Origin of the sequence: Aeromonas sp. R2-4 (assembly GCF_040908365.1) — a bacterium.
GTDB classification, from domain to species: domain Bacteria; phylum Pseudomonadota; class Gammaproteobacteria; order Enterobacterales; family Aeromonadaceae; genus Aeromonas; species Aeromonas veronii.
This window is the reverse complement of the sequence record NZ_JBFODO010000039.1, coordinates 1-57,671: the sequence shown is the minus strand read 5'-3', so window position 1 is coordinate 57,671 and position 57,671 is coordinate 1. Positions and strand designations below refer to the sequence as shown.

43 protein-coding genes, 1 tRNA gene and 1 pseudogene (1 of these 45 running past the window's edge) are annotated in these 57,671 nt (G+C 59.6%); 19 read left to right on the top strand and 26 right to left on the bottom strand.

Annotation, left to right across the window (positions count from 1 at the left end; all coding sequences use genetic code 11):
• Nucleotides 1-132 carry the beginning of an alkaline phosphatase gene (locus AB5Z05_RS15040; protein WP_005334065.1) on the bottom strand. 1,266 nt of this gene lie to the left of the window's left edge, so only the first 132 of its 1,398 coding nucleotides appear in the window; its start codon is at nucleotides 130-132; its stop codon lies off the left edge, out of view.
• Between the two features lie 323 nt (nucleotides 133-455).
• Between AB5Z05_RS15040 and ylqF the strand changes: the two genes are divergently transcribed.
• A complete protein-coding gene (gene ylqF, locus AB5Z05_RS15035; RefSeq protein WP_075115520.1) occupies nucleotides 456-1,406 on the top strand; it encodes a ribosome biogenesis GTPase YlqF in 951 nt (316 codons plus the stop codon).
• Between the two features lie 156 nt (nucleotides 1,407-1,562).
• On the opposite strand, the gene AB5Z05_RS15030 is transcribed toward ylqF, so the two are convergent.
• From AB5Z05_RS15030 to dinG, 3 genes are all read right to left on the bottom strand, one after another.
• Nucleotides 1,563-2,459 carry a histone deacetylase gene (locus tag AB5Z05_RS15030; RefSeq protein ID WP_368152087.1) on the bottom strand — a complete coding sequence of 299 codons (897 nt, stop codon included), beginning with the start codon at nucleotides 2,457-2,459 and terminating at the stop codon, nucleotides 1,563-1,565.
• A 180-nt stretch (nucleotides 2,460-2,639) separates the two neighbouring features.
• Entirely contained in the window at nucleotides 2,640-3,299 is a 660-nt protein-coding gene (locus AB5Z05_RS15025; RefSeq protein WP_368152086.1) for a DUF2057 family protein, read from the bottom strand.
• Between the two features lie 142 nt (nucleotides 3,300-3,441).
• Complete coding sequence (gene dinG, locus AB5Z05_RS15020; protein WP_368152085.1) at nucleotides 3,442-5,514, bottom strand: ATP-dependent DNA helicase DinG; 2,073 nt, start codon at nucleotides 5,512-5,514, stop codon at nucleotides 3,442-3,444.
• Between the two features lie 395 nt (nucleotides 5,515-5,909).
• Here dinG and AB5Z05_RS15015 point away from each other — a divergent pair, with 395 nt between their 5' ends.
• Nucleotides 5,910-6,971: a porin gene (locus tag AB5Z05_RS15015; RefSeq protein ID WP_127006770.1), complete on the top strand. Its 1,062-nt coding sequence runs from the start codon at nucleotides 5,910-5,912 to the stop codon at nucleotides 6,969-6,971.
• A gap of 556 nt (nucleotides 6,972-7,527) precedes the next feature.
• Here AB5Z05_RS15015 and tyrA read toward each other — a convergent pair.
• The 12 genes from tyrA to hinT form a co-directional block, all read right to left on the bottom strand.
• Nucleotides 7,528-8,655 carry a bifunctional chorismate mutase/prephenate dehydrogenase gene (gene tyrA, locus AB5Z05_RS15010; protein ID WP_368152084.1) on the bottom strand — a complete coding sequence of 376 codons (1,128 nt, stop codon included), beginning with the start codon at nucleotides 8,653-8,655 and terminating at the stop codon, nucleotides 7,528-7,530.
• 134 nt (nucleotides 8,656-8,789) lie between these two features.
• On the bottom strand, nucleotides 8,790-9,863 hold the full coding sequence (locus tag AB5Z05_RS15005) for a 3-deoxy-7-phosphoheptulonate synthase (RefSeq protein WP_368152083.1): 1,074 nt from the start codon (nucleotides 9,861-9,863) through the stop codon (nucleotides 8,790-8,792).
• 409 nt (nucleotides 9,864-10,272) lie between these two features.
• Nucleotides 10,273-11,574 (bottom strand): glucose-1-phosphate adenylyltransferase, encoded by a 1,302-nt coding sequence (gene glgC / locus AB5Z05_RS15000; RefSeq protein ID WP_368152082.1) that lies wholly within the window; start codon nucleotides 11,572-11,574, stop codon nucleotides 10,273-10,275.
• 288 nt (nucleotides 11,575-11,862) lie between these two features.
• Nucleotides 11,863-12,780 (bottom strand): protein translocase subunit SecF, encoded by a 918-nt coding sequence (secF, locus tag AB5Z05_RS14995; protein WP_368152081.1) that lies wholly within the window; start codon nucleotides 12,778-12,780, stop codon nucleotides 11,863-11,865.
• A gap of 151 nt (nucleotides 12,781-12,931) precedes the next feature.
• On the bottom strand, nucleotides 12,932-14,734 hold the full coding sequence (gene secD, locus AB5Z05_RS14990; protein ID WP_201908306.1) for a protein translocase subunit SecD: 1,803 nt from the start codon (nucleotides 14,732-14,734) through the stop codon (nucleotides 12,932-12,934).
• 158 nt (nucleotides 14,735-14,892) lie between these two features.
• Nucleotides 14,893-15,327, bottom strand: a complete 435-nt coding sequence (locus AB5Z05_RS14985; RefSeq protein WP_368152080.1) for a hypothetical protein — start codon at nucleotides 15,325-15,327, stop codon at nucleotides 14,893-14,895.
• Nucleotides 15,328-15,423: 96 nt separating this feature from the next.
• Nucleotides 15,424-16,281, bottom strand: coding sequence for a DUF6279 family lipoprotein (locus AB5Z05_RS14980; protein WP_368152079.1), 858 nt, complete (start codon nucleotides 16,279-16,281; stop codon nucleotides 15,424-15,426).
• Nucleotides 16,282-16,284: 3 nt separating this feature from the next.
• A complete protein-coding gene (locus AB5Z05_RS14975) occupies nucleotides 16,285-17,109 on the bottom strand; it encodes a phosphotransferase (protein ID WP_368152078.1) in 825 nt (274 codons plus the stop codon).
• A gap of 10 nt (nucleotides 17,110-17,119) precedes the next feature.
• Complete coding sequence (lpoB, locus tag AB5Z05_RS14970; protein ID WP_005334041.1) at nucleotides 17,120-17,716, bottom strand: penicillin-binding protein activator LpoB; 597 nt, start codon at nucleotides 17,714-17,716, stop codon at nucleotides 17,120-17,122.
• On the bottom strand, nucleotides 17,716-18,114 hold the full coding sequence (locus tag AB5Z05_RS14965; protein WP_005334038.1) for a YcfL family protein: 399 nt from the start codon (nucleotides 18,112-18,114) through the stop codon (nucleotides 17,716-17,718). The genes lpoB and AB5Z05_RS14965 overlap by 1 nt, the downstream gene beginning before the upstream one ends.
• 83 nt (nucleotides 18,115-18,197) lie before the next feature.
• Nucleotides 18,198-19,634 carry a COG3014 family protein gene (locus AB5Z05_RS14960; protein WP_368152077.1) on the bottom strand — a complete coding sequence of 479 codons (1,437 nt, stop codon included), beginning with the start codon at nucleotides 19,632-19,634 and terminating at the stop codon, nucleotides 18,198-18,200.
• On the bottom strand, nucleotides 19,634-19,984 hold the full coding sequence (gene hinT, locus AB5Z05_RS14955) for a purine nucleoside phosphoramidase (RefSeq protein WP_005334033.1): 351 nt from the start codon (nucleotides 19,982-19,984) through the stop codon (nucleotides 19,634-19,636). The genes AB5Z05_RS14960 and hinT overlap by 1 nt, the downstream gene beginning before the upstream one ends.
• Nucleotides 19,985-20,236: 252 nt before the next feature.
• Here hinT and AB5Z05_RS14950 point away from each other — a divergent pair, with 252 nt between their 5' ends.
• The gene (locus AB5Z05_RS14950; RefSeq protein WP_368152076.1) at nucleotides 20,237-22,249 is read left to right on the top strand and encodes a methyl-accepting chemotaxis protein; all 2,013 of its coding nucleotides are present in this window, start codon (nucleotides 20,237-20,239) and stop codon (nucleotides 22,247-22,249) included.
• A gap of 74 nt (nucleotides 22,250-22,323) precedes the next feature.
• Here AB5Z05_RS14950 and AB5Z05_RS14945 read toward each other — a convergent pair whose 3' ends face one another.
• Nucleotides 22,324-23,199: a 6-carboxytetrahydropterin synthase gene (locus AB5Z05_RS14945; RefSeq protein ID WP_042053203.1), complete on the bottom strand. Its 876-nt coding sequence runs from the start codon at nucleotides 23,197-23,199 to the stop codon at nucleotides 22,324-22,326.
• Nucleotides 23,200-23,279: 80 nt separating this feature from the next.
• On the opposite strand from AB5Z05_RS14945, the gene AB5Z05_RS14940 reads away from it, so the two are divergent.
• The 5 genes from AB5Z05_RS14940 to AB5Z05_RS14920 all read left to right on the top strand — a co-directional run bounded on the left by AB5Z05_RS14940 (nucleotide 23,280) and on the right by AB5Z05_RS14920 (nucleotide 28,648).
• Nucleotides 23,280-24,623, top strand: coding sequence for a dihydroorotase (locus AB5Z05_RS14940; protein WP_075115531.1), 1,344 nt, complete (start codon nucleotides 23,280-23,282; stop codon nucleotides 24,621-24,623).
• A 112-nt stretch (nucleotides 24,624-24,735) separates the two neighbouring features.
• A tRNA-Pro gene (locus AB5Z05_RS14935) sits at nucleotides 24,736-24,812 on the top strand.
• 216 nt (nucleotides 24,813-25,028) lie between these two features.
• Entirely contained in the window at nucleotides 25,029-25,460 is a 432-nt protein-coding gene (locus AB5Z05_RS14930) for a hypothetical protein (protein WP_306459285.1), read from the top strand.
• A 204-nt stretch (nucleotides 25,461-25,664) separates the two neighbouring features.
• Nucleotides 25,665-26,924 carry a dicarboxylate/amino acid:cation symporter gene (locus AB5Z05_RS14925; protein WP_005334018.1) on the top strand — a complete coding sequence of 420 codons (1,260 nt, stop codon included), beginning with the start codon at nucleotides 25,665-25,667 and terminating at the stop codon, nucleotides 26,922-26,924.
• Nucleotides 26,925-27,028: 104 nt separating this feature from the next.
• Nucleotides 27,029-28,648, top strand: coding sequence for a methyl-accepting chemotaxis protein (locus AB5Z05_RS14920; protein ID WP_368152075.1), 1,620 nt, complete (start codon nucleotides 27,029-27,031; stop codon nucleotides 28,646-28,648).
• Between the two features lie 64 nt (nucleotides 28,649-28,712).
• On the opposite strand, the gene AB5Z05_RS14915 is transcribed toward AB5Z05_RS14920, so the two are convergent.
• Nucleotides 28,713-29,315 (bottom strand): DUF924 family protein, encoded by a 603-nt coding sequence (locus AB5Z05_RS14915; protein WP_158109329.1) that lies wholly within the window; start codon nucleotides 29,313-29,315, stop codon nucleotides 28,713-28,715.
• 251 nt (nucleotides 29,316-29,566) lie between these two features.
• Here AB5Z05_RS14915 and AB5Z05_RS14910 point away from each other — a divergent pair, with 251 nt between their 5' ends.
• From AB5Z05_RS14910 to AB5Z05_RS14900, 3 genes are all read left to right on the top strand, one after another.
• Nucleotides 29,567-29,707, top strand: a complete 141-nt coding sequence (locus AB5Z05_RS14910) for a hypothetical protein (protein ID WP_021231002.1) — start codon at nucleotides 29,567-29,569, stop codon at nucleotides 29,705-29,707.
• Between the two features lies 1 nt (nucleotide 29,708).
• Entirely contained in the window at nucleotides 29,709-30,629 is a 921-nt protein-coding gene (locus AB5Z05_RS14905) for a DUF808 domain-containing protein (RefSeq protein WP_128836019.1), read from the top strand.
• Nucleotides 30,630-30,752: 123 nt separating this feature from the next.
• Nucleotides 30,753-32,549, top strand: a complete 1,797-nt coding sequence (locus tag AB5Z05_RS14900) for a M3 family oligoendopeptidase (RefSeq protein ID WP_368152074.1) — start codon at nucleotides 30,753-30,755, stop codon at nucleotides 32,547-32,549.
• Between the two features lie 63 nt (nucleotides 32,550-32,612).
• Here the strand turns inward: AB5Z05_RS14900 and AB5Z05_RS14895 are convergent, their stop codons facing one another.
• The gene (locus AB5Z05_RS14895; RefSeq protein ID WP_368152073.1) at nucleotides 32,613-34,019 is read right to left on the bottom strand and encodes a nucleobase:cation symporter-2 family protein; all 1,407 of its coding nucleotides are present in this window, start codon (nucleotides 34,017-34,019) and stop codon (nucleotides 32,613-32,615) included.
• A gap of 504 nt (nucleotides 34,020-34,523) precedes the next feature.
• Between AB5Z05_RS14895 and ycfP the strand changes: the two genes are divergently transcribed.
• Nucleotides 34,524-35,063 carry an alpha/beta hydrolase YcfP gene (gene ycfP, locus AB5Z05_RS14890; protein ID WP_005334000.1) on the top strand — a complete coding sequence of 180 codons (540 nt, stop codon included), beginning with the start codon at nucleotides 34,524-34,526 and terminating at the stop codon, nucleotides 35,061-35,063.
• Between the two features lie 74 nt (nucleotides 35,064-35,137).
• Entirely contained in the window at nucleotides 35,138-36,430 is a 1,293-nt protein-coding gene (locus AB5Z05_RS14885; RefSeq protein ID WP_005333998.1) for an NAD(P)/FAD-dependent oxidoreductase, read from the top strand.
• A gap of 84 nt (nucleotides 36,431-36,514) precedes the next feature.
• Here the strand turns inward: AB5Z05_RS14885 and AB5Z05_RS14880 are convergent, their stop codons facing one another.
• The 3 genes from AB5Z05_RS14880 to AB5Z05_RS14870 all read right to left on the bottom strand — a co-directional run bounded on the left by AB5Z05_RS14880 (nucleotide 36,515) and on the right by AB5Z05_RS14870 (nucleotide 41,044).
• The gene (locus AB5Z05_RS14880; protein WP_043819419.1) at nucleotides 36,515-37,156 is read right to left on the bottom strand and encodes an energy-coupling factor ABC transporter permease; all 642 of its coding nucleotides are present in this window, start codon (nucleotides 37,154-37,156) and stop codon (nucleotides 36,515-36,517) included.
• A gap of 88 nt (nucleotides 37,157-37,244) precedes the next feature.
• Nucleotides 37,245-38,042, bottom strand: a complete 798-nt coding sequence (pflA, locus tag AB5Z05_RS14875; RefSeq protein ID WP_005333994.1) for a pyruvate formate lyase 1-activating protein — start codon at nucleotides 38,040-38,042, stop codon at nucleotides 37,245-37,247.
• Nucleotides 38,043-38,107: 65 nt separating this feature from the next.
• On the bottom strand, nucleotides 38,108-41,044 hold the full coding sequence (locus AB5Z05_RS14870; RefSeq protein WP_368152072.1) for an EAL domain-containing protein: 2,937 nt from the start codon (nucleotides 41,042-41,044) through the stop codon (nucleotides 38,108-38,110).
• Between the two features lie 135 nt (nucleotides 41,045-41,179).
• On the opposite strand from AB5Z05_RS14870, the gene AB5Z05_RS14865 reads away from it, so the two are divergent.
• From AB5Z05_RS14865 to pbpC, 4 genes are all read left to right on the top strand, one after another.
• Nucleotides 41,180-42,868: an FAD-dependent oxidoreductase gene (locus tag AB5Z05_RS14865; RefSeq protein WP_368152071.1), complete on the top strand. Its 1,689-nt coding sequence runs from the start codon at nucleotides 41,180-41,182 to the stop codon at nucleotides 42,866-42,868.
• 214 nt (nucleotides 42,869-43,082) lie between these two features.
• Complete coding sequence (locus tag AB5Z05_RS14860) at nucleotides 43,083-43,742, top strand: DedA family protein (RefSeq protein WP_368152070.1); 660 nt, start codon at nucleotides 43,083-43,085, stop codon at nucleotides 43,740-43,742.
• 165 nt (nucleotides 43,743-43,907) lie between these two features.
• Nucleotides 43,908-48,791 carry an alpha-2-macroglobulin gene (locus tag AB5Z05_RS14855; protein WP_368152069.1) on the top strand — a complete coding sequence of 1,628 codons (4,884 nt, stop codon included), beginning with the start codon at nucleotides 43,908-43,910 and terminating at the stop codon, nucleotides 48,789-48,791.
• A 52-nt stretch (nucleotides 48,792-48,843) separates the two neighbouring features.
• A complete protein-coding gene (gene pbpC, locus AB5Z05_RS14850) occupies nucleotides 48,844-51,189 on the top strand; it encodes a penicillin-binding protein 1C (RefSeq protein WP_368152120.1) in 2,346 nt (781 codons plus the stop codon).
• A gap of 426 nt (nucleotides 51,190-51,615) precedes the next feature.
• On the opposite strand, the gene AB5Z05_RS14845 is transcribed toward pbpC, so the two are convergent.
• Nucleotides 51,616-52,581: a hypothetical protein gene (locus AB5Z05_RS14845; protein ID WP_368152068.1), complete on the bottom strand. Its 966-nt coding sequence runs from the start codon at nucleotides 52,579-52,581 to the stop codon at nucleotides 51,616-51,618.
• A 177-nt stretch (nucleotides 52,582-52,758) separates the two neighbouring features.
• Here AB5Z05_RS14845 and thiI point away from each other — a divergent pair, with 177 nt between their 5' ends.
• Nucleotides 52,759-54,207, top strand: a complete 1,449-nt coding sequence (gene thiI / locus AB5Z05_RS14840; RefSeq protein ID WP_101529425.1) for a tRNA uracil 4-sulfurtransferase ThiI — start codon at nucleotides 52,759-52,761, stop codon at nucleotides 54,205-54,207.
• A gap of 76 nt (nucleotides 54,208-54,283) precedes the next feature.
• On the opposite strand, the gene AB5Z05_RS14835 is transcribed toward thiI, so the two are convergent.
• The 3 genes and pseudogenes from AB5Z05_RS14835 to AB5Z05_RS14825 all read right to left on the bottom strand — a co-directional run.
• On the bottom strand, nucleotides 54,284-54,676 hold the full coding sequence (locus tag AB5Z05_RS14835; protein WP_150996485.1) for a hypothetical protein: 393 nt from the start codon (nucleotides 54,674-54,676) through the stop codon (nucleotides 54,284-54,286).
• 100 nt (nucleotides 54,677-54,776) lie between these two features.
• Nucleotides 54,777-55,409, bottom strand: coding sequence for a trimeric intracellular cation channel family protein (locus AB5Z05_RS14830; protein ID WP_005333975.1), 633 nt, complete (start codon nucleotides 55,407-55,409; stop codon nucleotides 54,777-54,779).
• A 211-nt stretch (nucleotides 55,410-55,620) separates the two neighbouring features.
• Nucleotides 55,621-56,432: pseudogene (locus AB5Z05_RS14825) on the bottom strand (IS5 family transposase); the annotation flags it as partial.
• Nucleotides 56,433-56,500: 68 nt separating this feature from the next.
• On the opposite strand from AB5Z05_RS14825, the gene AB5Z05_RS14820 reads away from it, so the two are divergent.
• A protein-coding gene (locus tag AB5Z05_RS14820; protein WP_368150226.1) for an IS3 family transposase occupies nucleotides 56,501-57,663 on the top strand; the annotation gives its coding sequence in 2 pieces (ribosomal slippage) (nucleotides 56,501-56,756 and nucleotides 56,756-57,663; 1,164 coding nt in all).
• The last annotated feature ends 8 nt before the right edge of the window (nucleotides 57,664-57,671 follow it).

The window sequence follows — 57,671 nt, the reverse complement described above, 5'->3', positions numbered from 1 at the left end:
GCCGTCACCGAGGAAGAAGATGACGTTGGTGGGTTGGGCTGCGGGCTTGGTCGCCACCGTGTCATTGTCTGATTTGCAGCCGGCAGCCAGGGCGGCGCCGATCATCACTGCAAGTCCTGCCATTTTTCTCATTGGGGTTCGCTCCTTGTAAAACCTGAGCGCAGCCTAGAGGGGGCAGATGACACTTTTACTGACTATCGGTGACGGTTGTGTGAAAAAGTGATGAAAATGTTACACTATATCAATGTGTTATCTATCAATTGAGCCAGTTGGTCCGGTCGCTTCCGGCAAGGTTGCTCCGCCTCGGCGGTTTGCTGATTTGATGAGGTGATGGTTAGAATGACCTGTCAAAAGAGGCCCGCAGCAGGTAAAATGCGCCCCCTTCGTTCGATGCCCGCGGCAGAGCGCCTGTTGTTCCATGCGCGCGCCCGCAGCCCCCACAGAGAGTAACGGATATGTCCATCAACTGGTTCCCCGGTCACATGCACAAGGCCCGCAAAGAGATTGCCGAGGTCATGCCCCAGGTCGATGTGATCATCGAGATGCTCGATGCCCGCATCCCCTTCTCCAGCGAAAACCCGCTGGTGCCCGAGCTGCGTGGTGATACCCCGGTGATCAAGGTGCTGAACAAGGCGGACCTGGCCGATTCGGCGATCACCGATCTGTGGGTGGCGCACATGGAAAAAGAGAAGGGGATCAAGGCGCTGCCGCTGACGCAACAAGAGCCGGAGAAGATCAAGCAACTGCTGACCCTCTGCCACGAGATGCTGCCGGAGCGCAATTTTGAGCTGCGCGGCGTGCGGGCGATGATCATGGGGATCCCCAACGTGGGCAAGTCCACTCTGATCAATACTCTGGCGGGGCGCATCATCGCCCGTACCGGCAACGAGGCGGGGGTGACCAAGTCCCAGCAGCGGATCAAGCTGGATAACAACGTCATCCTGACCGATACCCCGGGTTTCCTCTGGCCCAAGCTCAATCCGCCCTCCTGCGGTTATCGTCTGGCTATCACAGCGGCCATCAAGGACACAGTGTTCGACTATGCCGATATCGCCATGTTCGCCGCTGACTACTTCATCAAGGCCTATCCGGAGCGGATCAAGGCGCGCTACCAGATTGACGAGCTGCCCGAGACCGAGATCGAGCTGCTGGAGATGATCGCCCGCCAGCGGGCGTTTATGCGCAAAGGGGGGCTGGCCGACTTGCACAAGGCGTCCGAGATCCTGATTAACGAGTTCCGCTCCGGTTTGCTTGGCCGCATCTCGCTGGAGACGCCGGAGATGGTGAGCGTCGAGATTGTCGAAGCCGCCGCAGAAGCCGAGCAAAAAGCCAAAGAGAAGGCCGAGCGGGAAGAGGAGCGTCAGGCCCGCGCCCGTCGCAAGTACGCCCGCAAGCGTCAGAAATAGTTATCCTCAGGCGTCCCGAGCTTGCCTGACTGCGAGCGAGCTTGTGTGACCGAGATGACGAAACACGAAGAGGCGACCCCAGGGGTCGCCTCTTCTATTTTATCTGGTGAAATGCCGCCCACTCTGATGGGGTGTCCGCGCTATAAAGCCATGCCATCAGCCAAAACGGTGGTGCGCTGTTTCAAACAGCGACATATGAAGCGGGATCAGCTGCTGCCAGTCGCGGCGATAGCCGCCCCCGGGCACCGCCGCGATGGGCACGCCGTGCTGCAATGCGCAGTCAAACACCATGGCATCGCGCAGGCGCACCCCTTCATCGCTCAGGGAGAGATAGCCAAGCTCGTCGGCATGATGCACATCGACGCCCGCCTGATAGAGGATGAGATCCGGCGAATAGAGCCGCAGTGCCAGTGATAGCGCCTGTTGCAATGTGGTGAGATAGGCATCGTCCGTCATGCCGCTTGGCAGCGGAAAGTCGAGGTGAGAGGTGGCTTTGTGATGGGGGAAGTTGTGCTCCCCATGAAGGGAGAGGGTGATGATATCGCGCCGTCCGGCGCACAGGGCCGCACTGCCATCTCCCTGATGCACATCGAGATCGACGATCAGCACCTGTTCACAGTGCCCCTCGTCGAGGCAAGCCTGCGCCGCAATCACCAGATCGTTGAACAGGCAAAAACCGCTGCCGTGATCGCGATGGGCGTGGTGATAGCCGCCGGAGATCTGCAAGCCGCATCCCTGCTCAAGAGCATGGCGGCTGGCGGCAACGGTGGCACCCACCGAGCGCAAGGTGCGCTCTATCAGCATGGGTGACCAGGGAAAACCGATCTTGCGGATGGCGCGATCTGCCAGCTGGCCGCTCAGGGCCGCCGCGACATAATCGGCATCGTGAATGCGACAGATTTGCTCCCGGGTAGCGGCGGGCGCTTCGCCAAGGGGGTAACCCTGCATCTGCAGGCGTTCAAACAGCCCTTGATACTTGGCCAGCGGGAAGCGATGGCGCTCGGGTAGCGTCAGGGAGGAGTAGAGGGGGTGATAGAAAATGCGCAACGACATGGTGCCATTCTCCCTGGCAAGGTGGAGCTTTCTATATATGAAATCAGCAGATGAATCCATATATGTACTCCCTATATAAAGGGAAGTGGCAGCGCATAAATCAAGACGCGTCGTGAGTGAGACCGCAGGATATGGAAAAGGGGAGCTTGGCTCCCCTTTCAGTCAATCACTCAGCCCGGCTTATTGCTGCTGGATAACCCAGATCTGGAAGGCTTTGCGGGTTTCCGCATCGGCCTTGTTGTACCAGTTTTGCAACTGGGTCAGCGCTTCCGGATTGCTTTGAGCCTTGCTGGGGGCAACCTGAACCGGTGCGCTGGCGGCAGCCATCACGGCAGCAGAAGAGACGGCCACTGCTTTGGGCTGGTTGAAGGCCTTGCCCATGTTGATCAGCTCTTGCTGATAGTCACGGGTCAGCTGGAAGCCCTCTACTTTCGGCATCACGAACTGTTCGCTGCTCACTTGCTGACCACTGACCTTGTCTTTCAGCGCCACTTTCTGCTCTTTGACAAACTGCTTGGCTTCGGCTTCGTTGCGGGGCTTTTTATAGTCCAGCTCCAGCTGCTGATTGTCGGCGGCGGTGAAGTTCAGCACCAGCGGCTCGGCGGTCACCAGCTTGATTTCGTTACGGCTGGAGTAGTTGCCTTCAAAGGCGACGACCAACTGGTGTTTGCCAGCAGAGAGGGGGAAGGTGCTGGTTTTGTCGAGTAGCTTGGGGTTGATGGATTGACCATCGATCAGCTGGACGACATACGGGGTGGTCACTTCCAATTGGGCATCAGCAAGGGCGCTACCGGCCCACAACAGACCAGCCAGCGCCGGTACCAGAACAGTCAGTTTCATTTCATCTCCTTGAACAGTCAGGCGATTGCCCACTGAAAACAGGGGCTCATTTTTACAGGTTTGGCCTACTGCGGCAATGGCTCTTTCTGGTGGTCGATGTTCGCGCTGCTGTCAGTTTGTTTATCAATAGCGACCGACTTATTTATTCGATCCGCCGTGTAAACGGGGGGAGGGCGTCGAGCAACCCCTTGCCATAACGTTTGGTCAGCAGGCGGCGGTCGAGAATGGTGACTCGCCCCCGATCAGCCTCTTTGCGGATGAGGCGACCACAGGCCTGGATAAGCTTGCGCGATGCTTCCGGCACTGTCAGTTGCAGGAAGGGGTTCCCCCCTCGCTGCTCCACCCACTCGGCGGTTGCCTCCTCGACCGGCGAGTTGGGCACCGCAAAGGGGAGTTTGGTGATCACCAGATTGGTAAGGTAGTGACCCGGCAGATCCAGCCCCTCCGAGAAGCTGCCGGTACCAAACAGAATGCTGGCCTGACCGCCATCGCACTTTTGTTTGTGCAGGGTGAGCAGGGCATTGCGGGAGGCTTCCCCCTGCACCAGCAGTGATAGTCCCTTGGCTCGCAAGCCAACAGCCACCTCATTCATCTGGCGGTAGGAGGAGAAGAGCACCAGACTCGCCTCCTTGCCCGCAAGAATACGTGGCAGCACGCTGATGAGTTCGTTGGTAAAGGCCGGCGAGTTGGGTTCGTGCTCCATCTTGGGCAGATAGAGCTCGGCTTTCTGATAGTCAAAGGGGGAGCGCAGGCGCAGATAGCGGGTACCGTCGTGCTCCTTGAGCCCCACCTGATGGCGAAAATAACTAAAGGAAGAGAGGGCGGTGAGGGTCGCGGAGACCAGTACGGCTCCCAGACATTTCGACCAGAGCCACTCTTCCAGCAGATAGCCTACCTCAATCGGTGAGGCGTGCAGCCAGATATCGCCGTCATCGCTCTTGGCCATCCAGCGGGCGAGCGGGGTTTTGCCGGTCGGCACATGGCGCCCCAGCATCTCCCAGAGGGCGCTGAAACTCTCCAGCCGCTGCAGATGAAAACCGCTCTCTGCCAGCAGAGGTTCGGCCTCCTTGCGGCGAATCTCGCCATCTTTCAGCGCTTCACCTATGGCCCCTTGCATCCGATCCAGCGCTCGCAGCGCCTTCTTGCTCGACTCCTTGAGATTCTCCGCCAGCATGGGCAGGGGATCAGGCAATACCCCTTCTGCGAAGCGGTAGTGAGGTTCCGTGCCAAACAGCCGATCGTTGGCGCTGAGCCACTGCTCGACCGCCTTCAGATCGGGCTGGATGGAGGCCAGCGCATCCTGCAGTTTGAGTTGGGGGTCGAGCAGGCTCTCCTTATTAAGCGTCCGCGCCAGCTTGCCTGCACTTTGTACCAGCTTCTCCAACCAGCGACGTGAGCCTTTGACGCTGGCCGACGCCGCGCCGTGATCCCGGGCAATGGTGGGCAGGTGATGGGCCTCATCCAGCACATAGATGCACTCATCAGGGGGCGGCAGAATGATGCCGCCGCCCATGGTGAGATCGGAGAGCAGCAGCGCATGGTTGACGACCAGCACATCGGCGCTCTCCATGTCGTTGCGGGCGCGATGAAAGGGGCAGTGCTGGTGATGGCTCAGCGCCTTGTTGCAGGTGTGGCGGTCTGCGGCGATGCGATCCCAGCAAGTGTCGGGAATGGGCTCTGGCCAGTTGTCCCGATCCCCGTCCCATTTACCATTGGTGTAGGCCTGCCACAGGGCCTGGTAGCGATCTTTGTCGCTGTCAGATGGCTTGGACTTGCTCAGACTGCCAAAGTCGAGCTCGAAGTTGGCCATCTCGGCGCCACTGGCTGCCTGCTCCAGCAGATGCTCGCAGCAGTAGCGCTGACGCCCCTTGACCAGCATAAAGCGAAACGGCAGCTCGCTGTGGCGGTGGTAAAAAGGAAGGTCTTTGTGGATCAGCTGCTCTTGCAGGGCCACGGTGGCGGTAGAGATCACCAGCTTCTTCTGGGTGAGCCGCGCCACCGGGATGGCACCCTGCGCATAGGAGAGGGATTTGCCGATACCGGTGCCCGCTTCGGCCACCAGGATCCGGCGCTGCTTGTCGTACTCGCCGGTCAGGGTTTTGGCTATCTCTGCCACCAGAAAGTTCTGCTCTTTGCGCGGCACAAAACCGGGTAATCCATCCGAAATCTGGCGATAGGTTTGACGAATGGTGGCTTTAAGGCGAGTAGAGAGCATGAAGAGAAGGCCAGTTAGGGGTTAATCGAAGGACAAGGATACCCGCAACCCCTTGGTGAGGTCGAGGCAACTGCCATTATCACGGCTGTTTTACGCTGATCAGACCACTTTGGTTGTTTATCAGGTAGTTAGCGTTATTTGCATGCAAAATAGACTATTTGAGTCCAAATAATCAGCAGGATTCATTGCAAACGTTTTCCTTTTGCCTTTCCGTTAGGTGAGACTTGGCTCACATTTTTGCCTCCATGACTATGGTTTCCGTAAAAAGTTCCAAGTTTTTTCATTGCGGTTCAAAAAATCCGGTGCTAGTCTCGGCGGCATAGTGATGCAAAGAACATCGCTAACACAGGGAATAACAACAACTTAGTGTTTAATTACAGTAGGCATTGGAAACTATGAAAAAGACAATTCTGGCTATTGCTATCCCGGCTCTGTTTGCATCCGCCGCTAACGCCGCAGTGATCTATGACAAAGACGGTACCAACTTTGACGTTTACGGCCGTGTACAGGCTAACTACTACGGTGAAAGTGATAACCCCAATGGGCTGACTGAAGCTCACAAAGGTGATGCAGAACTGGTTGGTACTTCTCGTCTGGGTTGGTCAGGCAAAGTTGCGCTGAACAACACGTGGTCTGCCATTGCCAAAACTGAATGGCAAGTTTCTGCCGAAAACACCGACGGTAGCACTTTCAAAGCGCGTCACATCTACGCAGGCTTCGATGGCTCCCAAAACGGTAAAGTAATTTTTGGTCAGACTGACACTGCCTTCTACGACGCTATCGCTTCAACTGATATTTTCAATGAGTGGGGCTCCAACGGTAACTACTATGATGGTCGCCAAGAAGGTCAGGTGATCTACTCCAACTCTTTCGGTGGTTTCACCGGTAAATTGTCATATCAGACCAACGATGAAACAGCCGTCGTAATCAAAGACGTAGGCGGTAAAATTAAGACTGAATCATTCAAGGACGTTAAGCGCAAAGCTGGTTATGCAGCATCTGCTGGTTACGCATTTGACTTCGGTTTGGGTCTGAATGCCGGTTATGCATACTCCGATCTGGAAACCAACAACAACGCAGCCACCTACAACAGTGGTGAGAAGTCAGAGTGGGCACTGTCTGCTAACTACGCCATCAACGGCTTCTACTTCGCTGGTATGTACACTCAGGGTACTCTGAAGAACGATACCACTGGTCACAAAGACGAAGGTCGTGGTTACGAGTTGGCTGCTTCTTACAACGTAGACGCTTGGACCTTCTTGGCTGGCTACAATTTCAAAGAAGGCAAGAAAGGCGCTCAACTTTCTGGTGCCAGCTATCAGGATCAGGTTGATGAAACCCTGTTGGGTGTTCAGTACGCCTTTACTCCGAAGCTGAAAGCTTACACCGAGTACAAGATTCAGGGTATGTCCAAAATGGACGACGAGTATACCGTTGCCCTGCAGTACAACTTCTAATAAGTTGAACAAGAGTAATATCCTGGCTTGAGTCTTTGACCAAGCAACGAATGGCCGAGATGATATCTCGGCCATTTTCTTTTTTGGCGATAGCGTACTGGCGCAATGATGAATCTCCGGATTGCTGTGTTAAGTTATGTTTGGCAAACCATCTGTCTCGATTAATCTCTCCTGCTTCCTGCTTCCTGCTTCCTGCTTCCTGCTTCCTGCTTCCTGCTTCCTGCTTCCTGCTTCCTGCTTATTTCTTTGATGGGAGGGCACTGCTCTCCTTTACGCCATAGAGTCATTGCTCGCAGCCGCTTGGTTTGACCGTGAGTATCTGGCTGCCCTTGCAATGGGCGGTGCTATTTGCGCGGATTGTGCGGATATTGAAGGAGCATGCTTGGTGGATATGATGCAGCACAGTTGGAGGGGATTGTGAGGCCAATCAGCGGTAGGTACTTGATGTGTCGCCGCTCGAGACTGAGTTAGCGTTGAAATGAGTCACAAACAAAAAGGGAAGATGCCTGAGTATCTTCCCTTTTTGGTGATATGAGTGGTGACTGCTTTTGCAGGATCAGCCGTGTTGGCGGCGGTCGTTGGCCTGGGCCAGTAGCATGCGGCTTTCACGCAGGAACTGGTCGGCATGCTCACCGAAGAAACCGGAGACTTGCGAGAAGGCCTCGATGAAACCGTCCCTGTCCCCCCGCTCCAGCAGCCCCAGCGCTTCGCCGAAGTTTTGGTAGTAGCGACGGATCATCGCCAGATTCTGCGGTGACGACAAAATGATGTCGGCATAGAGGTGGGGATCCTGAGCGAACAGCCGCCCCACCATGGCGAGCTCCAGCCGGTAGATGGGGGAGCTCAAACTCAACAGGCGATCCAGATTGGCCTGCTCCCGGGAGAGGTGCCAGCCATAGGCAAAGGTGGCGAAGTGACGCAGCGCCTGAATGAGGGTCATCGCCTCATCGTGGGCCTTGGCTTCCACCTGTTGCAAGCGGGCGCCCCAGATGGTCATCTGATCCAGCAGCCATTGGCTGGCGGCGCCGTCGCGACCCTGGCAGCAGACGATCACCTGCTTGGCGAGACTCGCCACATCCGGCCCGAACATGGGGTGCAGTCCCAGTACCGGCCCTTGGTGCACCGTCAGCATATGTTCGAGCGGCGCCGCTTTCACGCTGGTGACATCCACCAGCAGGCAGTGGGCGGGCAGGTTGCTGAGGCGGTCGATGATCTGGCAGGTGATATCGATGGGCACCGCCACCATCACCAGACCGGCTCCGGCGAGGATCTCGTCAGCGCGCGGCCAGTCGGCTTGTTCCAGCGTCTCGACCCGATAGCCTGAGAGGCTGAACATATGACCGAACAGCCGACCAAGCTGACCCTGACCGCCGATGATGACCACCTTGCCAAGATCCGGCTTTATGCATTTGAAGCCGGTATCTTTCTCGCTGGCATAAGATTCACGCATCACCCGGCGCAGCACGTCTTCGATGAGATCGCCGGGCACTCCCAACTGCTCAGCCTCGGCACGACGGCGGGCCAGCATGCTCGCTTCCCGATCCGGTGCATAGATGGGCAGGCCGTGGCGGCTCTTTACCTCACCCACTTCTCCCACCAGGGCCAGACGGGCGGCCAGCAGATCGATCAGCTGCTTGTCCACCGCATCTATCTTGTCCCTGAGTACATTCAACTCTTCAGCCATATCCAGTCCCTGCTGGCGCCGCGAGCGGCGGCGCCCTGAAAATCAGATGCAACAAGGTATCACTGCGTGAGCGGCTTGATGCCACCAGCGGTGATACCTCGATTGTTCAATAGGTTACGACAAGATACCACGGCTTACCGCACAGTTCTGCCCTTGAGAGGGTCAGCCAGCTGGTTGTGGCAGCGGGCCAGCAGGGTGGCGGTGGTGTCCCAGTCGATGCAGGCATCTGTGATGGAGACCCCGTAGCGCATCTGCTGCTTGGGCTGCTCGCTGGACTGGTTTCCCTCGAACAGGTTGGATTCGAGCATCACCCCGATGATGGAGCGGTTGCCCTCCTGGATCTGGTGGATGACGTTGTCGGCCACCTTGGGCTGCAAACGGTGATCCTTGCTGGAGTTGCCGTGGCTGCAATCCACCACTAGGCTCGGCAGCAGGCCCGCTTTCTCCAGCGCCTCTTCCGCCAGCGACACGTTGACCGAGTCATAGTTGGGATGTTTGCCGCCGCGCAGGATCACGTGGCCATCCGGGTTGCCCTGGGTCTGCAGCAGCGCAACCTGGCCCTGCTGGTTGATCCCCATAAAGGCGTGAGGGGAGGAGGCCGCCTGCAACGCATTAATGGCAGTCCCCAGGTTGCCGTCGGTGCCGTTCTTGAAGCCGACCGGCATGGAGAGACCGGACGCCATCTCCCTGTGGGTCTGGGATTCGGTGGTACGGGCGCCGATGGCTGACCAGGAGAAGAGCTCAGCCAAGTATTGCGGGCTGATGGGATCGAGCGCTTCGGTGGCCAGCGGCAACTCCAGCTCCGCCAGCCAGCAGAGCAGCTCGCGGGCACGGTGCAGCCCCAGCTCCACATCGAAGGTGCCATCCAGATTGGGGTCGTTGATAAAGCCTTTCCAGCCGACCGTGGTGCGCGGCTTCTCAAAGTAGACCCGCATGACAATGTAGAGAGAGTCCTGATAGGCATCATGCAGCGCTTTGAGTCTGGTTGCGTACTCTTTGGCGGCGTCCATGTCGTGGATGGAACAGGGACCACAGATCACCAACAGGCGGTGATCGCGGCGGTGAATGATGTCGGCGATGGTATTGCGGGCCCCTTGCACGAATGCCAGCGCCTTGTCGGAGATAGGTAACTTCTCCTTGAGCTGGGCAGGCGTGATCATCACTTGTTCGGACTGGATATGGATGTTGTTCAGGGGGTCTCTTTGCATGATTTCATTCTCTCTACTGTATTAAGCCAAAAGCGATTGTACCTATATGTTTACATCGGTACCTGCTTTGTTACGCAACCGCCATCACCTTACCAAGGAAAAACAAACAATCAAGTGAAACCAGTGGGTTTACCGCTAAAAAGTCAGATAAAGGAGCTGCTATATAGCGCTAACAGGAATAATACAGAGGTTTTTTCGGAGGGTTAATGGTTTTTGTGTAATTTAATGTTTACGGCTTGGAGGCGTGAAGGCTGCGTTGCCCAGCTGTTTACCCACAGTAAATGGTATCTCTGGGAGACTGCAACACGATGGCAATGATGGTGTGAGGTGGCTATCTGGTCAGCCATAAAAAGAGGGAGCCATTATGGCTCCCTTTGCGGTAGGAAGGGGTACCCCGTCTGGCTTCGGATCAGCGTTTCTGTTTTCCCTGCTGCTCTTTGTTCAGGCGAGTGAGCATCCCCTGGGTGACCAGCACTATGCCCTGCTCGGAGCGGTGGAAGCGACGTGCATCTTCATCGGCGTTTTCACCGATCACCGTGCCTTCTGGCAGTTTGCACCCCTTGTCGATCACCACCCGGCGCAGTCGGCAACCGGCACCAATCTCCACACCTGGGAAGATAACGGCCTGATCCAGGGTGCAGAAGGAGTCGACCCGCACATTGGTAAAGAGCACCGAACTCAGGATGAAAGAGCCACTGACGATGGTGCCCCCGGCAAACATGGAGTTGATGGTCATGCCGTGCTGGCCGTTTCGGTCCTGCACGAACTTGGCGGGAGGTGTCATGTTCTGACTGGTCCAGATGGGCCAGTCCTGATCGTAGATATCGAGCTCAGGCGTGACGGAAGCGAGATCCATATTTGCCTCCCAGAAGGAGTCCACGGTGCCCACATCGCGCCAGTAGGGGCGGCGATCCGGACAGCAGCCGACACAGGACATGCCAAACGGGTGTGCGAATGCGGTGCCCTCTTTCACCACGCGGGGGATCACGTCCATGCCGAAATCGTGATGGGACTGCTCGTTGGCAATGTCCTCTTCCAGCAGCTGATAGAGATACTCCGCATCGAATATATAGACGCCCATTGAGGCCAGCGCGGTGTCGGCCTTGCCCGGCATGGCGGGCGGGTTAGCAGGCTTTTCGACGAAGGCATTGATCTTGCGATCATCATCCACCGCCATTACCCCGAAGGCGCTTGCTTCAGTGCGTGGCACCTCGATGCAGGCAACGGTCACCTTGGCGCCCATATTGACGTGGTCGAGCAGCATGGCGGCGTAATCCATCTTGTAGATGTGATCGCCTGCCAGCACCACCACATATTTGGGGGCGTGATCGCGGATGATATCCAGATTCTGGTAGACCGCATCGGCGGTACCCCGATACCAGTTCACCTCATCCACCCGCTGCTGGGCAGGGAGCAGATCGATAAACTCGTTCATCTGGTAGCGCAGGAAAGACCAGCCCGATTGGAGATGGCGCAACAGGCTGTGGGATTTGTACTGGGTCACGACACCGACCCGACGGATGCCGGAGTTGATGCAGTTGGAGAGCACGAAATCGATGATGCGGAATTTGCCGCCGAAATGAACGGCAGGTTTTGCACGGTTGTCGGTTAACTGTTTGAGGCGACTACCCCGCCCTCCTGCGAGTACCAAAGCCATGGTCTCGTTCAGCAACTGTCTGGATTTTGCTGTATTGGCAGGTTGTAACAACATCTCATATCCCTTTGTAGATAAATCACTACAATGTTGCCTCCTTTGAACCCTCAAGAAAGTGCTTTCAGTCACATTTTATGGTTTCTGACGTAATAAAATGACCTTTTTGTTATTAAAAATGACGGGTTGATCCGTCATTGCTTTCAATATGGTCAGTTGTCAATTGAGACGAGCCGAACGACAAAATGGGCGGCGAGAGACCGAGAGGAGGGATGAAAAAGCCCCTGCCAATGGTTGGCAGGGGCCCGGTTCGTTGAGACCCGGTAAGCCGGGCCTGATTAACAAGGTTCAGGCCGCGTTGGCCAGTGGCTCCTCGCTCTTCTTATGGTAGGCCTGCGGGGTGAGCCCAAGCAGCTCCTGCACGGTCGAAGCGACGGTAATGGAGGAGACTGTGCCCACCAGGATCCCGGCAAACAGGGTGAAGGAGAAGCCGTAGAGGGCGTCACCGCCAAACAGCAACAGAGCGCCCACGGTAAACAGGGTAGTGCCCGAGGTGATCATGGTGCGACTGAAGGTCGCCTTGATGGCCACATCGGAGCACTCGTGGATGCCCATCTGGGTACGCGAGCTCAGCAGATCCCGCAACCTGTCCGAGATGACGATGCTGTCGTTGAGGGAGTAGCCGATCACCGCCATTAAACCGGCGATGATGTTCAGATCGAATTCGATCTGAAAGAGTGACAGCAGCCCCAGCGCCACGATGGCGTCATGGACTACCGAGAGCAGGATGCCGATGGCCTGACGCCACTCGAAGCGAAACGCCAGATAGGCCGACATCGCCAGCGAAGCGACCAGCACCGCCAGCATCCCCTGCTGGAACAGCTCGGCACCCACCTGAGGGCCAACGATGGTGGTGCGCAGCAACTCGACCGGCATCCCCAACTGTTGGGTCAGCATGGTGGCGAGATCCGCCGCGGGCCAGGGAAGTTCGTGGGGGGGCAGCTTGATCAGCCACTCGCCGGGAATACCGGCCGAGCTCAGCTCAACGGCTCCCGCCAGCGGGGAGACCAGCATGGCATTGAGCTCATGGGCCTCTTTCAGGGTCTGGATATGAAACTCCAGCAGGATCCCGCCGGTAAAATCGAGCCCCAATGTCAGGCCGTTCACCAACAAGATGGCGACACTGGCCACAGTCAGCAGGATGGAAGCCCACAGGCCGATATAACGCCAACGGGTCAACCCCATTGCAACGATCATTCTCAACATAATTCTCTCCTTGGCCAGCCAGCATCAGGCTGTTGGCCCATCACGACGTGCCGTGACACGCCGGGAAAATAGTGTTCTGCTTTGGCCGCTCCGGTCATATCCATGGCCGATGGCGCAGCCAAAGCCGCTCATCAGAGGGACAACTGTCCCGTTACACCTTCAGCGTGCGCTCGCTGCTGCGTCCCCAGAGGGGGTTGATGATGGCGCGCGTCCCCCAGATCCCGGTGATCATGCTGGAGAGCAGACCCAGAATGAGGGTGATGGAGAAGCCCTGCAGCGGCCCGGAGCCGATGGAGTAGAGCACCACAGCACAGATGAGCGTAGTGATGTTGGCATCGAAAATGGTGTGGAAGGCCGAGCGATAGCCAAAATCGATGGCGTTGGCCAGTGAACCACCCTCTCGCAGACGGTCCCTGATCCGCTCGAAGATCAGCACATGGGTATCCACCGCCATGCCCACCGTCAGCACCAGACCTGCGATCCCCGGCAGGGTCAGCACGGCGCCCGGTAGCACCGCCAGCATGCCGACCTGCATCAACAGGTTGGCGACCAGCGCCGTGATGGCAACCCAGCCGAATTTGCGGTACCAGGCCATCATGAACAGCATCATGCCTGCCATGCCGAAGGCCAGCGCGGTGAAGCCCGCCTCGATATTCTGCATCCCCAGCGTCGGGCCAATACTGCGTTCTTCCAGGATCTTGAGAGGGGCGGTGAGGGCGCCGGCGCGCAGCAGCATGGCCAGCTCTTGCGCTTCCGGCAGACTGCCAATGCCGGTGATGCGGAACTGGTTGCCAAGGGCGGTCTGGATGGTGGCGACGTTGATCACCTCGCTCTGGGCGCGCAGTTTGCCCTGGGCGTTGGTCTTGTACTCGGTGAAGACGGTCGCCATCGGCTTGCCCACATGCTGGCGGCTGAACTGGTTCATCTTGCTGCCACCCAGGGTGTCGAGCACGATATTGACCTGGGGTTGACCCATTTCGCCCATGTTGGCGCGGGCATCGACGATGTGCTCGCCGGTGAGTACCGGCTTGCGCGCCATGCCGACGGCCTGACCGTTGCGATCGGCGATGTAGAAGTGGCTGTCGGCTTTGGCCTCGTAGAAGGCCAGCGAGGCGGTGGCCCCGATCACCTCTTTTGCCTGCTTGGGGTTATGTACCCCGGGCAGTTCGATACGGATGCCATCCTGACCTTGACGCACCACCGAGGCCTCGACGATGCCGAGCTCGTTGATCCTTTTTTTCAGGATCGACAGGTTCTGGGTCACGGCGTTGTTGACCAGCAGGGTACGCTCCGCCTCGCTCAGCACCAGTTTCAGATCATTGCCGGAGCGGGTCAGCTTCCACTGATCCTGACGGGTACCGGCACTCTCCTTGATGATGGCGAGCCAGCTCTCCTGTTCGGCGACCTCCGGCAGGGTGACGGCTACGGCGCCCTGTGCGCTGCGCGTGACGCTGGCGCCGCGCAGGTTGGCTTCACGGAAACGGGTGCGCAGGGTATCCACCAGATTCTTGGTCTGATTGTCGATGACAAAGTCCACGTCCACCCCGATCAGCAGCTGGGAGCCGCCACGCAGATCGAGCCCCAGCTTGATGGGGTCGGCGCCAAGGCGGGTGATCCAGGCCGGCGCATTGGAGTGGAACTCCAGGGTCAGGGCGGCACTGTCGACCCCTTGCTGCTCCAGCAACTGCTTGGCGCGCTGCTGTTCGCCCTGGCTGGCAAAGACCAGCTCGACCCGCTCAGGTTGCTCGATCACCTTGACCGGTGTCAGGTGTTTGTCGCTCAGCAACATCTGCTGCTGGGTGGTCAGGCGCTGCTGTCCGTGCAGGCCGAGGGAGGGCTGCTCACCAAAAAAGGTGGGCAGGGAGTAAAAGGTAAAGGTCAACAGCATCAACAGCAGCAGTGCGTACTGCCACTTGCTCATGCGGTTGAGAACGGTGCGATTGCTCTTTCTCATGGCAAACAAGCCTCTGTCAGGAGAATGGTGCCCGGGCCGATAGCAACAAGGCTCGGCAAGGCGCAAAAAATGGGATGCATCAGATGCGGATCAGGCAGCCGCCGGATCCGTCAGGAAGAGGAGATGAGCAAACAGTGGATGTGCCAGCCCCTCCGGGGTCAGGCGTTCAGATAGCTCTGGGTGAAGCGGTATTGCAGATGTTGGCGCTGTAGATGGCGCCGATGGATCGCGCCAAAGCGATCGCGAAAACTCTGTTTGTGATAGAGCTCGGGGGCCAGCATCAGCCAGCCGAGCAGCAACAGCAGGATGGCCTGGGCTGACCAGCTCTGGATCAGCTCGTAGACCACACTCTTGGGCTGGTTGTCACTGCGCAGGGATTGTTCGAGACGCAGCAGGTGATTCTGATGGCTGCCGACAAACTTGATGATGCCATCATCGCTGTCGCTAAGCTGATTGAACACCTGAGTCTGCTGCTGTTCACTCTGGGCAGATGCGGGTAGCAGCGGGCCTTCCATTCGGGCGATGGAACAAAGCAGGGTGAGGGCGATAACCAGAGTGACCAGCACCAGTTTTACTTTGTCGATAAGGCGCAAAAAGTTAATTCCCGATAAATAGAAAGGGCAAACTACCATAAGCGCCCGGTTTGAACAAGGTTGCCCCGGGCGCATGGCACCATTCGATGCCGCTCGTCAGCTGCTGCTCATCTGTTTGAAGTCGCGGGCATAACCCTTGAGCAGGGAGTAGAGATGGGCCCGCTGGGAGATATCCAGCGACTGGCTCATGGCGCTCAGCCAGTTGACGGTACGCTGGCGCGACTGTTCGGTATAGCCGGTAAAGCGGCCATCCATCAACCCATCCCCCTCGGCCAGCAGGTTGGTCAGCTCGCGGGTGAAGTCGGGACTCTGGCGCTGCTTCATCAGCCTGTCCAGCTCTTGGGTCCAGGACTCCTGAAACTCGAGCCAGGGGGGCATCAGCTCGTATTGCCATTCGGCCCACTGGGCCACCAGCGGCGCCTGTGCCGGTTTCACCTCGCCAATCCAGAACTCGAGCCGCTTGTTCATCTTGTCGCGAAACTCCGCCAGCATCTGCTCTTTGGGCTCAGTGGCAAAGTCCTTTTGCCGTTCCTGTTGCCGCTTGACCCGATCGGTCATAAAGCGGGCCACCTGCTCGTCGGTCAGGGTGCGCGCCAGCCTGACCGCGCGGGGGATAGTGTTTTCCAGCGTGCGGGTCAGGCTCTGCTGCACCGCATCTAGGTTGGTCGAGATCTGCTCCGGCGTCATGGGGCTGGCCACCGCCTTGGCCAGTGCATCGAGATCCCTGGCGTAGCGCGGCAGCTCGTGCTGGCGATGCCAGGCCATCAGCCCTTTCACTTCGCGGCTGAGCAGATCCTTCTGCGAATAGGAGAGGGCAAAGTAGTCATCCAGCTGCCAGATGATGGCGGTATCGAGCCAGTAGTAGATCACCCGGGTGGAGCAGCCGGTCAGCAGCAGGCCGATCAGCAGCAGACCCCAGGTTTTCGGCTTGTGCCAGCGCACCTTGTTTATCATCTGTTACTCCAGTCGTTGCCGGTTGATGGCGATCAGGGTGTCATAGTCGAGTGAGGGCTGTTGCTCTGCCATCAGCAGGGCCCAGAGCAGGCCGATATAGTCGACCCAGGGTAAAAATGCCTCGCTCTGAAAATCGGGCCACTGGTGGCGCGGCACGGCCTGCAGATAGTGCGCTTCCAGCTCGTCGCGCCGCTCGGCGGGCCACTCATGGGTGCGCTGGATGCTGGCGAGCTCAAAGCCGGGGTGACCTGCCGCGCCATACTCCCAGTCGATGACCCAGGGTTTGCTTCCCAACAAGTTAGCCGGATTGAGATCATGGTGGCAAGGGCGCCAGCAATCATTTGGCTCACTGCTGGCGAGCAAGCCCCGCTCCAGGGCGGGCAGCCAGAAGGGAATGCGGGCCAGTCGGGCGCGATAGCCCGCCGCGTGGGCCCGCACCGCCATTACCACCGCAGGCAGCGGCAAGCGATGAAGCTTGCGCAGCACCTCAGCCAGCAGACGGGGCTGATCGGCTGCCGGTGGCGCCGCGTGCACCCAGTTTGGCTCATCGCACCACTCGAGCAGCATCAGACCGCTGGCGGGATCGCCATAGTGGCAGGGCAGCGCCAACCCTTCGGCCATCGCCCCCTGATAAAGCTGCCACTCGGTAGGACGGTCGATGCCAAGGCGCACCGGGTCGGAGTGGCCCTGACGCAAAAAGTAACTGCGCCCCGAGGGGAGGCGCAGTCGATAGTTGCAGTTGGTCAGACCTAACCCGAGTGGTTCCAGCAGCCCCTCCCGCCAGGGGGCGGGCAGGCGGGCCAGTAGCGGATCACGGTTGCCTGTCACCGGGAGCTTGTTACCAGCCAAAGGTGGATTTCTTCGCCTGTTTGCGGATCTCTTTCTGATCGGCCCACAGCAGTTCGCCGTTTTGCAGATCCATCAGGTTCATGGTCATCTGGTAGTAGACATCTTTCACCTTGCCATTGTCCTTGACGATGCTGGCGAGGTTGCCATAGACCATGTAGCGGGCACCAGTCTGCTTGCCCAGACGCACCATGGAGGCAGGATCTACCATGCCGCTGCTCTGCTGGTATTCGAGCTGCTGCTTGACGGCGGCCACCTTGCTCATGTCGACGAAGCGGAACTTGCCGGCCCGCAGCAACTTGGTGCGGATGGTATCGGTGATGGCTTCGGTATCGATGTGCTCGGAGGTCTTGTTGCGGATAGAGTCCATAAACATCACCGGACGACCGCCTGCGGTGATCTCGCTGGTGGCAGGGGAGGCGAGCATGGAGTCCGCCATCTTGTCGGCGATGGCCTGCAGGTCGCTTGAGCCGTAATCGACGGTGACGGTTTCGGTTTCAGTGGGATCGCCATAGCTGACGGTGGTGCTGGAGCAGCCGCCCAAGAGCAATGCAGAGGTCAATATCAGCAGGGCATGATTCATTTTCATCAGTAGGATTCCTCAATCACTTCGCGTACGTAAATCCGGTAACCCTGCGCCGCCGGGCTGGGCGCCAGGGCCGAGAGGGTGCGGGTCTGATAGCCATGCAGCTTGATGGGGGTCCAGCCGCGGCCATCGCTGGCGACCTCCTGACCAGCCTCATCATACCAATAGAAGATATATTGCAGCTTGTTATCGCCGCGCTGGGTGCTGGCAGCGGCCACATTGACCTGCAGCAGGCCATTTTGCTGGCGGCGGCTCAGCTCGGTCAGGGTGACGTTGACGTTTTGATGCTGCTCTAGCGTGGGAGCACCGCCCGCCGGGCCATAGAGCGCCACGCCGGAGGTGTTGGTGGCGCAGCCGGTCAGCAGCAGCGCGAGCCCGAGGGCCAACCCGTATGCTTTCATCTTGCTCTCCTTGATTGGAGGGATTGGGGCAGCACTGGGAGGCTGCCCGTTAATGGTCTTGCTCATCTCTCTTCGCCATCTGCTCAGAGCGGCATCACCCGGGTGGTCAGACCGGCGCCGAGGCGCTGTACCCAGACCAGGGTGGTGCGTCCCTTGTGGATGGTGAGCGGCAATTGCCGCTGCGCGGCCCCCGCGCCCAGGGTGAGATTGATGTCACCTGCCGGCACTATTCCCTGCCAGCTCGATGCCTGAGCTGGCAGCGTCAGCCAGCTGCGGGTATCGGCCCGCTCCGAGAGGGTGTTGAAGATCCCCACCAGAATATTGCCCACATCCCCTCCCTCTTTGGCGGCGGTGCGGCGCATCTGCTCCTTGGCCACCAGTCGCAGCGCCTGGCGGGTCAGCATGCCGGGCAGCCGCTCCTGCAGATCTTTGGCGGCCAGTGCTTCCAGCCTGACCAGCTCGCTGGTCTGCTCGACCCGCTTGCCGAGCGTGACCGTGAGCGGCCCCGTATCGCTGGCCCGATTATCGTAATAGGGGATGGCGACGGTAAAGGTGCGAAAATCGCCGCGGGAGGTGGAGATGGGGAGCGGCAGAAACAGTTCGCGCCGTGCCGGGATCAAACCATCTTCAAACAGCACCACCAGTTGGCCTTGATCTTTTGCAAGCGGCGGCGCTTTGCGGCCTATCTTTTTCTCGGTCTCGCGGATCTCGTCCGGTGAGCCACGCAGCCGCGCCAGACGCAGCAAGGCATCTTGCAGGCTGCGGTTGTCCGGCGCTATCTGGTAGCCGCGCTGATAGTCGACCCAGGCATCGTTGAGATCCCCAGCCGCCTCATAGAGCACGGCGGAAAAATAGAAGGTGTAGGCGTTCTGAAAACCGTTTTTGACCTTGCCGATCAACCGGTCAAGATCCGGTGCGCCGCGCGACATCAGCTGGCGCATCTCGCCTTCTGCTTCGGCCTCTTCGCTCTCATCCTTCGCCTTGCGCACCTCATCGGCTCGCCGTTTCAGGGCCTGCTCCTGCACCTGATTGGCTCGGCGCACCTCCACCAGGGCGCCATCGGCATCACCCCGTTGCAGGTAGTTGAGGGCCAGATAGTGGTGCAGCATGGTGCGTTCGTAATCGGGAGTGAGATAGGCCATCGACTGATCGTTGGTGAGCAGACTGCCCACCTGATCCAGACCGTGGCTTAGCCGGTATTCGGCCTGATTGTCTTCCCACTGAAGGCGGCTGTCGGCGGCTGTGAACGCCTGCTTGCTGCCCGCATCCTGACCCGCCAGCCAGGCAATACGCCCCTGTTCGAGCCGATCCAGCACAAAGGTGTCATCCCCAAGGGTGGAGTCACGCACCTCGGGCAGCGCCTCGGCGGCATGGCCCAGTAGCAGCTGGTTGCGCAGGGGCACCATCTGATCGGAGTAGGAGACGAACATATCCTGCCAGCGGGAGGCGCAGCCTCCCAGCAACAGCAGGGAGCCGCAGAGCAACAGGGCGCTGCGGCAGGTTGAGGCGTGGCGATTCATTACAGGCTGAGCAGCGGCCCCAGCGGCTGGCCACCGACCAGATGCATGTGGATATGGTAGACCTCCTGCCCGCCGTGGCGGTTGCAGTTCATGATGAGGCGGTAGCCATCTTCGGCGATGCCAGCCTCGGCGGCCAATTTGCGGGCCACGGTGAACATCCGGCCAAGGGCCAGTTCATGTTCGGCTTCCACGTCATTGACGGTGGGGATCAGCACATTGGGGATGATCAGAATATGGGTCTTGGCCTTGGGCTGGATATCCCGGAATGCGGTGACCAGATCGTCTTGATAAAGGATGTCGGCGGGGATCTCTTTACGGATAATTTTGCTGAAAATGGTTTCTTGCGCCATGGCTAACTCCCTTATATGAAACAGAAAATTGAACTAGAACCCCAAGCGGCTCCCGAAAGGGGGGCGAGCAGCACGCCAAGTGTGACACAAGCCGACATTTGACACAGCTGATGTCCCATTCCCTTCAGTTATTGTTAAAAATACCGATAGCCAGAGGGACGTCATCTGCAGCGCCTGTTCAGGGTGGTCTGCAGGGTATCAAAAGGACGGGGTACTCAGGCAAGGGACTTTTGCATATACAGCGGGACAATAATGAAACAAACAATGTCGGATCTCTCCATCTTGCAGCGAGTCTACCTTGGCTTCGCGATCCTGGTGGCCGTGATGGTGGCCAGTTCACTGCTCACATTTCGTAGTCAGGAGACCCTGGGGAACGCACTGGAGCAGGTGACCCAGCAGTCTATGCCGCTGGTGATTGCCAGCAGCCAGACCCAGATCACCCTGCTCAGCGCCAACAAGTGGCTGGGGGATGTGCTCACCGAGCAGGACCTCAAACAGCTGCCAGCCGAAGTGGCCGAACTGAAACAGGCCAAGGCTGCGGTGGGCAAGAGCCTCGACGTCTTGCGCCAGCAGGTGGCCCACCACCCCGAACTGCAAGGGGAGATGAGCAGCCTCAGCCAGCAGGTCGACAGCTACCTGCAACTGACCGATACCCTGCCCGGCGAACACGAGGCGCTGCTCACCCGGCTGCACAAGGTCAATCTGGCCAAGGGGCAGTTTCAGGTCAGTCTGCCCCAGTTCAAGAAGAGTCTGGGTGACATGATGGTCACCATCGACGACAGCTTTATCAAGATGCTCTCCGAGACCCTGACCACCAAGCTCTCCGCCATCGAACTCTCCACCATGGACGCCCTCAATCAGACCATTCCGGCTCCCATCGAAGGGGCGCTCAAGCGCAACAAGATGCAGATCGAGGGGTTCAACAGCACCATCAAGGATCTGCAGGGGGAGCTGAAGAACTTCGAGAACGACATGGGCCACTATGTTCACGGATTTGTGCGCGACACCACCGCAAGTGAAGGCGTGCTCTCCCAGTATCTGGCGCTGATGAAGCAGCAGGAACAGATGCGGGAGAAGAGCAAGCAGGCGAGCGCCCTGATCGTCGAGATCCAGAACCAGCTTGAGCGGATCACCGGCCAGAGTCAGCAGCTGATGAGTCAAAGCATTCAGCACGCCAAAGCCACACAGAGCCAGAGCACCCTGACACAGGGAACCAGCATCGTAGTCGCCATCCTGATCGCCATGCTGGTGGCTTATACCCTGGGCAAGGCCATTCGCCGTCCGCTCAGGGAACTGCTGCGGGTGCTGACCGAAGTGACCCAGGGCGACATGACCCAGCGCATCGGTTTTCGCAGCAAGAACGAATTTGGTCAGCTGGGCAGCCAGATCAACCTGCTGATTGCCCAGATGGGGGAGGTGCTGGCACAGCTTTCACAAGCGTCTGCCCAGCTTAACGATGCCGCCCACGGCAATCGCCACACCACCGAATCAGTGCGGGCGGATCTGGAGAAACAGCGGCAGGAGACCGCCTCGGTCGCCGCCGCCATGACCCAGATGGAAGCTTCGGTGCGGGAGGTAGCGCAGGCCGCCAACCAGACCCTGGAGCGGGTGCAGGATGTGGAGAAGGCCTCCGAGATGGGGCGCAAGGTGATGGCAGGCAATATCACCACCACTCATCAACTTGCGGGCAAACTGCAACAGACCGGCAAGGTGATTGGTGATGTGAGTGCCATGAGCAGCCAGATCGGCAACATCCTCGATGTCATTCGCGGCATCGCCGAGCAGACCAACCTGCTGGCCCTCAACGCCGCCATTGAAGCGGCGCGGGCCGGCGAGCAGGGGCGCGGTTTTGCGGTGGTGGCGGATGAGGTGCGCAGTCTGGCGGGTCGTACCGCCCAGTCCACCAGCGAGATCCAGACCATGATCGAGAACCTGCAGCAGGGGGTTGCCAAGGCAGTGACCGTAATGCAGGAGTGCTCTCGCGAGATGGACAGCTGCGTGGATCAGAGCTCTCACGCCAACAATGCCATGGAGGAGGTGCAGGGAATTGTGGTGCTGATCAGCGACATGTCGAGCCAGATCGCCTCTGCCGCCGAGCAGCAGCAGGCCACCAGCGCCGATATCGCCACCAACCTCAACCGCATTTCCGATATCTCGGATCTCAACTATCAGGGGATCGAGCGGGTAGCCGAGACCAGCCAGCAGCTGGACTCCCTTGCCGAGCAGCAGGAGAGCCTGGTCAAGCGCTTCCGCCTCAGTGCCTGATGGTCGAGAGTTGAAACAACAAGGCCCCGCAGATGCGGGGCCTTCTCTTTATTGCGGCAGTGGCAAGAAGGGGATCAGGCGTAGGCAATCGCGCCCTTGCCGACCCCTTCATAGGCGACAATCTTGACGAACTTGTCGCCCACCATCTTCTTCACTTCGCGAGCGATGTAGCAGGCCAGCAGCTCGACCGTGGTGTCGGTGTCGATCATCTCCACCTCGGCGGTGGGGATGGCCAGCTGGAACAGCCCTTGCGGCGCCACATATTTGAAGCCGCAGTGATGCTCGCCAAGCTGGGCATTGGCACGGGGGCTCAAAGCGAGCTCGGTCAGCGCCACCTTGTCCTCCTCGGTGCCGAGGTAGATATCGCCCCAGCGTTCGGCCCAGTTGAGCTCAAGCTCCTGGTCGCGCTCGCCATCGACGTGGATCTCGATGGGAGAGCGGTGGCCGTGGGCGATGCGCTGGCAGTTGCCATCGTGCTTTTTCAGGCCGTGGCTGTAGTGGTAGAAGGCACCGGTGATCGCCTCCTGACGCAGGGTCAGGGAGAGATCCTTGATATTGCCCGGCAGCCGTTTGGCCAGTACCGCCAGCAGGTAGCGGGTCACCGACTCTTTATCAACTTGCGGAGCCGGGATAAAGGCAAAGCCCTGGGATGGGCAGCGCAGATGGATGGAGCGACCCGGGCGCAGCAGATCCACTGTGCTTTCGTCACCATCCAGTGTCTCGACGTGGATCAGCGGGCACTCGGTCGGCACCAGCAGCTTGTGGTCCACCTCTTCATCGATGATCGATTTGATCAGCTTCTTTACCCGGCCAAAGTCCAGCAGCATGCTCATTTCGTTGAGCTCACCGCTCATTTCGATATCTACCAGCCAGCTCTCACCCACCATGCCGCGGCGTTCGCACAGGTAGCTGGAGTCGATCACGGTCAAATCTCTTACAAATAACTTCATCAGTCAGGCCTTGCTACAGAGAAAGGGCAGTTTTGCGCTATTATGACCCGCGATTATCGGCAAAGGAACTGGAACCCCCCATGAACAAACTGCTTATCAAGAATGCCACCCTGGTCAACGAAGGCCGTATCTATGCCTCCGATGTGTTGATCGAGGGGGAACGGATTGCCCGCATCGCCCCGGATATCGAGGCGCCCGATGCGCTGGTGATCGATGCCGCAGGTCGCCATCTCATCCCCGGAATGATCGATGATCAGGTCCACTTCCGGGAGCCGGGATTGACCCACAAGGGGACTATTGCCAGCGAATCCCGCGCCGCCGTCGCCGGTGGCACCACCAGTTTCATGGAAATGCCCAACGTCAATCCCCAGACCACCACCCTCGACGCCCTCGAAGCCAAATACCAGATCGCCGCCAACTCCTCCGTTGCCAACTACAGCTTCTATCTCGGTGCCACCAACGACAACCTTGCAGAGATCAAGCGTCTCGACCCCAAGCAGTCCTGCGGGGTCAAGGTGTTTATGGGCTCCTCGACCGGCAACATGCTGGTGGACAATCAGGAGACCCTGGCGGCCATCTTCCGCGAAAGTCCGGTGATGATCGTCACCCACTGCGAAGACACCCCGACCATCGCCAAGGCGGAAGAGGCGGCGCGGGCCAAGTGGGGCGAGAATGTGCCGATGGGCGAGCACGGCCGCATTCGCAGTGACGAGGCGTGCTACAAATCCTCCAGCATGGCGGTGGCGTTGGCGAAAAAATACGGTGCCAAGCTGCATGTGCTGCATCTGACCTCGGCCAAGGAGCTGTCGCTGTTTACCGCCAGCCACGACCTGAGCGAGCTGAAGGACAAGAACATCACAGCCGAGGTGTGCGTTCACCACCTCTTCTTCAATGAAGCCGATTACGAGACCCAGGGCAGCCTGATCAAGTGCAACCCTGCGGTGAAGAGTGCCGCCGACCAGCAGGCGCTGCTGGATGCGGTACGCAACGACGTGCTCGACATCATCGCCACCGACCACGCGCCCCACACCTGGGAAGAGAAGCAGAACAGCTACTTCAAGGCGCCGTCCGGTGTGCCGCTGGTGCAGCACTCTTTGCAGGCGCTGCTGGAGCTCTACCACAACGGCGTGTTTACCCTGGAGACTATCGTCAAGAAGACCTCCCATGCGGTGGCCGAGCGCTTCCAGGTGCAGGATCGCGGTTATATCCGCGAGGGGTATTTCGCCGATCTGGTGCTGCTGGATCTGGGCAAGCCCTATGTGGTCAACGATGACAACATCCTCTACCACTGTGGCTGGTCGCCTTTCAACGGCTACCGCTTCCACAGCACGGTGGAGATGACGCTGGTGAACGGCCAGATCGCCTGGCAAAACGGGCAGGTGACTGACCAGATCCTGGGCAAGCGGCTGACCTTTAACCGCTGATTGTTCGTAAAGCAGGCGAACGCACAGTGGCTTAGGAATTGGCGGCGTTTCCCTGTTGACAGGGCAGGGTCATCTCCATAAACTCTGCCCCCGTCAGCCGAGCTGACTCCGTCGGTGTGTAGCGCAGCCAGGTAGCGCATCTGCATGGGGTGTAGAGGGTCGGAGGTTCGAATCCTCTCACACCGACCAAATTCCCCGGTAAAGGCCTTGTCAAACGACAAGGCCTTTTCTTTTGCCTGCGATTCGCCGCACAGGCGTGAAGCCAGTGGTGATGCACGCTGGTCGCTGCTGGCGTGAGCAGATTGTGCTGCCACCGCGCTTTATGGTGTAGTAACGACTCTGTTGCTCATTTGCCTGGCGAGGCCTCTCGTGTCTGCATCCGTATCTAAACCCTGTTGTCTGCTGATGCTCACCCTGCTGCTGGTGGGCTGCGCCACCCCTTACGAGAGTGAAAAGTCATTCTGGAATGGCCAGACCGGTTTCTCCCAGACCCGGCTTGGCTCGGACAAGTGGCAGCTGGAGTTTGTCGGCAACGATCTGGTGGACAGGGAGACCGCCCGCAAATATGTGTTCAAGCGGGCAGGGGAGCTGGCACTGGCAGAGGGTTACTCCTGGCTCAAGGTCGATGAGCTGACCATTAACCGCGATGCCGTCAGGGTGTCCCCATCACGGCCGATCTTCGGCTTTGACGAGGATGAGCCGGATCTCTTTATGGCCCAGATGCAGGTGCAGCATACCATCTCGGCGCTGCTCACTTTTCGCCTGTTGCCACGGGCACTCGATGAGCGAACTCTTAATGCGAAATATCTCGCCGAAATCAAAATAAACAGTGATTAATATTGGTGGTTTGCAAGATCCATATCACATACACCTAATGGCAGGATAAAATTCTGGATAAAGCCTCTAGATTTACCCCCTGCTTTTAGGCATTCTCCCAGCATACCAGCCGCCAGGAATCAACGGCTCGGATCACAAAAACGGACTGTAGTGGCTCCCACGCCACTGTTTACGGCTTGCACCAATCAAAACCGGGACTCCCCCATGAAAATGAATAAACTGACGGTCGCCATCCTCATCTCCATGATGTTTGGCATCCTCACCGGCCAGGGCTATCGGATGTTTGCCGCAGATCAGGCTGCGGATTTCGCCAATAACATCACGATTCTGACCGATATCTTCCTGCGACTGATCAAGATGATCATCGCTCCCCTGGTCTTCACCACCCTGGTGGTCGGTATCGCCAAGATGGGCGACACCCGCACCGTGGGTCGTATCGGTGCCAAGACCCTCGGCTGGTTCATGCTGGCCTCCCTGATGTCCCTGAGCCTGGGTCTGGTGATGGTGACCCTGATGCAGCCGGGTGTGGGTCTCTCGCTCTCCCTGCCCAATGACACCGCCAGCTCGGGCATTGCTGCCGGTGCCATTACCCTGAAAGATTTCGTGACCCACGCCATCCCCAAGAGCGTGGTCGAGGCGATGGCCACCAACGAGATCCTGCAGATCGTGGTCTTCTCCCTCTTCTTTGGTCTGGCTGCCGCCGCGCTCGGCGATCTGGCCAAGCCGGTGGTGGTGCTGATGGCCAGCGCTGCCGAGATCATGCTGAAAGTGACCGGTTATGTGATGAACTTTGCGCCGTTCGCGGTGTTTGGCGCCATCGCCGCCATGGTGGCCAAAGAGGGGCTGGGTATTCTGGTCACTTACGGCAGCTTTATGGCCCAGTTCTATATCGCACTGGCCTGCCTCTGGCTGCTGCTGATCGCCATGGGCAGCGTCTTCCTGCGTGGTCGCGTCATCAAGCTGCTGGCGATGATCCGCGAACCCATCCTGCTCGCCTTCTCGACCGCCAGCTCCGAAGCGGCCTATCCGAAGACTCTGGATCGTCTGGAGAAGTTCGGTTGTGACAAGCGTATCGCCAGCTTCGTGCTGCCGATGGGTTACTCCTTCAACCTCGATGGCTCCATGATGTACTGCACCTTCGCGGTGATGTTCATCGCCCAGGCGTATGGTATCGAGCTCTCCATGGCCCAGCAGATCACCATGCTGCTGCTGCTGATGGTCACCTCCAAGGGGATGGCCGGGGTACCGCGCGCCTCTCTGGTGGTGATTGCCGCTACCCTGAACCAGTTCCATATTCCGGAAGCGGGCATCTTGCTGCTGCTGGGGATCGACCACTTCCTCGACATGGGCCGTTCAGCCACCAACGTGCTGGGTAACGCCATCGCCGCCAGCGTGGTCGCCAAGACCGAAGACAGTCTGGGTGAAACCGTCGCGCTGGGCGAGAGTGAGCCAGCCAAAGCCTGATCACAAAGCCATGAAAAATAAACAACAACGGCCCGCCAATGCGGGCCGTTATTGTTTATGGCTCGTCTACACTGCTAGATAGTTTCCATCTGGAGTGTACGGTTATGAATATTGCTCGTCGACTGCAACTGATAGCGCTGCTGGTGATGCTGACGCTCATTTTTCTCAGTTGGTTCAGTATCAATCGCCTTGGGGCAGGCAACCGTGATTTGAGCTATGTGACGGACAATACGGTGCCCAGTATTTCGCTGATTAAGGAAGTACAGGCCGATTTCTATGAATTGCACTCGCTGGTGCAAACACATGTGCTCAATACCGACTCAAGCAAGATGCAGCAGATTGAAACGGGTATCACCGAGATACGGGGACAGATCAATTCGCTGCTCGACAAATATAAGGCAGAGATGCTCTCCAATGATGAAGATCGGCGCCTGACTGACGATGATCAACGCATAGTCGCGCAATATTATCAGGAGATAGACAAGGTTCTGCAGCTCTCCCGCCAAAACAAGAATGATGAAGCCAGAGACATGCTGGCGGGAGAGGCATACGGACTGTTCAAGCAATTTGCCAAGGCAATCGAGCTTCACGTCAACTTCAATATGGATTTGGGACTGGCGCTCAAGAAGCAGGGCCAGGAGAATTACGACAGCAGCCTGCAAACCCTGTTGTTTATCGCTGGTGGTGCCACCGTACTGACGATGGGGCTGTTTGTCTGGTTGTTCAATCAGGTGGCCAATCCCCTTCGCACCGCCATGGATACCCTGACCCGGATCCAGCGTGACCTCAACTTTACCCTGAGAGCAGACGTGAAACAGCAGGATGAGATTGGCCTGACCCTCAATGCGGTTAACCGGCTGCTCGATACGCTGCAACAGACATTTACCGAATTTTCCGTAGGCAGCTTGCAGATCAAGAGCACTGCCGAATCCCTCTCTCAGGCAGCGCAGCACCTGGCCAGCTCGGCTAATCAGGCCAATGATGCCACCAGTCTGATCGCCGCCGGTGTGGAAGAGATGACGGTCAGCATCACCGATATCTCCCAGCGCACTCAGGAGACGAGCCGTATCACCAATGAGTCGGGGCAACTTGCGACCGAGGGAGGCCGGACCATCGAGCGCACCGTCCATGCCATCAACGAGATAGCCGACTCCATTCGGCAGGCCTCGGCCGAGGTCATTGCGCTAGGTGAGGGCATTTCGCGCATTGGCGGTGTGGTCAACGTGATCCGTGATGTGGCGGGGCAGACCAACTTGCTGGCCTTGAACGCGGCCATTGAAGCAGCGAGGGCCGGGGAGTCCGGCCGTGGCTTTGCGGTGGTGGCGGATGAGGTGCGCAAACTGGCAGAGCGGACGGCGCAATCCACCCAGGAGATCTCCGCCACCGTAGAGGCGATCCAGCAGGAGTCGAACAATACGGTCTCCCGCATGCATCTGGTGGAGGAGAAGGTGAGCCAGGGGGTCACCATGGCGACCGAGAGTGGCGCCATTATTGCCGAGATCCGCAGTGCGTCGCACCGGGTGATGGATCAGGTGGGCGAGATCACCAATGCCATCCGCGAGCAGAGTTCGGCCGCCGAGTCGATCGCTCATCAGGTAGAGCAGATTGCTCAGGTCGTGCAGCAAACCAGCAGCACAGCGGAAGAGACCTCAGCCGCCGCCGAGGAGCTCAATGTCACCACAGAGAGCATCCACCAGCAGATATCCCGTTACCGCATTCAGTAACGCCGACGGTTGTTATCCATCTGCTATCCCCGCCAGCTGGCGGGGATTTTTTTATATGGCTTGCTTAGAAGCCTGAGCCCGGTTGCTGCAAAAATGCCGCCTCTTCCGGTGTGCTGGTGCGACCGAGTATGTCGTTGCGGTGGGGGAAGCGGCCAAAGCGTTCGATGATCACCTGATGGCGGCGGGCAAAGTCGGCAAATCCGGCAAAGGTCGCCTGCGCCGGTGTGCCAGCCTGCTCGGCAGTGAGTGCCTCGAACAGGGCCACACTTCTGGCCTGTTGTTCGCGGGATTCGGCATGCTCCAGCGGCAGATAGAAGAAGACCCGCTCCAGTGGTGAGAGGGATTTGTCCGCCCCGATGGATAGCCCTTTCAGGCAGAGATCCCTTGCCAGCGGATCCTGGGCAAAGGCCGCAGGCGTGCCGCGATGGATATTGCGGGGCAGCTGGTCGAGCAGCAGGATCAGCGCCAGCCTGCCGTGGTGCAGATCGGCCCAGTCGGCCAGCTCCCCGTTGGCGGCCGCCTCTGCTTGCGCGCCAAATTGCTTGGCCAGCAGGGCATCCATTTCGCTGCTTTTCCCCCACCAGAGCGGGGCTTGCCGTGTGGCCCGCAGGACATCATCGGCCTCGTCGCCAAACCAGAAATCGATCAGAGGTTGCCAGGGTTGCATGGGAACTCCTTGAGGTGATTCAGAGGGAACCAGGAACAAATGGCTCAGGGGTGCTGCCGAAACGGCGGCTTCTCGTTACACTGTGCCATCTTTTGCCCGAAAGACGTAACCCCCGATGGCGAGCGCCGGATTTTTGGCTCGGCCGATGATGGCCTGCGATCGCCATGAGGTGGTCCTGTTGACCTTGGTGGTTATCGGGACGTACACCTCTCTCCCGGGGGTTGTTCTCACTGATATAAGGAATCTTTGATATGGCCGGAACCAGTTTATTGGCCCTGCTCGATGATATCGCCAGCGTGCTTGATGACGTGGCGCTGATGACCAAGGTCGTGGTGAACAAGCGCGAGACATTTTTCGGGAAGACGTTTCTCACTGATATAAGGGATCTTTGATATGGCTGGAACCAGTTTGTTGGCCCTGCTCGACGATATCGCCAGCGTGCTTGATGACGTGGCGCTGATGACCAAGATGGCGGCCAAGAAGACCGCCGGGGTGTTGGGTGATGATCTGGCCCTCAACGCGGAGCAGGTCTCCGGGGTGCGCGCCGAGCGGGAGTTGCCGGTGGTGTGGGCGGTGGCCAAGGGGTCATTTCGCAACAAGCTGATTCTGGTGCCCGCCGCCATCGCCATCAGTGCCCTGGTGCCCTGGCTTATCACGCCTCTCTTGATGCTGGGAGGCGCTTACCTCTGCTTTGAGGGGGCCGAGAAGCTGGCCCACAAGTTCCTGCCTCATGAAGTGAGCGAGGGTGAGGCACACACAGCTCCTATTCCCGATGATCTGGTGGCCTTCGAGCAGCAGAAGGTGAAGGGAGCGATCCGCACCGATTTTATTCTCTCTGCCGAGATCATCGTCATCGCCCTTGGCACGGTTCAGGGAGCAAGCCTCACGCTGCAGCTCTCGGTAGTGGCGGGCATCGCCCTGCTGATGACCATCGGGGTCTACGGGTTGGTGGGGCTGATCGTCAAGCTCGATGACATCGGTCTGCATCTGCTGCAAAAGCCCGATGGCAGCGCCCTGCGCCGCGCGGTGGGGCAGGGACTGTTGGTGACGGCGCCCCGTCTGATGCACCTGCTGGCACTGGTCGGTACCATCGCCATGTTCATGGTGGGCGGTGGCATTCTGGTGCATGGCTGGCCCTTTGCCCATCACCTGATTGAAGGTGCAGCCGCTGTTGTCGCCACCCTGCCCACAGTAGGGGCCGTACTGGCGGCGGTGACGCCGACCCTGCTCAACGCCGTGGCCGGTGTGGTGGCGGGTCTGCTGCTGGTTGTCTTGATGACGCTGGTGAGCCGTCTTGCCCCGGCCAAGGGATAAGCGAGCTTTCGGGCCATTTTCTCTTTTTTCCTCTCTTCATTTTTTGGCCAGCGGGACGCTCGGTCTCTGGCTTGCTGCCCGCAGGTCTGCTGCGCCTCCCGATAAAGGCCTTTGCGAGAAGCTATGTATCAACAACAGTGGAATAACGACCATATCTACCCGGGCCTCGACAGCCCAGAGCTGGAAGCGGACATGCGCGCAGCCCGCCACGCGCTGGAAGATCTGGCCAGTTATATGGCAGGTCTGGACGGGGTGCGCGACGCTGACGCAGCGCTGCTGGATTTTTTGCGGGAAGTGCGGCTGCGCGCCCGTGATATTCGCCATATCGGCTGGAACGTCGCCATTCTGGCCGCGTGCCGCGGCAGTCAGGATGCTCGCGATACCCAGGCCAAGCAGCTGGCATCCCGTGCTCGCGCCCTCAATGCCGATCTGTTCAAAACGCTGGCGCCGGTGGAAGACCTGATGCTGGCGCTGCCGGAGGCCGAATTTGGTCTGTTGATGGCGGATCCCCTGCTTGGCGAGGAGGAGTATCGCCTGCGTCACGAACGCAGATTGCAGGATCAGCGTCTGCCGGTGGCGGCAGAGCAGCTGGTGATAGGTCTGGGCACCGATGGTCTGCACGCCTGGGGTAACCTCTACAACGATCTGGTGGGCAAGATCCGACTGGTGATCGATGGCCGCGAGATGGGGCTGGCGGAGGCGAGCAATCTGCTCTCCAGCCCGTTGCGCTCCCTGCGCAGGGATGCATTCGATGCCATCAGCGCCGGCTGGGAGGGAGAGCAGGAGACGGTGGCCGCCATCCTCAATGCCATCAACGGCTGGCGGTTGGAGCTGGCCCGTCAGCGCGGCAAAACCCGTGTGCTCGATGCGCTGGATCTCTCCTGCCATCAAAGTCATATCGAACGCGCCACCCTCGATGCCCTGATGAGCGAAACCTGGCGAGCCCGTGGGTTGGGCCAGCGGGCGCTGGAGCTGATGGCCGAGCGCCTTGGTCTCGACGATCTGGGGCCGGAGGATCTCTTTGCGCCGCCTCCGGCCGTCAGCAGCCGCGAGATCCCGTTCGAGGAGGCGATCGAGTTGATTGCCGATGCCTTTAGCCGTTTCGATCCCGAGATGGGGGCGTTTGCCCGTATGATGGCCGAGAAGGGGTGGATTGATGCGGCGCCCACGCCAAATCGCCGCACCGGTGCCTACTGCACCAAGTTTGCCGAACCGGTCGAGCCGCGGGTCTTCGTCACCTATGCCGGCACTATGGACAATGTCATTACGCTGGCCCATGAGCTGGGTCACGCCTGGCACAACTGGGTGATCCGCGATCTGCCGATGAGTCAGCGCAGCTACCCCATGACGCTGGCGGAGACCGCCTCCATCTTTGCCGAAACCCTGGTGCGAAGCGCCCTGTTCGAGCAGGCGCAAAGCCCGGAAGAGCAGCTGGCCATCGCCTGGGCGGAGGCCGATGGCGCAGCCACCTTCCTGGTCAATATTCCGGCCCGCTTCGATTTCGAGCGGGCGCTGGTGGCCGAGCGGGCGCAGGGGTATGTGTCGGCAGAGCGACTCAAGACGCTGACTGACGAGGCATGGGGGCGCTGGTATGAGGGGAGCTTGACCCGCTATCATCCCATGTTCTGGGCGGCCAAGGCGCACTTCTCCATCGCCGGGCTGGGCTTTTACAACTACCCCTATCTGTTCGGTTATCTGTTCAGCCTCGGGGTCTATCAGCAGTTGATGAGCCGCAAGGCGGCGGGGGAAGAGGGCGTGGCCGAGGCCTATCGCGCCTTGTTGCGCGATACCGGCCGGATGAGCGCCGAAGATCTGGTAGCCAAGCATCTGGGGCAGGATATCCGTGAGGCCGCCTTCTGGCAGGGGAGTCTGGCACAAGTAGCGCAGGCGATAGAACGCTTCGCACAGTTGCCTGCCTGATTGGGTCAGCGGTGATATGAACAACAGGCCCCCGGACAGTCTCGCTGTCCGGGGGCCTGTTTGTTATGCCTGCTCTTGCTGCGGTTTGATGGGACCAACGAACAGAGGACGGGTCTGGTGAGTCAGGTCCGGCTGATAGCCGTTGAAGAAGAGGTTGAGCAGCACCGAACTGATGGTGGCCAGCAGGATACCGCTATGAAAAAGCGGTTGTAGCTGCGCCGGCAGCTGCTGGAAAAAATTCCCGGAGACCGTCGGGATCATGCCAATTCCGAGACTGATGGCGACGATATAGAGATTGTGACGGTTGCCGCTGTAATCGGTGCGCGCCAGGATACGAATGCCGGTGGCCAGCACCATGCCGAACATCACGATACCGGCGCCCCCCAGCACGAAGGGCGGGATGGAGGCGACCAGCACCGACATCTTGGGGATGAGGCCAAAGGCGAGCAGGATCCCCCCCGACATCACGCAGACCCAGCGACTCGATACCCCAGTCACGCTCACCAGACCGATATTCTGAGAGAAGGAGGTGTGGGGGAAGCTGTTGAATATCCCACCAATAATGGTGCCGATGCCATCCACTCGCAGCCCGCGCACTATGTCGCCGCGCCTGGCCGGATGGCCGACGATGTCGCCAAGGGCCAGAAACATCCCCATCGACTCGATAAAGGTGATGAGCATGATCACCGTCAGAGTGGCGATGGAGATGGGATCGAAGGTGGGCCAGCCGAAGGCGAAGGGCACTATGGGGGCAAACCAGGCTGCCTCGCCGAGGCCATCTAGGCTCACTTCGCCCATGGCGATGGCCACCACGAAACCGAAGATGATCCCGAGCAGCACCGAGATATTGCTGAAAAAGCCCTTGGTGAAGCGGGTCACCAGCAGGATAAAGACGAGCACCAGAAAGCTGGTGCCGATATAGCGCAGGCTGCCATATTCCGGATTGCCCTTGCCCCCCGCCATCCAGTCGATCCCCACCTGCATGATGCTGATCCCGATGGAGGTGATAACCACCCCGGTTACTACGGTGGGGAAGAGCGGCATCAGCCTACCTATCAGCGGCACCAGCAGGGTCGAGATGATACCGGCGGCGATGGTGGCGCCGAAGATGCCCGTCAGCCCCAGATCCGGGTTGGCTCCGATGGCCAGCATGGGCATCACGGCGGCAAAGGTGACCGACATGATGACCGGCAACCGGATCCCGGCAAAGCGGCCAATCCCGACACATTGCAGCAGGGTGACGATACCGCAGCAGAAGAGATCCGAACTGATAAGGTAGGAGATCTGCTCCTTGGGCAGCCCCAGACTGCCGCCAATCACCAACGGCACCGCCACGGCGCCGGCGTACATCACCAGCACATGTTGCAGGCCCAGGGTAAAGAGTTGGCCCATGGGGAGCATGCGCTCCACTTCATCCACCGGGCGCTTGCGCGCACTCGGTCGGGGGGAGGGGGTATTGGTCTCGTTCATGAACAGATCACTCCTTGAAGCCCGCGCAACTGCTACAGGCAAGATAGTGAAAGCCGTAGCTTTCCCAGTCATTGATCTTGTGTATTGACAGAGGTGCCAGATCCCTCGGCAGTAGTGAGAGGGATCTGGTGCAGCACGGGTCAGTGCACAAAACATGCACAATGCCGCTCATGAGCGAAAACGTTTGGCGATAACGCCTTGTTTTTGCGGGATGAGTCACATACCGGCCAGATAAGTGTCCGGCTGTTGGCAAGGGCAGGAGGTGGGGCATCTCAGATTGGTAAGGGATTTATCATTATCGGTCTGGCGATCTCACTTTGATAGCTAGGTACCAGAGGGTTGCTCGCAATGCGCCCCTCTGCATGTGACGGCGCTTGCGGGCCGCAGGGCATAATCGGGGGCGGGGGCGTGATCCAAAGCAAGAAAGTTGGATGTTTTGGTGGCGCACGGGGCCGCCGCTGGGGTAGTTTCGATAAAACCGACACAGATCCTGAGGTCTTATCCATGATCATCTACCTGCATGGCTTTGATGCCACCAGCCCCGGCAATCACGAGAAAGTGCTGCAGTTGCAGTTTATTGATGATGATGTGCGTTTCGTGCACTACAGCACGGTTCACCCCCGTCATGATATGAGCCATCTGCTCAAGGAAGTGAAAAAACAGCTCGATATGAGTACCGATCCCAAGCCGCTGATCTGCGGCGTGGGTCTTGGTGGCTACTGGAGCGAGCGGATCGGCTTTCTGTGCGGCATTCGCCAGGTGATCTTCAACCCCAACCTCCATCCGGAAGAGAACATGCAGGGCAAGATCGACCGTCCGGAAGAATATGACGATATCGGTACCAAGTGTGTAACTGAATTTCGTAAGAAAAATTCAGGAAACTGTCTGTGTATCCTTTCCGTTCAGGATGAAGTGCGCGATAATCGGGACACTGAACGTGAATTGAAGAACTATTACGACATCGTGTGGGATGAGCGCGAGACTCATAAGTTCAAAAATATCTCGCATCATCTGCAGCGGATGAAGGCCTTCAAAGAAGCCTGATCCATCACGTCGACCGATTTCGTTTTAGGGAGCCAATGGCTCCCTTTCGTTTTGAGGAACCGAGGAAAATCATCATGATGAATATTGTCGTTGTAGGCGGCGGCGCCGGTGGCCTGGAGCTGGCCACCAGTCTGGGTCGCAAGCTTGGCAAGAAGAACAAGGCCAAGATCACTCTGGTTGATCGCAACCGCACCCACCTGTGGAAACCCCTGCTGCACGAAGTGGCCACCGGCTCCATGGACGCGGGCATCGATGCCCTGAGCTACCAGTCTCACGCCAAGAACCACGGTTTCGACTTCCAGCTCGGCACCCTGACCGACATCAAGCGTGACGATAAACGTATCGTGCTGGCCCCGATCCACGACGACAATGGCGACATCGTGGTCAACGAGCGCGAGCTGCCCTACGACTATCTGGTGATGGCCATCGGTTCTGTCTCCAACGACTTCAACACCAAGGGCATCAAGGATAACTGTATTTTCCTCGATAGCCCCTCCCAGGCGCACCGTTTCCACAACAGCATGATGAACCGCTTCCTGCAGTTCGCCACCGAATATAAGCCGGGCGACAAGGTGAAGATTGCGATTGTCGGCGGCGGCGCAACCGGCGTTGAGCTCTCTGCCGAGCTCTACAACGCGGTCGAGCAGCTCTACGCCTACGGCTTCAAGAACCTCACCACCGACAGCCTGAAGGTGACCCTGGTGGAAGCGGGCCCGCGCATTCTGCCGGCTCTGCCGGAGCGCATCAGCGGCGCCGCCCATCAGGAGCTGGTCAAGCTGGGTGTGGACGTGCGTACCGCCACCATGATCACCGAAGCGACCAGCGACGGTCTGCACACCAAGGATGGCGAGCTGATTGAAGCGGATCTGATGGTGTGGGCGGCCGGTATCAAGGCGCCTGACTTTATGAAGGATATTGCTGGCCTTGAGACCAACCGCATCAACCAGCTGGTGGTGAAAGAGACCCTGCAGACTACCCGTGATGAGAACATCTTCGTTATCGGTGACTGCGCAGCCTGCCCGCAGCCGGATGGCAAGTTCGTGCCGCCGCGCGCCCAGTCTGCCCACCAGATGGCCAGCCAGGCATTCAAGAACATTCTGGCCAAGATGAATGGCGGCGAGATGAAGCCCTACCTCTACCACGACCACGGTTCGCTGGTCTCCCTCAGCCGCTTCTCCACCGTGGGCAGCCTGATGGGCAACCTGATGCGCGGCTCCATGATGGTGGAGGGCTACATTGCCCGTCTGGTTTACATCTCCCTCTACCGGATGCACCAGATCGCCCTGCATGGCTATGTCAAGACCGGCCTCATCATGCTGGTGGGTCGCATCAACCGGGTACTGCGCCCGACCCTGAAGCTGCACTAAGCCGGGATTTGGCAACATGTTGAATACCAAAAGGAGAGGCGATGGCCTCTCCTTTTTTATGGGCGCAGATCAGGAAAGAGAGAGCTACTTGCCCAGATAGGTACGGTCGAAGAAGGTATTGACCCAGTGAGGGCGGTAGATGGCCAGCACTGTCATCGCCATGCCGTTGAGCAGAGCTTCGGGGAACAGCAGCAGTGGCCATATGGAGAGATAATCCGCCGTGATGGTGTGCCAGGGGTAGCTGTGGCTCAGCCCCATCAGCAACGCACTGGCGGCCACCTTGACCGAGATGGTGATGGCGCCGCCGAGAAATGCGGCCACGAAGATATAGACAAAGAGATGGCGCGGCAGCCAGGCCCAGCTGGCCAGAAACAGCAGCCAACTGGTGGCCACCGGCAGGGCGATGCCAACCAGTGCCTGCCAGCCAAAATCGGCCAGATTGGTGACGCCGAAGTAACCGAGCACCAGCAGGGTCAGACAGGGGGCGAGCAGCGCCAGCCGCCAGCCAAGCAGCAGGGTGAGGGAGGTGAGCCCGAGAAAATGGACCTCCAGCCCCTCATGCAGACCGGCCCTTAGATACCAGAGCGGCACCAGCGCGATGGCGCTACCCAGCAACAGGTGCTGATAGAGGGGGTTGTCATGGAGGGTTTGCCACAGAGAGCGGCGCAGGCTGAAGGCCAGCAGTACCAGCCAGATCAGGAGGGCGGCGAGTTGTCCTTCACTCATCTTGTCGTCCATTCATGCAGTCGAGTCCGGGCGGCCTTCCCGACCGCCACATAGCAGAGCAGGCTGACGAATCAGCCTGCTTTTACCATCAATATTTGACGTTGTTGTGGTACTTGCCGAGGATGCCCTTGACCCGTTCCATGGTCTCCTTGCTGGGGGGCTTGATCCCGCTCAGCTCGTACGGGTCTCCCAGCACGTCCCACTTGTGTTTGCCGAGCTCATGGTAGGGGAGCAGCTCCACCTTCTCCACGCTCTCGCCCAGCTCGGCGATGAACTGACCCAGCCCTTCGGCGCTCTCGTCGTCATCGCTCCAGGTCGGTACCACCACGTAGCGGATCCACATGGTCTTGCCTTTGGCTGCCAGATAGCGGGCAAACTCCAGGGTGTATCTGTTGCTGACGTGGGTCAGTGGAATGTGTTTCTCGTCATTGATCTGTTTGATGTCGAGCAGTACCAGATCGGTCTGGTCGAGCAGCTTGTCCACCTGTTCGTCGAGATGGCGGACGAAGCCGTTGGTGTCGAGACAGGTGTGGATCCCTTTCTCTTTGCAGGCGGTAAAGAGTTCGGTAATGAAAGCCGGTTGCAGCATGGCTTCACCGCCGGACGCTGTCACGCCACCGCCGGAGGCATTCATGAAGTGGCGATAGCTGGTGATGTCACTCATCAACTCCGGTACGGTCACTTCACGGCCACCTTCGGTATCCCAGGTATCGCGGTTGTGGCAGTACTTGCAGCGCATCAGGCAGCCTTGCATGAATACGATAAAGCGTATTCCCGGGCCATCGACAGTGCCGCAGGTTTCGACGGAATGGATCCGGCCAACGGTGCCGTGAGCTCCGGCTGGCTGGCTGATTTCAACGGCAGGGATCCGATTAATGACAGACATAAACAACTCCAACGATTCGAGCAGGCCGTTATTTTATTACATAAACCCCTATTGATCCTACACCTTTAGTCCGGCGCCCGGCTGCCAAGCAACTGCTCCAGCCCCTTGACGGTGAGCGGCCGACTGGTGAGAAACCCTTGATAATGCTGGCATCCCAGCGCTTTGAGGATGGCCAGCTGCGCCTCCTCTTCCACCCCTTCGGCGGTGACGGTAAAACGGAAGACCTGGGCCAGATCGAGTATCGCCTTGACGATGGCTCTGTCCTGTTCGCTGTGTACCAGGGTCTGAATGAAGCTTCTGTCCAGTTTCACCTCGTCGGCGGGCAGATCCCGCAGATAGGCCAGCGACGAGTAGCCGGTACCGAAGTCATCGATGGAGATGAGGATACCGAGTTCCTTGAGCTGGCGCATTCTGGCAATACTCTCCTGCCGATTCTCCAAGACTACCGATTCGGTCACCTCCAGCAGCAGGCGGGAGGGGGGTACACCGGTGTCGCGCAAGATGTACTCCACCTGTTGTACGAAGCCCTGGGTGTGGAACTGGCGAGCGCTGACGTTGACCGACAGATGGGGGATCAGCAGGCCACGGTTGAGCCAGAAGCTGTATTGGGCGCAGGCGGTCTTCATCACCCAGTAGCCGATCTCGAGGATCAGGCTGGTCTCTTCGGCGATGGGGATAAACTCCCCAGGTGGCACCATGGTGCCGTCGCTGCGCTGCCAGCGCAGCAGCGCCTCGATACCCGACAGCGAGCCATTGTCGACCCGATATTGCGGTTGGTAGTGGAGTTGCAGCTCGTGGTGACGCAGGGCATCGCGCAGCTCATTGGTGAGGGTCAGCCGGTTCTTCTCATGCTGGGCCATCGCCTCGGAAAAGAAGACGTAGTGGCCCTGACCGGCGCGCTTGGCCATGTGGGTCGCGGTGTCGGCCTGTTGCATCAGGACCAGATGATCCGTCTCGTTGCCGGAGAAGAGGCTGATCCCCACCGAGGCGCTGCAGTGCAGCTTGTGATCGCCGATGTCGAACGGGGTACGAAACAGCCCCATCAGCTCGCGGGCGAAGTGCTCTGCCAGAATTTTGGCGGTGACTTCCCCTTGTCCCAGCTGGGTAAAGAGCAGGGCAAACTCATCCCCCGAGATGCGCGCTTGTACCAGATTGTCCTGGGGCAGCTCCCTGAAACGCTGCACCACGGCTTGCAGCAGCAGATCGCCGCAGGCGTGACCGAGGGAGTCGTTGATCGACTTGAAGTTGTCGAGATCCACCAGCAGCAGGGCGCCCCACTGGCCGTTGGAGGCGCTCAGGGTCTGCTGCAAAATATGGTTGAGGCTGCGCCGGTTGTGCAGACCGCAGAGATCGTCGTAGTAGGCGAGCTGCTCGATATGTCTGGCCGCCTCTTTTTCCTGGGTGATGTCGTAGAAGCTGCAGATGAAGTGGCTGAGCTCCCCCTGCTCATCCTTGACGCCGTTCACCATCAAGCGCACCGGAAAGAGGTGACCATCCTTGTGCAGGCAGCGCTCTTCCCCAAGCCAGAACTCCTGCTCGTTGACGGTGCGGCTGACATCTTCTTTGAGATGATCCCCGTAGTAGGTGGGACGCAGCTTGCGAATGGAGTGACCGATCACCTCTACCTCGCCAAATCCGGTGATCCGGCTGAAGGAGTGGTTGACCTTGAGGATGATGCCGTTGTGATCCATCACGATCAGCCCATCGTGGGTATTGAAGGCAACCTCGGCCAGCCGCAGGGCATCGTCGGTGGCGAGGCGCTTGAGTTCAATGGCGGCCCGCTCGTGCTGGCTGCTCAATAGATCCAGCAGGGGCTCAGGCTCCTCAAGAGGGGTATCGAGCAGCAGGGTGATCTGGCCAATGGGGGCGCCGCTTTGAGCATGGAGCGGAATGCCGATGTAGGCGCTGGCATTGAGAGCAAGCAGCCGGGTCGCTTTGGGATAGCGCACGGGCAGATCTTCCACATAGATGGCCTGACCATGCTGGAACAGCTCCTGAGCGGGGCCGGGGTCGAGCTGGATGGGCTTGAGGGTGGAGCAGATCTCCTCGTTGATGACGCAGCGGGGGATGATCCAGAGATCCTGACCGCGGGGCTGGAACTCGCCGATCCAGCCCACCCGGGCACCGCTGGCGCTCATGGCCCAGCTTACCAGCGTCTTGCAGTAGTCGATGCCGGTCTGCTGGTGCAGTTCGGGCGGGAGGGCCAGCTCAGCGCGGTGCTCTTCCGGTTGCGGTTGCCAGTGGCCGAGCAGCTGGGCGCTGCTGCGCACCAGCTGCAACATCTCCTCGCTAAGCGGGGTGGGATCGAGATACTCCAGACTCAGCACCCCGAACAGCTTGTCCTGCTCCAGCAGGGCACCATCGAGGCGTGAGCGCACACCGGCACTGGTCAGATAGAGGTGATTGCTCAGCATCGGCTGGTGGGCGGCCTCCGAGAAGCTCAACGCTTTGCGGGTACGTAGGGCGCGGATATAGCGGCTGTCACCACGAATGGGGTAGAGCGCCTCGACCCCCAGGGTGAACACAGGGGTGAGTTGCTCGCTGCCGAGATCGCCGTTGGCCTGATAGTGCCAGAGGATGAGCCGATCGGCCCCCAAACTCTCTTTAAGGGCCTCGAGCAGGGGCGCATACTGTTGCTGGCTCGCCATCTGGCTGAGGCGCGGCAGTTGCAATGCCAGATCGGCGATGGGCTCCTGACGAAGGTTCTGCAGACAGATGAGCCAGAAGCCATCCTGCTCGTGAGCGAGTGCGATATGCCAGAGCTGGCTGGCAAAGCGCACGGTGATCTTGCCGCCATGGCCGTTGGCCAGCAGTTGTTCGATGGGCAGGCGCAGGGCATCGGGCAGCTGGGCAGGCCAGGGGGCGCGCGGTTCGTCGAGCCAGTAGAGCGGGGTTTGCATCACGTCGGTCAGGGCGACCAGCCGTTGACTGCGCAGGTCCAGACGGAAAAAGAGTGGCGTCTGGAGGGCAGGAGGAAGATGACTGAGTGCGGTAGACGACATGAACAAACAACATCCTGTTAAGCAACCGTCGGGGTTGCAAGAATACTGCAAAATGGTGTGAAACAAAATTTCATTGAATTCTAAATTAGGAAAGTCTAATTTATTGCCCATTATCATGTATGAGGAGTCTTGCAGATGAAACGGATCCTGATTATCGGTGGTGTCGCGGGGGGCGCATCGGCGGCGGCTCGCGCTCGTCGTTTGAGTGAAGAGGCAGAGATCGTGATGTTCGAGCGGGGCGAGTTTGTCAGCTTCGCCAACTGCGGTCTGCCCTATCACATCGGGGGCGATATCCCCGACCGGGATGCCTTGCTGCTGCAGACTCCCCAGAGTTTCAAGCGCCGTTTCAACGTCGATGTGCGGGTCTTCCACGATGTGATTGAGATCGACAAGGTGGGCAAGACCTTGCTGGTGCGCAACCTGCAAACCGGTGAAGAGCAGCGCGAGCATTACGATGTGCTGCTGCTGAGCCCAGGGGCGGCGCCGATCCGTCCTCCTTTCCCCGGTATCGACAGCCCCCATGTCTATACCCTGCGCAACATCCCGGACATGGATCGCATTCTGGCGGCCCTGCATCACGCTCAGCCGCGCCACGTCACTGTGGTGGGCGGCGGTTTTATCGGGCTGGAGATGATGGAGGCGCTGCACCAGCGCAAGCTGGATGTCACCCTGCTGGAGCTGGCCGATCAAGTGATGGCTCCGGTGGACAAGGAGATGGCCAACATGCTCCATGCCCGCATCCGGGAAGATGGGATCGACCTGCGCCTGCGCACCGGCCTCACCGCCATCGAGAGTCTGGATCTGCCTGCCGAGAAGACCTCCGCCGTACCGACCGCCAAAAGCGGTGGCCTGCGCCTGACCCTCAATGACGGTTCCCATCTTGATACCGGTCTCTTGATCCTCGCCATCGGCGTCAAGCCGGAAACCCTGCTCGCCGCCAAGGCGGGGCTGGAGCTGGGCCCGCGGGGCGGCATCAAGGTCGATGCCGGGATGCGTACCTCGGATCCCTTTATCTACGCGGTGGGGGATGCGGTGGAAGAGATAGATTTCGTCACCGGCGAATCTGTGCTGATCCCGCTGGCGGGCCCGGCCAACCGGCAGGGGCGCATCGCCGCCGACAATATGCTGGGCCGAAGCGAAACCTACAAGAAGACGCAAGGGACCGCCATCTGCAAGCTGTTCGATCTGGCGGTGGCCAGCACCGGGCTCAACGAGAAGCGACTGGTGCAACTGGGATTGCCGTTCGAGAAGGTTTATGTCCATCCGGGCAGCCACGCCGGTTACTACCCGGGCGCCCATCCGGTCAGCCTCAAGCTGCTGTTTGCCCCGGATGGCAAGATTTATGGCGCCCAGGCCATCGGCAAGGATGGCATCGACAAGCGCATCGATGTGCTGGCGGTGGCCCAGCGCGCCGGTCTCACCGTGTTTGACCTGCAGGATCTGGAGCTTACCTATGCGCCGCCGTTCGGCTCAGCCAAGGATGTGATCAACATGGCGGGCTTTGTGGCAAGCAACCACCTGAAGGGGGATACTCTGCTCTGCCACGTGGCCGAGGTGCAGGCTCGTAACCCCCATCAGCTGGTGGTGGATGTGCGCAATGGCCCGGAGCTCGACAAGCTGGGCCGCATTCCGGGGGCACTGCATATCCCCCTCGACGAGTTGCGTGGTCGCCTCCATGAGTTGCCCAAAGAGAAAGAGCTGCTGATCAGCTGTCAGGTCGGGCTGCGCGGCCATGTCGCCTGCCGCTTGCTGAGCCAGCACGGCTTCAAGGTGAAAAACCTCTCCGGCGGCTTCAAAACCTGGCAGATGGCCACCGCCGAGTAACCGTTTTATTTCTGTGCCTGTTTGCCCCTCTCCCTTGTGCGTGCAAGATGAGGGGCTTTTTATCTCTGCTGTTTGCCCTCCTTGCATCCCCTAATTGCAGCAATATTTCGACACACTTTATTTCCCGTGCCGGACAAAATTAACGTTTTGTTCAGGGGATGGGTGCTATAACCCCTGCCTCGTTCATGATGAACCGTGTAGTAGGGAGAGTGACATGCTGGATATGCTGATGGCCATTTGGCATCAGGATTTTGACGCCCTGGTTCAGATGCAGGCGGTACCCCTGCTGATCAGTTGCCTGATGCTGGTATTGCTGCTGGAGTCCGCATTCGTCTTCCTGCCCCTGCCGGGGGACAGCCTGGTACTGCTGGCCGGTGGGTTGGTTGGCATGGGGGTGTTTGGCCCTGAAGTAACACTTATTTATCTGCCGTTGGCTGCTGGCATAGGTTCTGTGCTCGCCTATTGGCAGGGACGGGCCCTGCAGCGTACCCGCTTTATGGATCATATCGAGCGGATGTTGCCTCCCGACAGCCTGCCCAAGGCGACCCGGCTGCTGAAAAAGTACGGTTTTCTGGCGATGTTCTCCTCCCGTTTTATCCCGTTCGTGCGGGTGCTGACCCCCATGTTGATGGGGATTGGCCGCCTGAGCGTGCTGCGGATGTGCGTGGCCAGCTTTGCCAGTGCCTTTATGTGGGCGCTCTGCCTCAGTTTGGTGGGCAAGCTGGCGATGAATACCCCCTTCTTCCTCCACCACAGCGAACTGTTGACCCGGACCCTGCTGATTACCTCGCTGGTGTTGTTTCTGGCGGCCGTCATGGCCATCCTGTTTCGCTGGTTCAAAGGCGGAGCAAAAAACGAGACCAGCCACGACTAGATGACAACCCTTGCCGCACTGGATCAGTGGGCAAGGGGGTTCTCGTGCTGCAGGGGCGCGGAATTGTGCCCATTCGGGTAATGAGCTTTGTGTCGGGTGAGCAGGATGCCTTATCCTGTTTCCAGCCACGCTGCGTTTGCAGCGCTCCAACTCGGGATGGAACTTATGCGCCTCTTCGACTCTCCCTCTGCTTCTCACCGCTCTACCGCTGAAACCGGCGCTCTGCGCCGCCGCTGGTCAACCCTGCTGCTTTGCGGGGTGGTCGGTTTGCTGTCTGGCTGCGGCCCTGACAAGCCCGCCAGCCAAGTACCGACCACAGAATCCACTGCCCAGCAGGAGGCCGGGGCGCCAACTTCTGTAGTGCAGGCCAATGCCCGCCAATATCGGGATGCCCCGGCACTGGCGCTGGTCTTCTCCGGCCCCCTGGTGCCCAAGGCCAATTGGCAGAGCTGGCTCGGGGTCAGCGAGGGGGGCAAGCAGGTGCAGGGGGAGTGGATCCTCGCCGACGATGGTCGCACCCTCTATTTCCCGAACGTTCAGCCCGACAAGAGCTATGAAGTGAGCCTCAAGGCGGGGCTGGGCCCATCCCCCCAGAGCTGGACCCTCAAAACCCGGCCGCTGGAGGCGGGGGCCTCCTTTACCGCCAGTGGCATGGTATTGCCGCTGCGTCAGGAACTTCGCCTGCCCATCAGCGCGGTCAATGTGGATGAGGTCAATATCGATTTCTTTCGGGTCGATGCGGAATATCTGCCCCGTTTTCTGGCGGAATATCGCCCCGGTGCCGGCATGGGTAACTGGGAGCTTGAGCAGATCACCCAGCGGGCCAAGCGGGTATTCAGTGGCCGCTATGCGCTGGAGCTTGATGCCAACCGGCGCGAGACCCGCCTCATCAATGTGAAGGAGCCGCAGCTGGCGGAGGCTGGCGTCTACTTTGCGGTGATGTCGCCCCTTGGCAACTACGACTGGCGCAAGGAGACCACCTATTTTGCGGTGAGCGATATGGGGCTCAGTGCCCGCCGTTACCGCGATCAGCTGGAGGTGTTCGTGAGTTCCCTGGCCAGCGCCGACCCGCTCAAGGATGTGCAGCTCTCCCTGCTCGACGAGAAGGGCAACCGGCTACAGGTGCAAACCACGGATCTCCAGGGCCATCGCCGCTTCGATCAGGTGCAGGGGGCTCGCCTGTTGCTGGCCGAGCAGGGCAAGCATCTGGCGGTGCTGCGCCTCGATGGCGCGGCGCTCGATCTCTCCACCTTCGATCTCGGCACCCAGCCCTGGCAGGCCCAGCAGCTTTATCTGTTCAGCGGGCGCGATCTCTATCGCCCCGGCGAGCGGCTCGACAGCGAGATCCTGCTCAAGGGGCAGGATGGCCAGCTGCTGCCCGGTATGGCAGTGGAGCTGGAGGTGAAACAGCCGGATGGTCAGCTGCTCGAACAAAAGCGGCTGCTACCGGACAATCTTGGCGCCGCCCACTACGGCCTGCGTCTGCCGGACGATGCGCCGCTCGGGCGCTGGACCATTAACCTCAAGACCGTCGCTGGTAGTCGTTTCGAGTGGCCCTTTTTGGTGGAGGAGTTTCTGCCGGAGCGGCTGAAACTGCAGCTTGGCAAGGGGCCGGATGGTGAAGTGACGGATTTGGACGCCGCTCTCATCCTGCCGCTGCAAGGGGACTATCTCTACGGTGCGCCAGCGAGCGCCACCAAGGCCAAGGCAGAGGTGAAGATCAGCCGCGCCACCATGCCCTTTACCCAGTGGCAGGAGTTCACGCTGGGTGACGTGCTGCTCGCCGAGCAGGCCAAGGATCTCGAGGCGCAGAGTCTTACCCTCGATGCGCAGGGGCAGGGGACTTTTTCGCTTGCTGATGAGCTCGATGGGGTGCGAGCCCTCGGGCCGCTGGAGGTGGCCTATCGGGTGTCGCTCTCCGAGCCCGGTGGCCGCGCCGTCAATCGCAGCCGCACCCAGTATGGCTGGCCTGCGGGCAGCCAGTGGCCGGCACTCAAGGCCGACTTCGTGGCGGATCGGGTGGAAGGGGGCAAGCCGCTCCCCTTCCAGATCCTCAACCTCGATGAGCAAGGCCAACCTGTGGCGGGGGCGGTGAAGGTGCGCCTTATCAACGAGTACCGCGACTACTACTGGCACTACGCCGATGGCGAGGGGTGGAAGTACGAGTTCAACAGCCAGCCTTATCTGGAGCAGGAGCAGACCCTGCAGCTGGATGGCAAGGGGCCGACTCCGCTCACGCTGCAACTGGCGGCGGGCTGGTATCGGTTGGAGGTGGAGAACAGTCAGGGCCATCAATCCAGCCTGCGGGTGGAGATCGGCAGTTACGCCTGGGGCGGCGGTGGCGAGCAGGCGCGGCCTGACAAGATTGCCATCACCCTCGACAAGCGCGCCTATCAGGCGGGCGACAAGGCCAAAGTGACGCTGGTGGCCCCGCGCCCCGGCAAGGGGTTGTTGCTGGTGGAAGATGGCGACGGCCTGCGCTGGTGGCAGCGTATCGAGCTCAAGGGCGCCGCTGGCGATGCCAAGGATGCCCGTGGCGAGTTCGATATCCCGGTCAGTCCCGAGTGGCAGCGCCATGACTTGCATATCTCGGCCCAGATCGCCGCGCCAGACAGCGCCTCCAAATCGGTCAGCAGCCAGCAGGGGCAGAGCCTGCGCTCGGTCGGGCTGGTGCCGCTCACCCTGGATCGGGAAGCGCGCCGTCTGCCGCTTACCCTGAGCGCACCGGACAAAGCCGTGCCGCTCACCCGACTGGAAGTAACCGCCACCTCCACCCCCAATAGCCAAGGCCGTGTGGTGCTGGCGGCGGTGGATCGGGGCGTGCTCAATATCAGCGACTACCAGCCGCTCGACCCGTTCGAGATCTTCTTTGGCCGCAAGCGCTTCGCCCAAGATTTGTTCGACAACTACGGCCAGGTGATCCCGCCGCAAGATGGCAAGCTGGCCCGCCTCAACTACGGGGGGGACCGGGCGCCGCTGAAAAAGGGCGGCGCGCTGGAGAGCCGGGTTGAGATAGCTGCGCTCTGGAGTGGCGAGGTGAGTTTTGACCAGCAGGGCAAAGCGGTGATCCCGCTCGATTTGCCTAACTTCAACGGCGAGTTGGCGCTGATGGCGCTGGCCTGGAACGAACAGCAAGTCGGCGAGGCCGAGCGCGCCATCAAGGTGGTGGCGCCCCTGGTGGCCGAGATCGGCTGGCCGCGCTTTGGCGCCAGAGGCGATGAGACCCGGGCATTGGTGCAGTTGCGCAACATGAGCGGCGAAGATCAGACCCTCTCCCTTGTCTGGACCCTCAATGGTGGGTTGAAAGCAAACGGCGAGCTGCCCCACACCCTTGCCCTTAAAAACGGCGAAGAGCAGTGGCTGACCCTGCCGCTCACCGTGATCGGGGCGAGCGGTGTGGCGAGCCTGCAGTTGGCGGCCAGTGGCAAGGATTTTGCCATCAGCCGCGACTGGACTCTTCCGCTGCGCTCCCCCTGGCCGGCCGAGACTCGCCAGCGCTACCAGATGCTGGCCCCTGGCCAGCAGATGAGCTTTGCGCCTGCTGAGCTGGCCGGGCTGGATCGCGCCAACCTGCAGGGGCTGCTCAGCCTCTCCGGCACTCCCCCCTGGGATCCGGCAGCCCAGTGGCAGGCGCTGGCCGACTACCCCTACGCCTGTCTGGAGCAGACCTTGTCCCGTGCCTGGCCCTATCTGTTGACCACGGCCGATGAGCGGGCCGCTTGGAGCAAACCCGCAGAGGGCAAGAAAGCGGCGAGCGAGGCGGATGTGCAGCGCACCCTGCTGCAACGGCTGCAGCGGTTGCAACTGCCAAGCGGCGGTTTTGGTCTGTGGGATGGTCGCTCCGATGAGGAACAATGGCTCACCGCCTATGCTGCCGACTACCTGCTGGCGCGCAAGGAGGCGGGCGACGCAGTGCCGGAGGCAATGCTCAATCAGGCGCTGAACCGGCTGCAAAGCTATCTCACCGACAGTCAGTATGGTGAGCGCTGGAGCAGTGCCCCCGAGCACAGTCGGTTGGCCTATCAGGCCTACAGCGCCTATGTGCTGGCCCGTGTGGGCAAGGCGCCGCTCGCTACCTTGCGCCTTATCTGGGAGCAGCAGGCCGATCACGCCCGCTCCGGTTTGCCGCTTTTGCACCTCTCGCTGGCGCTCTCGGCCATGGGGGATGAGCAGAATGCCGCCAAGGCCCTCAGCCGGGCATTGGTGACCGAGCGCGGGGATGACTATCTGGGCGATTACGGCTCACCGCTGCGCGATGAAGCTCTTGAGCTCTCCTTGCTGCGCCAGCACAAGCTGGCTGTGGAGCGCTGGCCGGCCCTCAGTGCCAAGGTGGCCGATACCCTGGCTCACCGTCAGTGGCTCAGCACTCAGGAGCGGCTCGCCCTGCTGCGACTGGCCCGCTTCGATCCGGCCGTCGACTGGCAGGCTAGGGTAACTTCCTCTCTTGGCAGTGGATCCCTGAGCGGTTCGGCTCCGCTGCAGCAGGGCGCCCCCGAGGCGCTGGCGGCGAGCTCCGTCACCAACGAGGGCAAGGGATCCCTCTATGTGCAGCGCACTCTGGTCGGTTACCCCGAACAGGCACCGGCACGGATCAGCAAGGGGATGAGCGTGACCCGTAGCTGGTTCAATAGCGACGGTCAGCCGTTTGATCCCGCCAAGGTGAAGGTGGGCGATCTGGTGGTGGTGCGGCTCAACGTCAGCAGTGAATCGGCGGTGCCCGATGCCCTGCTGGTGGAGATGGTGCCCGCCGGCTTCGAGCTGGAGAACCCGGCCCTTGGCAACAGCATCAAGCTCGAAGAGCTCTCCATTGAGGGGAAACCGGCGTGGCAGAGCGAGTGGAACGACTATCTCAAGCATCAGGAGTTTCGCGATGACCGCTACACGGCGGCGCTGGATCTGAGCGAGGGGAGCAACCAGCAGCTGGTCTACCTGATGCGGGCGGTGACGCCGGGTCGCTATCAGGTGCCGCCGACCCAGGTGGAGGATATGTACCGGCCCGAGCTGCGGGCTGTGGGTGAGGATATCCATGAGGTGATCATCTCTGAGTAACATTCCCTCCCTTGAGCGGGTTTCCCCGCTCACTTTCTGGCAGCGTGGCTGGCTGAAATTAGGCCGCAGTGGCCACGCTGGCTGGCGCTGGCTTGGTCGCCTGCCACGCTGGCTGCGTTTCTCGGTGCTGGGGGTTGTAGCACTGCTCCTGTCATTGCTGGCGCTGGATCGACTCTTCCCGCCGCCACCGCTCGACCCTGCCTACGCACGGGTGGTGCTCGACATGAAGGGGCGACCGCTGCGCGCCTTTGCCGATACCAGCGGCGTGTGGCGTTACCCCGTGACCTTGGAGCAGGTCTCCCCCCGCTATATCGAGGCTCTGCTGGGCTACGAGGATCGCTACTTCTGGCGCCATCCCGGGGTCAATCCGGTGGCCATGGTGCGCGGGGTCTGGCAGTGGCTGCGTTACGGGCGCGCCGTGTCGGGCGGCTCGACCCTTACCATGCAGGTGGCGCGTCTTATCGAGCCCTACCACCGGAGCGTGCCCGGCAAGCTGCGCCAGATGGTGCGTGCGCTGCAACTGGAGTGGCACTATGACAAGCGCACCCTGCTCACCGTCTACCTCAATCGGGCGCCGTTTGGCGGCAACCTGGAGGGGGTGCAGGCGGCAAGTTTTGCCTATCTCGGCAAGAGCGCCGCCAAGCTGACCTATGCCGAGGCTGCGCTGTTGGCGGTGCTGCCGCAGGCTCCCAGCCGCAACCGGCCGGACCGCCATCCCGAGCGGGCCCGCACCGCCCGTGACAAGGTGATGCAGCGACTGGTAGCGCAGGGTGTCTGGCCCGAACAGGCGTGGCTGGAGGGACGCATCGAGCCGGTGCTGGCCCGCGGTCACTTCACTCCGATGGAGGCGCCGCTGTTTGCCCGCCTTGCCGCCGATAATCAGGCCGGGGCGCTGGTGCACACCACCATAGACGGCGATCTGCAGCGTTGGTTGGAGGGGCGGGTGGCGAGCTATATCCGTCGCTTCCCCGAGCAGACCTCAGCGGCGTTGCTGTTGGTAGATAACAAAACCATGGCGGTGCGCGCCTATGTAGGCAGCGCCGAGTATGGCAATTTGCGCCGCCACGGTTACCTCGACATGGTGCAGGCGATCCGCTCTCCCGGCTCTACGCTGAAGCCCTTCATCTACGGTCTGGCGATGGATGAAGGGTTGGTGCACTCGGCCTCCTTGCTCTCCGATGCGCCAAGGCTGGGGTCTGACTATCGTCCCGCCAACTTTTCCGGCGCCTTTCAGGGGCCGGTGACCCTGGCCCAAGCGCTGCAGCAATCCCTCAACGTGCCTGCGGTGCAGGTGCTGGAGGCGCTCGGGCCGGACAAACTGGTCAGCCGCTTCGACAACGCCGGGGTGAGACTGGCGCTCTCCGACAAACCCAATCCGGCCATTGCGCTGGGGGCGGCGGGCATTCGGCTCGAACAGCTGGTGGCGCTCTACAGTGCGCTGACCCGTGAGGGGCAGGTGGCAATACCGGTCTGGCTGGCGGGGCAGCAGGCGGTGTCGCGCCCCTTGCTGAGTCCGGGAGCGGCCTGGATCATCTGGCAAATATTGAGCGCGCAGGGGCGGGCGGATCAACCCTTTGCCAGCGAGGCGACCGGCCGGGTCAATCGACTGGCCTGGAAGACCGGCACCAGCTATGGCTATCGCGACAGCTGGGCGATGGGGGTCTCCGGTCGCTGGACTATCGGCGTCTGGCTGGGACGCCCCGATGGTACCCCCATGCCCGGTTTTTACGGCCAGAGTGCAGCGGTGCCGCTGCTGCTCTCTGTCTACTCGCGGCTCTCGGACAACAGCCCCTTGCCGGCACAACCCAACACGGTGAGCGAAGCAGAGATCTGCTGGCCGCTGGGGCGTAAGGCCAGCGCGACCTTGCCTGAAGCCTGCTTGCAGCGTCAGAGCGCCTGGTTGCTGGAAGAGCGCGATCCCCCCACCTTGCCGGATCCCATGGACTGGCCCTCGCCGCTGCGCCAGGTCGCACTGACCGCCGCGGGCAAGCCGACCCTGGCCCGCTGCCAGGATGCGGCGCAATCTGGCTTCCGGGCCCTCTGGCCATTGTCGCTGGAGCCGTGGCGAACGCCCGGCGAGCGACGACAGGTGCTGCTTGCAAGTGGTTGTGCTGGGGAGGCGCAGAGTGCTGAGCTGCAGGCCCCCATTCGCATCGTGGCGCTGGGGGAGGGCAACCTTATCCGCAGCCAGCGCTATCGGTTGCAGCCCAAGGTGCTGGGCGGTGTCGGCAAGTCGGCCTGGTTTCTCAACGGCCAGCGACTGCGCTGGGATGGGGATCAGGTGCTGAGCGTGGCGGGTCGTTATCAGCTGGTGGTGGTGGATGAAGCGGGCAACAGCGATCGTATCGAGTTTCGCGTGGTGCATCCTGACGGTGATGCCGGCACCATCACCCGTTGAGCGTTTTGCCGACAGCCATTGAGGCGAATGTAATTAACTATTTGAAATGCATCAATATTTGATTGGATGAATTAATTTATGAATAATTACTAACTCATTCAAATCCAATCGGGAGTTCTCTTTTGCTGCGTGTTCTGTGTCCCTTGCTGGTGCTGATGAGTTCGGGCTGCGCCACTACTAATCATGGTGATCACCATGTTTCTCCTGAACGTACCGGGTTCTATTCACCTTTCGAACCTGCTTCCGAGAGTTTTGCGCGTTGCAATCAGAAACAGTTTGCCTGTACCCCTGCCAATATCCGCCGTGACAGGGCGATGGAGGCGCGCAGGCAGGCGCAAGAGCGGGCCAATCACCGGGGTGATGATTGGTAGGCCGCAGAAAACGAGAGGGGTTGGCAGATGCCAACCCCTTTTTCATTCCGCCAATTCAGCCCTGTTGGCGCAGATGACCGAGCCGGGTGAAGAAGTGCTGGCTCTTGCGCTGGTGAAAGTGGCTCTTCTTGATGGGATGGAAGATGAGGTTGCTTTCTGGGTGGCTCGCCTTTAACTGGTGGAGCATGGCTACGGCGGGCAGGCTGGTGCTGACCTGGGTGGTGAGTGGCATGCTGAGGGTCTCGGGCCCGAGCAGTTGATTGAGCCCTTGCTGAGCCTGCTCGAAGCGGGTCAGGGCCGCCGGGTCGGCATAGCCGCTACCCAGCATGGCGAGCAGGTTGTCGATGGCCAGATGAAATTCGGCCAGCTGTTGGCGAAAGCCGCTGCGCCCGCGCAGGGCAATCAGCTCTGCAAACGGAATATCGGCCAGGTGAGTGGGCACTTGCAACGGGATTTCGAGGTGGAAGCAATCCTGACCGCCGCGATTGTGGTAGCGGGATTCGAGCAGGTGGAGCAGGCGGTCGAGATAGTCGTGATCGGTAATGAGCGCCCCGTCATTCGCGAGTGCCCACTCACGTGCGAGACGCATGGAGAGCAGATTGGCAAAGCGCCGCGCCATTCTGATCCCCCCTTCATCCCGGGTCGCAAAGCCGTGAGTCAGGCAAAAGCCGTGCAGCCGCTCCAGCCCCGCCTGTTCGGGGCAGAAGCAGTCGTGGTTGGCCTCCTGACGCCAGCGGCCAATCAGCTCCTTGTTGCCAAACACCTTGTGACGGACGAAATCGGGGGCCACCAAGCCGCTTATCTGGCTCTCAAGTTGCGGGGTAATGGCGGCAAAGAAGGCGGCATCGGGCCGCTCAGCCAGCAGATCGGTCTGCTGTTGAAGGGTATCGAGCAGGGCGGTGAGACCGCTCTTTTCGCTGACGGTGAAGACAAAGGCAAGCCGCTCCAGATAGAGCAAGGCAAATTTGAGCCAGAGCTCGTCGCGTACCTCCATGCCGGGGTAATAGATATAGGTCTTCATCGGATCAGTCTGTTGTCAAAAATCTGGCGAGGCGCAGGGTCGGGAATATACGCAAGATTGCGTCCGCGCGGCAAACATTGCTTAGGGGAATGTGAGCAAACGCTCATCCAGTAGGCGCTGGCCACAAAGTTCTGATATAATTCGCGCCCTTAAATCAAGGTCACCCGAGTCATTACCATGAAGTTCATTATCAAGCTGTTCCCGGAAATCACCATCAAGAGCAAGTCGGTTCGCCAGCGCTTTATCAAGATCCTGCAGGGCAATATCCGCAATGTCCTGCGCCGCTTCGACGACGATGCCCGCGTACGGATGGATTGGGACAAGCTGATCGTGAGCTCCCGCAATGACCAGTTCCGCGAGCAGGCTATCGAAGCTTTGGCTTGTATTCCGGGCATTCAGGCCTTCCTAGAGGTGCAGGCCAGCAAGTTCACCGACCTGCACGACATCTTCGAGCAGGTGAAAGCCGTGTGGGGCGACCAGCTCAAGGGCAAAACCTTCTGCGTGCGCGCCAAGCGCCACGGTAAGCATGAGTTCTCTTCCCTCGAGGTTGAGCGTTACGTGGGCGGTGGATTGAATCAGCACTGCGAAAGCAATGGTGTGCGCCTCAAGAACCCGGATGTGAAGATCAACCTCGAGATCGACGGCGAAGAGCTCTTTATCGTCAGCGCCATCCATCAGGGCCTGAGCGGCATGCCCATCGCGACCCAGGAAGATGTGCTGAGCCTGCTCTCCGGCGGTTTTGACTCCGGCGTGGCGTCGTTCCAGTTCATCAAGCGCGGCTGCCGCGTGCACTACTGCTTCTTCAATCTGGGCGGTGCGGCCCACGAGATCGGCGTCAAGCAGGTGGCCTACCACCTGTGGAACCGCTTCGGTTCATCCCACCGGGTACGTTTCACCGCTGTGGACTTCGAGCCGGTGGTCGCCGAGATCCTCGAGAAGATCGACAACGGTCAGATGGGCGTGGTGCTCAAGCGGATGATGATGCGTGCTGCCGCCAAGGTGGCCGATGAATTCCAGATCCCGGCGCTGGTGACCGGCGAGTGTGTGGGTCAGGTCTCCAGCCAGACTCTCACCAACCTGAACGTGATCGACCGGGTGACCGACAAGGTGATCCTGCGCCCGCTCATTACTTGGGACAAGCCGGATATCATCAGCGAAGCCCGCCGCATCGGCACGCTGGAGTTTGCCGAGACCATGCCGGAATACTGCGGCGTCATCTCCAAAAAGCCGACAGTGAAGGCCGATCTGGCGCGCATTGAAGAGGAAGAGGGCAACTTCGACTTCGCCATTCTGGACAAGGTGGTCTCCGAGGCCCGTTACCTCGATATCCGCCGTATCGGTGAAGAGACTGCCGCTGAAGTGCAAGAGGTGGAAACGACTCAGGTACTGGGCGCTGACGAGGTGATCCTGGATATCCGCTCTGCCGATGAACACGACGAGAAGCCGCTGGTGGTGGAAGATCGTGAAGTACTGCATATCCCCTTCTTCAAGCTGGCCACCGCCTTTGGCGATCTGCCCAAAGAGAAGACCTACCTGCTCTACTGTGATCGCGGCGTGATGAGCAAGCTGCAGGCGCTTTACCTGAAAGAGAAAGGCTTTGCCAACGTCAAGGTGTATCGCCCGTAAGCGTGTTTTTTACCTTCAATAAAAAAATCCGGCCAATGTGCCGGATTTTTTTATTTCGCAGAGTGAGCAATGACTATCAGGGACAGGGAACCGGAGTGAAGGAGTCTTGCCCCTGACAACGCCAGCCCATTTCCGCCTCCCGCATCTGCCACAGGTTGTTGCTGCGATAGAGGGTCAGGATGTAGATCATGTCGCTCTTGCTGCCGTCGAGGGCGACCGAGAGCACCAGATCATTGTCCAGCTGCTGGGCATGGATGCGGCTGGGTATGTCACCATGACCGACGAATCGTAAAGCTACCTCACGGTAGTCATTAACCCAGTTTTGCTGTTGATGGCTTGCCTGGCGTATCTGCTGGTTGAACTGCTGCACCGGCGCCGAGGCCAGTCGTCCAAATACCACTTGTGCTTCGGCGTGGGCGGCCGTCACGTTCGCCAGGAGGAGGGTGGTAAGCATACCGATTTTTCGCATGAGAAGTTCCGGCTAACAACGACTGCTTCTATGACAACAGAAAAGCCTATTTGGTTCAACGCGCGGCCCACAGCGACATGATGACGCTGTGGGCCTGCTCTCAATTGCGTTGCAGCGAGAAGGTGGGCAGCGACAGATGCCAGTAGATAGCCGCGACCCGCAGGCCAAACACGGCCGTCATGCAGATGAGCATGGCCGTTACCCGGTCCATGTTGGCCTCAAGCGCCAGGGTATAGAGAATGCCGCCAAGGATACAGGCGGTGGCATAGATCTCTTTTTGCAGCACCATGGGCACCTCCCGCGCCAGTACATCGCGGATCATGCCACCGGCTACCCCGGTCATGGTGCCCATGATCACGGCAATCAGCCCCGGGGTGCCGAAGTTGAGGGCCTTCTGGGCACCGATCACGGTAAAGAGGGCCAGTCCGAAGGCATCCGCCACCGGCAGTACATACCAGGGCATCCTGCGGGGCAGTTTGACCATCCACATACCGATCAGCGCCGTCGCGATGACCACCCAGATATAGAGCGGATCGCGCACCCAGAATACGGGGGTGGCTCCTAGGATCATGTCACGGATGGTGCCGCCGCCGATGGCAGTGACCGCCGCCAAAACCATGACGCCAAACCCATCCATCCTGAGTCGGCCAGCCACCAATACCCCTGAAAACGCGAATACCGCAGTACCAAACATGTCGCTGATGTAAACAATCTGCTCAACCAGTGTCTGCATGGAGAACAACTCACGCCAAATTGTTGATGGGGCCGCGATTTTAGGGGCTGGTGAGCCCAATCGCCAACAGTGCTCGACAAAATTGAGAGTCGGGACGGATTTTTTCTCGCGGCATGAACCGGGTGAGGCTCGTGCGTGCCTGTAGCCGTTGGCGGGGCGTTGTTTCCCAAATCAACCATCAAGCCACACCTGCCCCAGCCCCAAGTGACCGCTACACTCGGGGCTTTCTGACAGGTAGGCCAAGGGTATTCAGTTTGTTTAGGCGCTTACATACGCCATGACTTCTCCCACTTGGCCGTTGTAGTTACGCAGACGGATTTTCCCCGCCAGCAATTGCTTGAACCGATACATTGCCGTCTCTGCCAGCGAGCGACGGTGATAGCCCGACATCTTCTTCCAGTGCGCCAGCCCTCCTTTGCGCATCACTAGCACCGCCTCATTTCTCGGATGTCCCTTTGCCCATAACCCCGCGCTTTTGCGAGGCGGGACACAGGCTGTCGCCCCTTTGCGCGAGATAAGTTGATGGCTGGCTTTGCTGTCATAGGCGCCATCCGCATAAGCACGTCCCAGCTTGCGCCGCAGTGGGTTGAGCAAGGTCGGCAACATCTCGGCATCATAGACATTTTCCAGCGAGACTTCCGCCGCCACGATATCGTGAGTGACCGGGTCCACAGCCAGATGCAACTTGCGCCAGACTCGCTGTTTTTCGGCGCCGTGCTTTCTGGCTTTCCACTCGCCCTCCCCAAATACCTTGAGGCCAGTCGAGTCGATAACCAGGTCGGTGATACGCCCCTTACTAGGCTGCCGATAGGCAACTGTCACCGTGCGGACGCGCTTGCTGACACAACTGTAATAGGGGTCACAAAGCGGTACGTTCATCAACTCGAACAGGGAGTCGAGTAGTCCCTGAGTGGCCCGTAAAGTGAGGTTGAAAATCCCCTTGAGCATCAGGAAGGTGGCGATGGTCTGGTCAGTGTAAAGCTGGCTGCGACCCCGGTGCCCATGATGGTCGTCGTGAAACCATGTAGTGGTCTAATCATCCCGGACACCATTTTAGGTGGTACAGTCGCCACCATGACCTGAGGTGTTCAATGACAAGATTACGTCGCTCATTTACTGCCGAATTCAAACTCGAAGCCGCATCCCTGGTGCTCGACCAGGGATATTCTGTCCCCGAAGCCAGTCGTTCACTGGATATCGGTGAAACCATACTTCGCCGCTGGGTTCGGCAACTGCAATCCGAACGCAGTGGCACTACCCCAATCAGCAAAGCACTGACTCTGGAGCAGCAAAAAATTCAGGAACTGGAAGCCCGCATCAACCGGCTCGAACGTGAGAAGGACATTCTAAAAAAGGCTACTGCTCTCTTGATGACGGACGAGTTCACACGTACGCGCTGATAGACCGATTAAGGGAGCAAGCCCCCATCACTCTGGTCTGCTGCGCCTTCGATGTTCCCACCTCCTGTTTTTACGATTATCTGGCTCGCAGGCGGACGATTAACCGTGAGCGCATGCAACAGCGCTCTGAGTTGCGCCGTTTGTTCAAAGAGAGCAGGGATTCGGCTGGCAGCCGCGCCTTGATGTCGATGATGCGAGAGTTGGGGTATCAGATTGGTCGATTCAAAGTACGTAACCTGATGAAGGAAGCCGGCCTGGCATCCAAACAGCCGGGCGCACACCGCTATAAGGTGGCACGGTCTGAACGACCGGACATTCCCAATCTGCTGGCCCGCGAATTTGATGTCCAACAACCCAATCAGGTGTGGTGTGGCGATATCACCTACGTCTGGGCAGGTGGTCGTTGGCATTACCTGGCAGCGGTGCTTGACCTGCATACCCGGCGGGTTGTGGGGTGGGCGATGTCAGATAAACCAGATGCCGAGCTGGCCATCAAAGCACTTGAGATGGCGTATCAGCAGCGGGGTTGTCCGTCAGGCGTGCTGTTTCACTCTGACCAGGGCAGCCAATATGGCAGCCGGGCATTTCGGCAACGACTGTGGCGCTATCGCATGACCCAGAGTATGAGTCGGCGTGGCAACTGCTGGGATAACGCCCCGATGGAACGGTTGTTCAGAAGCCTGAAGTCAGAGTGGCTCCCGGCAAGGGGATATATGAGCCTGCGGGAAGCAAAGCGGGATATCAGTTATTACCTGATGGATCACTACAACTGGCGACGTCCACATCAATACAATGACGGGATACCGCCAGCAAAAGCCGAGGATCGGCCTAACCAAGTGTCCGGATTTAGTTGACCACTACA

Excerpts from the sequence above, each read along its gene's own strand:
- AB5Z05_RS14940 (WP_075115531.1), top strand. The coding sequence starts at position 23,280 with ATGAACAAACTGCTTATCAAGAATGCCACCCTGGTCAACGAAGGCCGT.
- AB5Z05_RS14835 (WP_150996485.1), bottom strand. The coding sequence starts at position 54,676 with ATGCGAAAAATCGGTATGCTTACCACCCTCCTCCTGGCGAACGTGACG.
- AB5Z05_RS14910 (WP_021231002.1), top strand. The coding sequence starts at position 29,567 with ATGGCCGGAACCAGTTTATTGGCCCTGCTCGATGATATCGCCAGCGTG.
- AB5Z05_RS14950 (WP_368152076.1), top strand. The coding sequence starts at position 20,237 with ATGAAACAAACAATGTCGGATCTCTCCATCTTGCAGCGAGTCTACCTT.
- dinG (WP_368152085.1), bottom strand. The coding sequence starts at position 5,514 with ATGCTCTCTACTCGCCTTAAAGCCACCATTCGTCAAACCTATCGCCAG.
- AB5Z05_RS14930 (WP_306459285.1), top strand. The coding sequence starts at position 25,029 with ATGCTCACCCTGCTGCTGGTGGGCTGCGCCACCCCTTACGAGAGTGAA.
- AB5Z05_RS14915 (WP_158109329.1), bottom strand. The coding sequence starts at position 29,315 with ATGCAACCCTGGCAACCTCTGATCGATTTCTGGTTTGGCGACGAGGCC.
- AB5Z05_RS14855 (WP_368152069.1), top strand. The coding sequence starts at position 43,908 with ATGCGCCTCTTCGACTCTCCCTCTGCTTCTCACCGCTCTACCGCTGAA.
- AB5Z05_RS14895 (WP_368152073.1), bottom strand. The coding sequence starts at position 34,019 with ATGAACGAGACCAATACCCCCTCCCCCCGACCGAGTGCGCGCAAGCGC.
- AB5Z05_RS14925 (WP_005334018.1), top strand. The coding sequence starts at position 25,665 with ATGAAAATGAATAAACTGACGGTCGCCATCCTCATCTCCATGATGTTT.
- AB5Z05_RS14845 (WP_368152068.1), bottom strand. The coding sequence starts at position 52,581 with ATGAAGACCTATATCTATTACCCCGGCATGGAGGTACGCGACGAGCTC.
- AB5Z05_RS14830 (WP_005333975.1), bottom strand. The coding sequence starts at position 55,409 with ATGCAGACACTGGTTGAGCAGATTGTTTACATCAGCGACATGTTTGGT.
- thiI (WP_101529425.1), top strand. The coding sequence starts at position 52,759 with ATGAAGTTCATTATCAAGCTGTTCCCGGAAATCACCATCAAGAGCAAG.
- AB5Z05_RS14945 (WP_042053203.1), bottom strand. The coding sequence starts at position 23,199 with ATGAAGTTATTTGTAAGAGATTTGACCGTGATCGACTCCAGCTACCTG.
- AB5Z05_RS14980 (WP_368152079.1), bottom strand. The coding sequence starts at position 16,281 with ATGATAAACAAGGTGCGCTGGCACAAGCCGAAAACCTGGGGTCTGCTG.
- AB5Z05_RS15025 (WP_368152086.1), bottom strand. The coding sequence starts at position 3,299 with ATGAAACTGACTGTTCTGGTACCGGCGCTGGCTGGTCTGTTGTGGGCC.
- pflA (WP_005333994.1), bottom strand. The coding sequence starts at position 38,042 with ATGTCTGTCATTAATCGGATCCCTGCCGTTGAAATCAGCCAGCCAGCC.
- glgC (WP_368152082.1), bottom strand. The coding sequence starts at position 11,574 with ATGTTGTTACAACCTGCCAATACAGCAAAATCCAGACAGTTGCTGAAC.
- AB5Z05_RS14965 (WP_005334038.1), bottom strand. The coding sequence starts at position 18,114 with ATGAAAGCATACGGGTTGGCCCTCGGGCTCGCGCTGCTGCTGACCGGC.
- AB5Z05_RS15005 (WP_368152083.1), bottom strand. The coding sequence starts at position 9,863 with ATGCAAAGAGACCCCCTGAACAACATCCATATCCAGTCCGAACAAGTG.
- lpoB (WP_005334041.1), bottom strand. The coding sequence starts at position 17,716 with ATGAAAATGAATCATGCCCTGCTGATATTGACCTCTGCATTGCTCTTG.
- AB5Z05_RS14960 (WP_368152077.1), bottom strand. The coding sequence starts at position 19,634 with ATGAATCGCCACGCCTCAACCTGCCGCAGCGCCCTGTTGCTCTGCGGC.
- AB5Z05_RS14865 (WP_368152071.1), top strand. The coding sequence starts at position 41,180 with ATGAAACGGATCCTGATTATCGGTGGTGTCGCGGGGGGCGCATCGGCG.
- hinT (WP_005334033.1), bottom strand. The coding sequence starts at position 19,984 with ATGGCGCAAGAAACCATTTTCAGCAAAATTATCCGTAAAGAGATCCCC.
- AB5Z05_RS14920 (WP_368152075.1), top strand. The coding sequence starts at position 27,029 with ATGAATATTGCTCGTCGACTGCAACTGATAGCGCTGCTGGTGATGCTG.
- AB5Z05_RS14870 (WP_368152072.1), bottom strand. The coding sequence starts at position 41,044 with ATGTCGTCTACCGCACTCAGTCATCTTCCTCCTGCCCTCCAGACGCCA.
- AB5Z05_RS14900 (WP_368152074.1), top strand. The coding sequence starts at position 30,753 with ATGTATCAACAACAGTGGAATAACGACCATATCTACCCGGGCCTCGAC.
- ycfP (WP_005334000.1), top strand. The coding sequence starts at position 34,524 with ATGATCATCTACCTGCATGGCTTTGATGCCACCAGCCCCGGCAATCAC.
- AB5Z05_RS15015 (WP_127006770.1), top strand. The coding sequence starts at position 5,910 with ATGAAAAAGACAATTCTGGCTATTGCTATCCCGGCTCTGTTTGCATCC.
- secF (WP_368152081.1), bottom strand. The coding sequence starts at position 12,780 with ATGTTGAGAATGATCGTTGCAATGGGGTTGACCCGTTGGCGTTATATC.
- AB5Z05_RS14905 (WP_128836019.1), top strand. The coding sequence starts at position 29,709 with ATGGCTGGAACCAGTTTGTTGGCCCTGCTCGACGATATCGCCAGCGTG.
- ylqF (WP_075115520.1), top strand. The coding sequence starts at position 456 with ATGTCCATCAACTGGTTCCCCGGTCACATGCACAAGGCCCGCAAAGAG.
- AB5Z05_RS14880 (WP_043819419.1), bottom strand. The coding sequence starts at position 37,156 with ATGAGTGAAGGACAACTCGCCGCCCTCCTGATCTGGCTGGTACTGCTG.
- AB5Z05_RS14860 (WP_368152070.1), top strand. The coding sequence starts at position 43,083 with ATGCTGGATATGCTGATGGCCATTTGGCATCAGGATTTTGACGCCCTG.
- secD (WP_201908306.1), bottom strand. The coding sequence starts at position 14,734 with ATGAGAAAGAGCAATCGCACCGTTCTCAACCGCATGAGCAAGTGGCAG.
- AB5Z05_RS14885 (WP_005333998.1), top strand. The coding sequence starts at position 35,138 with ATGATGAATATTGTCGTTGTAGGCGGCGGCGCCGGTGGCCTGGAGCTG.
- AB5Z05_RS15030 (WP_368152087.1), bottom strand. The coding sequence starts at position 2,459 with ATGTCGTTGCGCATTTTCTATCACCCCCTCTACTCCTCCCTGACGCTA.
- tyrA (WP_368152084.1), bottom strand. The coding sequence starts at position 8,655 with ATGGCTGAAGAGTTGAATGTACTCAGGGACAAGATAGATGCGGTGGAC.